Origin of the sequence: Kitasatospora sp. YST-16 (genome assembly GCF_026802215.1) — a bacterium.
Taxonomy (GTDB): domain Bacteria; phylum Actinomycetota; class Actinomycetes; order Streptomycetales; family Streptomycetaceae; genus Kitasatospora; species Kitasatospora cineracea.
In genome coordinates this window covers 624,712-680,357 of record NZ_CP113837.1, presented here as the reverse complement: position 1 = coordinate 680,357, position 55,646 = coordinate 624,712, and the positions used below count along the sequence as shown (strand labels likewise).

At 73.6% G+C, this 55,646-nt stretch carries 55 protein-coding genes and 2 pseudogenes (2 of these 57 only partly in view); 35 read left to right on the top strand and 22 right to left on the bottom strand.

From position 1 onward, the window contains the following. Positions 1-357: the 3' portion of a TetR/AcrR family transcriptional regulator gene (locus OU787_RS03125; RefSeq protein WP_268658463.1), read on the top strand. 240 nt of this gene lie to the left of the window's left edge; the window shows 357 of its 597 coding nt (coding positions 241-597); its start codon lies off the left edge, out of view; it ends in the stop codon at positions 355-357. Between the two features lie 266 nt (positions 358-623). Here OU787_RS03125 and OU787_RS03120 read toward each other — a convergent pair whose 3' ends face one another. The 3 genes from OU787_RS03120 to OU787_RS03110 form a co-directional block, all read right to left on the bottom strand. After that, positions 624-1,022, bottom strand: a complete 399-nt coding sequence (locus tag OU787_RS03120) for a J-domain-containing protein (RefSeq protein WP_268658462.1) — start codon at positions 1,020-1,022, stop codon at positions 624-626. A 130-nt stretch (positions 1,023-1,152) separates the two neighbouring features. After that, positions 1,153-1,356, bottom strand: coding sequence for a DUF397 domain-containing protein (locus OU787_RS03115; protein WP_268658461.1), 204 nt, complete (start codon positions 1,354-1,356; stop codon positions 1,153-1,155). An 85-nt stretch (positions 1,357-1,441) separates the two neighbouring features. Continuing rightward, positions 1,442-2,470 (bottom strand): helix-turn-helix domain-containing protein, encoded by a 1,029-nt coding sequence (locus OU787_RS03110; protein ID WP_268658460.1) that lies wholly within the window; start codon positions 2,468-2,470, stop codon positions 1,442-1,444. Between the two features lie 175 nt (positions 2,471-2,645). Here OU787_RS03110 and OU787_RS03105 point away from each other — a divergent pair, with 175 nt between their 5' ends. Genes OU787_RS03105 through OU787_RS03095 form a run of 3 tightly spaced genes read left to right on the top strand, consistent with a single transcriptional unit; the run spans position 2,646 to position 3,832 of the window. Beyond that, entirely contained in the window at positions 2,646-2,990 is a 345-nt protein-coding gene (locus OU787_RS03105; RefSeq protein ID WP_030463416.1) for a hypothetical protein, read from the top strand. Beyond that, complete coding sequence (locus OU787_RS03100) at positions 2,991-3,329, top strand: hypothetical protein (protein WP_030463415.1); 339 nt, start codon at positions 2,991-2,993, stop codon at positions 3,327-3,329. Further along, positions 3,326-3,832, top strand: coding sequence for an NUDIX domain-containing protein (locus OU787_RS03095; protein WP_268658459.1), 507 nt, complete (start codon positions 3,326-3,328; stop codon positions 3,830-3,832). The genes OU787_RS03100 and OU787_RS03095 overlap by 4 nt, the downstream gene beginning before the upstream one ends. Positions 3,833-3,859: 27 nt before the next feature. Here the strand turns inward: OU787_RS03095 and OU787_RS03090 are convergent, their stop codons facing one another. Next, positions 3,860-4,798: an alpha/beta hydrolase family protein gene (locus tag OU787_RS03090; RefSeq protein WP_030463413.1), complete on the bottom strand. Its 939-nt coding sequence runs from the start codon at positions 4,796-4,798 to the stop codon at positions 3,860-3,862. 160 nt (positions 4,799-4,958) lie between these two features. Here OU787_RS03090 and OU787_RS03085 point away from each other — a divergent pair, with 160 nt between their 5' ends. Together OU787_RS03085 and OU787_RS03080 are read left to right on the top strand one after the other, a co-directional pair. Next, positions 4,959-5,528, top strand: a complete 570-nt coding sequence (locus tag OU787_RS03085; RefSeq protein WP_030463412.1) for a TetR/AcrR family transcriptional regulator — start codon at positions 4,959-4,961, stop codon at positions 5,526-5,528. Between the two features lie 377 nt (positions 5,529-5,905). Beyond that, on the top strand, positions 5,906-6,406 hold the full coding sequence (locus OU787_RS03080; protein WP_051817747.1) for a hypothetical protein: 501 nt from the start codon (positions 5,906-5,908) through the stop codon (positions 6,404-6,406). Here OU787_RS03080 and OU787_RS03075 read toward each other — a convergent pair. The 3 genes and pseudogenes from OU787_RS03075 to OU787_RS34745 all read right to left on the bottom strand — a co-directional run. Beyond that, positions 6,371-6,631: pseudogene (locus tag OU787_RS03075) on the bottom strand (IS5/IS1182 family transposase); the annotation flags it as partial. The gene OU787_RS03080 and the pseudogene OU787_RS03075 sit on opposite strands and share 36 nt — an antisense overlap. A gap of 200 nt (positions 6,632-6,831) precedes the next feature. Then, positions 6,832-7,194 (bottom strand): LppU/SCO3897 family protein, encoded by a 363-nt coding sequence (locus tag OU787_RS03070; protein ID WP_232795173.1) that lies wholly within the window; start codon positions 7,192-7,194, stop codon positions 6,832-6,834. A 337-nt stretch (positions 7,195-7,531) separates the two neighbouring features. Beyond that, entirely contained in the window at positions 7,532-7,954 is a 423-nt protein-coding gene (locus tag OU787_RS34745) for an MFS transporter (protein WP_369795024.1), read from the bottom strand. 116 nt (positions 7,955-8,070) lie between these two features. Between OU787_RS34745 and OU787_RS03060 the strand changes: the two genes are divergently transcribed. Next, positions 8,071-8,655 (top strand): helix-turn-helix domain-containing protein, encoded by a 585-nt coding sequence (locus OU787_RS03060; protein WP_030463408.1) that lies wholly within the window; start codon positions 8,071-8,073, stop codon positions 8,653-8,655. 64 nt (positions 8,656-8,719) lie between these two features. Here OU787_RS03060 and OU787_RS03055 read toward each other — a convergent pair whose 3' ends face one another. After that, positions 8,720-9,748: an ROK family protein gene (locus OU787_RS03055; RefSeq protein WP_232795172.1), complete on the bottom strand. Its 1,029-nt coding sequence runs from the start codon at positions 9,746-9,748 to the stop codon at positions 8,720-8,722. 339 nt (positions 9,749-10,087) lie between these two features. Here OU787_RS03055 and OU787_RS03050 point away from each other — a divergent pair, with 339 nt between their 5' ends. From OU787_RS03050 to OU787_RS03020, 7 genes are all read left to right on the top strand, one after another. Then, the gene (locus OU787_RS03050) at positions 10,088-11,398 is read left to right on the top strand and encodes an extracellular solute-binding protein (RefSeq protein ID WP_268661793.1); all 1,311 of its coding nucleotides are present in this window, start codon (positions 10,088-10,090) and stop codon (positions 11,396-11,398) included. 126 nt (positions 11,399-11,524) lie between these two features. After that, positions 11,525-12,502, top strand: coding sequence for a carbohydrate ABC transporter permease (locus OU787_RS03045; protein ID WP_081967063.1), 978 nt, complete (start codon positions 11,525-11,527; stop codon positions 12,500-12,502). 8 nt (positions 12,503-12,510) lie between these two features. Then, positions 12,511-13,362 carry a carbohydrate ABC transporter permease gene (locus OU787_RS03040; protein ID WP_051817246.1) on the top strand — a complete coding sequence of 284 codons (852 nt, stop codon included), beginning with the start codon at positions 12,511-12,513 and terminating at the stop codon, positions 13,360-13,362. 88 nt (positions 13,363-13,450) lie between these two features. Further along, positions 13,451-14,482: a LacI family DNA-binding transcriptional regulator gene (locus tag OU787_RS03035; protein WP_030461648.1), complete on the top strand. Its 1,032-nt coding sequence runs from the start codon at positions 13,451-13,453 to the stop codon at positions 14,480-14,482. Between the two features lie 146 nt (positions 14,483-14,628). Continuing rightward, positions 14,629-15,834: a mannose-6-phosphate isomerase, class I gene (gene manA, locus OU787_RS03030; RefSeq protein ID WP_030461649.1), complete on the top strand. Its 1,206-nt coding sequence runs from the start codon at positions 14,629-14,631 to the stop codon at positions 15,832-15,834. 127 nt (positions 15,835-15,961) lie between these two features. Beyond that, positions 15,962-16,624, top strand: coding sequence for an SGNH/GDSL hydrolase family protein (locus tag OU787_RS03025; RefSeq protein ID WP_063759669.1), 663 nt, complete (start codon positions 15,962-15,964; stop codon positions 16,622-16,624). 75 nt (positions 16,625-16,699) lie between these two features. After that, entirely contained in the window at positions 16,700-17,728 is a 1,029-nt protein-coding gene (locus OU787_RS03020) for a LacI family DNA-binding transcriptional regulator (protein WP_030461651.1), read from the top strand. A gap of 109 nt (positions 17,729-17,837) precedes the next feature. Here OU787_RS03020 and OU787_RS03015 read toward each other — a convergent pair whose 3' ends face one another. Together OU787_RS03015 and OU787_RS03010 are read right to left on the bottom strand one after the other, a co-directional pair. Next, a complete protein-coding gene (locus tag OU787_RS03015) occupies positions 17,838-18,356 on the bottom strand; it encodes a hypothetical protein (RefSeq protein WP_268658458.1) in 519 nt (172 codons plus the stop codon). A gap of 108 nt (positions 18,357-18,464) precedes the next feature. Next, positions 18,465-19,124 (bottom strand): hypothetical protein, encoded by a 660-nt coding sequence (locus OU787_RS03010; RefSeq protein WP_268658457.1) that lies wholly within the window; start codon positions 19,122-19,124, stop codon positions 18,465-18,467. Positions 19,125-19,298: 174 nt separating this feature from the next. On the opposite strand from OU787_RS03010, the gene OU787_RS03005 reads away from it, so the two are divergent. Then, positions 19,299-20,321, top strand: coding sequence for a LacI family DNA-binding transcriptional regulator (locus OU787_RS03005; RefSeq protein WP_030461654.1), 1,023 nt, complete (start codon positions 19,299-19,301; stop codon positions 20,319-20,321). A gap of 9 nt (positions 20,322-20,330) precedes the next feature. Here OU787_RS03005 and OU787_RS03000 read toward each other — a convergent pair whose 3' ends face one another. Next, positions 20,331-20,753 (bottom strand): hypothetical protein, encoded by a 423-nt coding sequence (locus tag OU787_RS03000; RefSeq protein ID WP_268658456.1) that lies wholly within the window; start codon positions 20,751-20,753, stop codon positions 20,331-20,333. Between the two features lie 89 nt (positions 20,754-20,842). Between OU787_RS03000 and OU787_RS02995 the strand changes: the two genes are divergently transcribed. Beyond that, positions 20,843-21,457: a hypothetical protein gene (locus OU787_RS02995; protein WP_268658455.1), complete on the top strand. Its 615-nt coding sequence runs from the start codon at positions 20,843-20,845 to the stop codon at positions 21,455-21,457. A gap of 19 nt (positions 21,458-21,476) precedes the next feature. Here OU787_RS02995 and OU787_RS02990 read toward each other — a convergent pair whose 3' ends face one another. Continuing rightward, positions 21,477-21,953 (bottom strand): MarR family winged helix-turn-helix transcriptional regulator, encoded by a 477-nt coding sequence (locus OU787_RS02990; protein WP_268658454.1) that lies wholly within the window; start codon positions 21,951-21,953, stop codon positions 21,477-21,479. Positions 21,954-22,065: 112 nt separating this feature from the next. On the opposite strand from OU787_RS02990, the gene OU787_RS02985 reads away from it, so the two are divergent. Both OU787_RS02985 and OU787_RS02980 read left to right on the top strand, forming a co-directional pair. Continuing rightward, complete coding sequence (locus tag OU787_RS02985; protein ID WP_268658453.1) at positions 22,066-23,280, top strand: amidohydrolase family protein; 1,215 nt, start codon at positions 22,066-22,068, stop codon at positions 23,278-23,280. A 188-nt stretch (positions 23,281-23,468) separates the two neighbouring features. Next, positions 23,469-24,134 (top strand): DUF402 domain-containing protein, encoded by a 666-nt coding sequence (locus OU787_RS02980; protein WP_268658452.1) that lies wholly within the window; start codon positions 23,469-23,471, stop codon positions 24,132-24,134. An 81-nt stretch (positions 24,135-24,215) separates the two neighbouring features. On the opposite strand, the pseudogene OU787_RS02975 reads toward OU787_RS02980, so the two are convergent. Next, positions 24,216-24,512: pseudogene (locus OU787_RS02975) on the bottom strand (hypothetical protein); the annotation flags it as partial. Between the two features lie 429 nt (positions 24,513-24,941). Continuing rightward, positions 24,942-26,015, bottom strand: a complete 1,074-nt coding sequence (locus tag OU787_RS02970) for a LacI family DNA-binding transcriptional regulator (RefSeq protein WP_268658451.1) — start codon at positions 26,013-26,015, stop codon at positions 24,942-24,944. 409 nt (positions 26,016-26,424) lie between these two features. Here OU787_RS02970 and OU787_RS02965 point away from each other — a divergent pair, with 409 nt between their 5' ends. From OU787_RS02965 to OU787_RS02940, 6 genes are all read left to right on the top strand, one after another. Then, entirely contained in the window at positions 26,425-28,149 is a 1,725-nt protein-coding gene (locus OU787_RS02965) for a cellulose binding domain-containing protein (protein ID WP_268658450.1), read from the top strand. Between the two features lie 100 nt (positions 28,150-28,249). After that, a complete protein-coding gene (locus OU787_RS02960; protein WP_268658449.1) occupies positions 28,250-29,137 on the top strand; it encodes a carbohydrate-binding domain-containing protein in 888 nt (295 codons plus the stop codon). A gap of 75 nt (positions 29,138-29,212) precedes the next feature. Then, positions 29,213-30,526 (top strand): ABC transporter substrate-binding protein, encoded by a 1,314-nt coding sequence (locus tag OU787_RS02955; protein ID WP_268658448.1) that lies wholly within the window; start codon positions 29,213-29,215, stop codon positions 30,524-30,526. 247 nt (positions 30,527-30,773) lie between these two features. Further along, complete coding sequence (locus tag OU787_RS02950; protein ID WP_268658447.1) at positions 30,774-33,185, top strand: glycoside hydrolase family 2 protein; 2,412 nt, start codon at positions 30,774-30,776, stop codon at positions 33,183-33,185. A 214-nt stretch (positions 33,186-33,399) separates the two neighbouring features. After that, positions 33,400-34,227: an alpha/beta fold hydrolase gene (locus OU787_RS02945; RefSeq protein WP_268658446.1), complete on the top strand. Its 828-nt coding sequence runs from the start codon at positions 33,400-33,402 to the stop codon at positions 34,225-34,227. 30 nt (positions 34,228-34,257) lie between these two features. After that, positions 34,258-35,004: an SDR family oxidoreductase gene (locus OU787_RS02940; RefSeq protein WP_268661792.1), complete on the top strand. Its 747-nt coding sequence runs from the start codon at positions 34,258-34,260 to the stop codon at positions 35,002-35,004. A gap of 74 nt (positions 35,005-35,078) precedes the next feature. Here OU787_RS02940 and OU787_RS02935 read toward each other — a convergent pair whose 3' ends face one another. Further along, entirely contained in the window at positions 35,079-36,485 is a 1,407-nt protein-coding gene (locus OU787_RS02935; RefSeq protein ID WP_268658445.1) for an MFS transporter, read from the bottom strand. Positions 36,486-36,608: 123 nt separating this feature from the next. On the opposite strand from OU787_RS02935, the gene OU787_RS02930 reads away from it, so the two are divergent. Further along, positions 36,609-37,640 carry a LysR family transcriptional regulator gene (locus OU787_RS02930; RefSeq protein ID WP_268658444.1) on the top strand — a complete coding sequence of 344 codons (1,032 nt, stop codon included), beginning with the start codon at positions 36,609-36,611 and terminating at the stop codon, positions 37,638-37,640. Positions 37,641-37,716: 76 nt separating this feature from the next. Continuing rightward, positions 37,717-38,655, top strand: coding sequence for an ADP-ribosylglycohydrolase family protein (locus OU787_RS02925; RefSeq protein ID WP_268658443.1), 939 nt, complete (start codon positions 37,717-37,719; stop codon positions 38,653-38,655). Between the two features lie 56 nt (positions 38,656-38,711). Here the strand turns inward: OU787_RS02925 and OU787_RS02920 are convergent, their stop codons facing one another. Beyond that, positions 38,712-39,617 (bottom strand): aldo/keto reductase, encoded by a 906-nt coding sequence (locus OU787_RS02920; RefSeq protein WP_268658442.1) that lies wholly within the window; start codon positions 39,615-39,617, stop codon positions 38,712-38,714. Positions 39,618-40,020: 403 nt separating this feature from the next. Between OU787_RS02920 and OU787_RS02915 the strand changes: the two genes are divergently transcribed. The 3 genes from OU787_RS02915 (at position 40,021) to OU787_RS02905 (ending at position 42,450) form a co-directional block, all read left to right on the top strand. Next, entirely contained in the window at positions 40,021-40,695 is a 675-nt protein-coding gene (locus tag OU787_RS02915; protein WP_035956173.1) for a DedA family protein, read from the top strand. A 166-nt stretch (positions 40,696-40,861) separates the two neighbouring features. After that, positions 40,862-41,554, top strand: coding sequence for an O-methyltransferase (locus tag OU787_RS02910; protein WP_030461669.1), 693 nt, complete (start codon positions 40,862-40,864; stop codon positions 41,552-41,554). A 5-nt stretch (positions 41,555-41,559) separates the two neighbouring features. Next, the gene (locus OU787_RS02905; RefSeq protein ID WP_030461670.1) at positions 41,560-42,450 is read left to right on the top strand and encodes a Gfo/Idh/MocA family protein; all 891 of its coding nucleotides are present in this window, start codon (positions 41,560-41,562) and stop codon (positions 42,448-42,450) included. Between the two features lie 52 nt (positions 42,451-42,502). Here the strand turns inward: OU787_RS02905 and OU787_RS02900 are convergent, their stop codons facing one another. The 3 genes from OU787_RS02900 to OU787_RS02890 form a co-directional block, all read right to left on the bottom strand. Beyond that, positions 42,503-43,396 (bottom strand): hypothetical protein, encoded by an 894-nt coding sequence (locus tag OU787_RS02900; protein WP_268661791.1) that lies wholly within the window; start codon positions 43,394-43,396, stop codon positions 42,503-42,505. Between the two features lie 127 nt (positions 43,397-43,523). Then, positions 43,524-44,612, bottom strand: a complete 1,089-nt coding sequence (locus tag OU787_RS02895) for a hypothetical protein (RefSeq protein WP_030461672.1) — start codon at positions 44,610-44,612, stop codon at positions 43,524-43,526. A gap of 4 nt (positions 44,613-44,616) precedes the next feature. After that, positions 44,617-44,871, bottom strand: coding sequence for a hypothetical protein (locus OU787_RS02890; RefSeq protein ID WP_268661978.1), 255 nt, complete (start codon positions 44,869-44,871; stop codon positions 44,617-44,619). On the opposite strand from OU787_RS02890, the gene OU787_RS02885 reads away from it, so the two are divergent. After that, positions 44,855-45,988, top strand: coding sequence for a damage-control phosphatase ARMT1 family protein (locus tag OU787_RS02885; RefSeq protein ID WP_442788415.1), 1,134 nt, complete (start codon positions 44,855-44,857; stop codon positions 45,986-45,988). The genes OU787_RS02890 and OU787_RS02885 overlap by 17 nt on opposite strands. A gap of 49 nt (positions 45,989-46,037) precedes the next feature. Here the strand turns inward: OU787_RS02885 and OU787_RS02880 are convergent, their stop codons facing one another. Further along, complete coding sequence (locus tag OU787_RS02880) at positions 46,038-46,553, bottom strand: DinB family protein (RefSeq protein WP_268658440.1); 516 nt, start codon at positions 46,551-46,553, stop codon at positions 46,038-46,040. 258 nt (positions 46,554-46,811) lie between these two features. Here OU787_RS02880 and OU787_RS02875 point away from each other — a divergent pair, with 258 nt between their 5' ends. After that, positions 46,812-47,759 (top strand): GNAT family N-acetyltransferase, encoded by a 948-nt coding sequence (locus OU787_RS02875; RefSeq protein ID WP_030461682.1) that lies wholly within the window; start codon positions 46,812-46,814, stop codon positions 47,757-47,759. Positions 47,760-47,783: 24 nt separating this feature from the next. Here the strand turns inward: OU787_RS02875 and OU787_RS02870 are convergent, their stop codons facing one another. Together OU787_RS02870 and OU787_RS02865 are read right to left on the bottom strand one after the other, a co-directional pair. Continuing rightward, a complete protein-coding gene (locus OU787_RS02870; RefSeq protein ID WP_268658439.1) occupies positions 47,784-49,568 on the bottom strand; it encodes an ATP-binding cassette domain-containing protein in 1,785 nt (594 codons plus the stop codon). Then, positions 49,565-51,676 carry an ATP-binding cassette domain-containing protein gene (locus OU787_RS02865; RefSeq protein WP_268658438.1) on the bottom strand — a complete coding sequence of 704 codons (2,112 nt, stop codon included), beginning with the start codon at positions 51,674-51,676 and terminating at the stop codon, positions 49,565-49,567. Before OU787_RS02865 ends, OU787_RS02870 begins: the two co-directional genes overlap by 4 nt. A 587-nt stretch (positions 51,677-52,263) precedes the next feature. Between OU787_RS02865 and OU787_RS02860 the strand changes: the two genes are divergently transcribed. From OU787_RS02860 to OU787_RS02845, 4 genes are all read left to right on the top strand, one after another. Continuing rightward, positions 52,264-53,607 (top strand): condensation domain-containing protein, encoded by a 1,344-nt coding sequence (locus OU787_RS02860; protein WP_268658437.1) that lies wholly within the window; start codon positions 52,264-52,266, stop codon positions 53,605-53,607. Between the two features lie 85 nt (positions 53,608-53,692). Beyond that, positions 53,693-54,583 carry a diiron oxygenase gene (locus OU787_RS02855; protein ID WP_268658436.1) on the top strand — a complete coding sequence of 297 codons (891 nt, stop codon included), beginning with the start codon at positions 53,693-53,695 and terminating at the stop codon, positions 54,581-54,583. A gap of 55 nt (positions 54,584-54,638) precedes the next feature. After that, the gene (locus tag OU787_RS02850; protein ID WP_268658435.1) at positions 54,639-55,490 is read left to right on the top strand and encodes a hypothetical protein; all 852 of its coding nucleotides are present in this window, start codon (positions 54,639-54,641) and stop codon (positions 55,488-55,490) included. Further along, positions 55,477-55,646: the 5' portion of an NAD(P)H-dependent flavin oxidoreductase gene (locus OU787_RS02845; protein WP_268658434.1), read on the top strand. It continues 880 nt past the right edge of the window; only the first 170 of its 1,050 coding nucleotides appear in the window; the start codon lies at positions 55,477-55,479; the stop codon falls past the right edge of the window. The genes OU787_RS02850 and OU787_RS02845 overlap by 14 nt, the downstream gene beginning before the upstream one ends.

The following is a 55,646-nucleotide window of genomic DNA, read 5'->3' as shown; positions in this document are numbered from 1 at the left end:
GCCACGGACCCGGAGACTGTGCTCCGCGCTTGCCTGCACGCCCTGATCGGCCCCGACCAGCAGAGCCGCCGGCTCATGCGGTTCTCCCTGGCGGTCGCGGGCCGGGCCGTCTCCGACCCCACGATGGCCGGAGTCCTGGCCCCGGGCGACGACGAACTGCTCGCCCTCACGGCCGGACTCCTCGCCGCGGCCCGGCAGGAACGCGGCGGCGCACCCCGCGGGGACGAACACCTGGACGCCGACATCTGCTGGTCGCTCGCCACCGCCCTCGGCGTGGACGTCGCCCTCGGCCACCGCACACCGGAGGCCGCCGCCCGCGTCCTCGACCACCACCTCGACCGGCTCCTGCAGCCGTAGCCGTAGCCGCGGAGAGTCGGACGGCTGGACGGTCGGACGGCCGGACGGCCCGCGGGGGCAGTGGGCGGTGGCGAGTTCCCCGGCCGGGAGGCGGCGCAGGGTGGCCGGGGCGACGGTGGTCAGGGTGTCGAGGGTGGACAGCACGTCCGGCAGGCCCGGCACCGGCAGCGAGGACGGCAGTGCGCCCAGCGCGATCTGGAACACCCCGGCCGGGATCACCGCCGCGACCAGGTCGGGAGGGGGAACTGCTCAGGGGCGCGAACTGCTCAGGAGTGGGAGCTGCGCCACTCCGCGACGACCGTCTCCACGTCCACCGGGGCGATGCCCAGCGGCGGGCCCTCGACCGGGCGGCGCAGTGCGGCCTCGATCCGGGCGTTGGCCTCGGCGAGACGGCTGCGCAGCAACGGTTCGGTCGGGGCCAGCCGCGCGGTGTCCAGCGCCTCCCGGAGCTCGGCCCGCAACGCGAGCGACGGCGGGAGGTAGGAGAGGCCCTCGCGCTCCATCTTCTCCCGGATCCACCACATCTCGTGGTACGGCTCGCCATCGTGGGCCAGCGGCTGCCCGGCACCGGGCAGGTCGTCGAATGCGCCGCGCTCGGCGGCCTCCCGGATCTGCCGGTCGACCCAGCTCTCGAACGTCACACCGGGGGGCTTGCGTTCCGTCATGCGGTCATCCTCCCGTACCAGAAGGGGCGTCCCCTCGATCCTACGGGAGCCCCGATCCCCCCGAGAGGGAGCACCGGAGGACAAGGGGCGTACCCCGCGGACCCGAGGGGCGCGCCCCGGACGCCGCAACTCAGCGGGCCCCGAACTCGCCCGCGACGGTAGCGGAGACGAAGCTCGCCCAGGCGGCGGGGGTGAAGCGGAGGACGGGGCCGCTGGGGTCCTTGGAGTCGCGGACGTGGCCGGGGTTGGCATCGTCGACCTCGATGCACTCGCCGCCGTTGCCGTTGCTGTAACTGCTCTTCCGCCAGCGGGCGGTGGGGCTCGGTGTCGTCATGGCGGGATCTTTCCAAGCGGGCGGGGAATGGAAACCCCGGCCCCGCCCCGTGCTGCTGGAGGGGCGGGGCCGGGGTGACGCCGGGTCAGATGTTGCCGAACTCGCCTGCAACGGTGGCGGAGACGAAGTCCGCCCAGGCGGCGGGGGTGAAGCGGAGGACGGGGCCGCTCGGGTCCTTGGAGTCGCGGACGTGGCCGGGGTGGGCGTCGTCGACCTCGATGCACCCACCGCCGTCGCCGTTGCTGTAGGTGCTCTTTCGCCACTGGCGGGCTTCGGTGGGATCGTTGGGCTGCATCGGTGCTAGTCCTTCCAACGCGGATCTGATCAGAAGCTCAGACTCCTCCGGGGACAACGCCTGAGCCCGCAGCCGATTGTAGAGTCCCTGCCGTTCCTTGACCTCCTGGGTTTCTTCGAAGATCAGTCCGCCGCGGCTGCTTTCCTCGTAGGCGAGTTGCTGACCGTTCGCCATCGTGAGCAACCACAGCGAGGCGTATTCGGAGTGGGCGCCCGCGCTGAACGGCAACACCTGTAGGAGCACGTTGGGTTGCTCCGCGATGGTCAGGATCGCTTGCAGCTGCTCCGTCATTTCTTCCGGGCCGCCGATCACCCTGCGGATGGCGGATTCGTCCAGGATGAACCAGTACCGGCACTCTTCGCTGTGCAGCCTCAGCTGCCGTCCGATCCTGGCGCGGACCCGTTCCTCGATTTCGTCCTGGGAGGCGTATGGATTGCCTGCGCGGAGCAGGCGCCGTGCGTGGTCCGGGGTTTGAAGCAGGCCGTGCACCATGGGGCTGTAGGACTCGTCAGTAACAGCCTGGTCGGCTGTTGTCAGGATCTCCTGGTACTTCGCCGGATGGGCCTCCTGCCTGGCGAGCGGGAGCATGCGGGCGAAGAAGCCGTCGGTCATGAAGATGCTGTCGAGCTTCTCCGAAAGGGTGTCGGGAACCTTCACGTCCCCGTTCTCGACCCGGGACATCGTGCTCGGGGAGAAGTGCACCGCCTCGGCGAGGCGGGCCAGTGGCCAGCCGCGTTCCGTCCGGAGCCGGCGGACTTCGGCGCCGTAGAAGTGCCGGGCGCTCTTGCTCGGGTTCACCTCGCGTTCCGGCCAGGCCATGGTTGCCCCTTTCCTCGATGTTGTCGGCGTTTCGTCGGCCCGCGTCGACATGCACGGACGTTGGATACCCGTTTCTCCAACTCGCCGAGGCTTCCCAGCGTAGCGCCGAGAGGTGAGGATCGGAGTACGGAAAGTGACTGCGGTGGGATGCGAACAGCGGTGCAGGACAGGAGATATGACGAACAGTCAGCAGAGAGCGGTCGAGCCGGTGCGCGGTGTGCTGCCGGTGGTTCGGGGGTGGCGGCCCGGGAGTGCGGAGTCGCGGGTGCGGGCGAGAGAACTGGCCGAGGAGTTACGGCAGTTGACGGGTGAGCGGCCCTCGGTGACGTGGGGTGGCGGGGGTGCGGTGCGGGTGTCGGTGCGGGTGCGGGAGTTGCGGGAGTGGGACCGGGCGGCGGCCGTGCTGGTGGTGCTGGCCCGGGGGGACCGGTACGGGCACCGGCGGACGGAGCGGTGGCAGTGCGTGTGGACCGAGGTCGGCGCGGCGGTGGCGGCGGTCGCGGTGGACGAGGAGGCGTGAGTGAGCGAGTTGGTCGAGTACTACCCGTACGGCGTGTACGGGCTGCACTGGGAGGCGACGGCGGTGGACGAGCAGGACGAGATCCGGGGCGTGGTGCTGGCGGAGGCGGAGGAGGGCTGGATCGCGCTGGGGCACATCGAGGACCCGCGGCGGATCCTGTTCCTGCGGCCGGCCGAACTGGCCGAGCTGCGGGCGGCGTTGGTGAGCGGGGAGTTCGACCACCTGATGTCGGACGGCGGGGGCGGGCTGCACCGTCCGTCCCCCCGGTCGGAGCGGGTGTGGCGGACCGGGCCCTGGTACCGCCGGTGGTGGCGCGGGCGGACGGGTGCGCCGGCGTGAGGGGGTGGACGCCGGAGCACCCGGTCGCCTCGTACCTGCTGTGCACCGATCCCGCGTCCCGGCTGCTGATCGTCCGGGGTGTGCGGGCGGCCGGTGCCGGGGTGGGGAGTTGGGACCTGCCGGGTGGGGCGGTGGGGGCGGGGGAGTCCCCGTTGGACGCGGTGCGCCGGGAGGTCCGGCGGGAGTTGGGGCTGGCGTTCGACCTGCTGCCGGACGACCTGCTCGGGGTGGAGTGGGCGCAGGCCCGCGGGGCGGGTGCCCGGGACCGGCTGGTGTTCCTGTGGAGCGGGCCGATGCTCAGCGCGGCCGACACCGACCGGATCGTGCTGGACGCAAGGGAGTTGACGGACTGGCGCTGGGCCGGACCGGACGAGGCGCGGCTGCTGCTGCACCCCGTCGTCGCGGACCGGGCCCGGGAGCGGCTGCGGTGGCCGGGCGGCGTCACCTACCACGAGGCCCGCGGCCCGGCGGGACGGACCCGCGGGGTGGACGGGCCGTCGTGACGGCGGTCAGTTCCCTTGCTGGAACGGTTACTTGGTGATGATGCTCCAGGTGCCGTCGCCACGGTCGGCGGCGGCGCGCAGGGCGGTCCACTCGTCGGTGCCGAGGCCGAGGGCGGCGCGGAGGTGGGCGGCGACCGCGTCGGCGAGCAGGGCGACCCGGGCCGGGTCCTCGTCGGTGGTCTCGGCGACCCGTTCACCGGCGACGCCGCCCATGGTGTGCTCGGCCTCGGCGAGGGTGAGCAGGCTCTTGGGGGTCGGGGCGAGGTGGTAGGCGTCGGTGAACCACTCCGGGCCGCGGGTGGAGAGCTGCGAGCGGTCCTCGCCGCCCGCGACGACCAGGGTGGGGGCGGTCATGGTGGAGAAGTCCGGCCGCATGAACGGGAGGTGCTCGACGGCGAACGGGGTCAGGCTGTCGCCGGTGCCGGTCGCCGCGATCAGGGCGCCGGCCGCGACCGCCGGGTGGGAGAAGTCCTCGCCGGGGACGCCGTCCGCGTCCAGCACGCGTGCGCCGAGCAGGGCGCCCGCGGTCTGGGCGCCCCAGGAGTGGCCGACCACGGCGGTGCGCCCGCGGTCGGTACGGTCGGCCAGGCCGGCCTCGGCCAGCAGGTCGCCGAGGTGGTCGAGGACCGCGTGCAGGTCGGCGATCCGGACCCGCCAGATGCCGGCGAAGCGCGGGTCGTCCCAGCCGATGGCGTGGCGGCGGGAGTCCAGGTGGGTGGGCTGCACCACGACGAACCCGGCGGCGGCCCACCGGTCGACGAGCGGCCCGTACCCGTCCAGGGACCACGCGTTGCCGTGCGAGAAGACGATCACGGGCAGGTCCCGGCCGGTCCGGGGTGCGGTGACCTTGACCTGGAGGTCGATCCCGCGCCCGGGGGCGGGGACGGTGAGGGGCTTGACCGAGACGATCTGCCGGTCGAGGGGGCGGGTGGAGGGGCGGACGGACGTGGAGAGCTGGGAAGACATGCGGGGACCTGCGCTTTCTCTGCGGCGCGGCTCTGCCATACTTTGGCGGAGCCACGTTCCGCCAACTTAGCGGAACATTGTTCCGTGAGCAATGCGGGCAATGTGAGCACTGCGGGCAGGCGTGGGCGGGCGTGGGCAACACGAGCAGAAGGAGACAGCCGTGCCGGAACCGGTCGGGGTACGCCAAGTGCAGGCGCAGCGCACTCGCAACGGGGTGCTGGAGGCCGCCGCGGCGGTCTTCGTGGACCAGGGCGTCCAGGCGCCGGTCCGGGACATCGCCGACCGCGCGGGGGTCGGCGTCGGCACCGTCTACCGGCACTTCCCGACCCGCGCCGACCTGGTCACCGCCGTCTACCGGCACCAGATCGACGCCTGTGCGGCCCTCGCGCCCCGGCTGCTGGCGGAGTCCGCCTCGCCGTTCACCGCGCTGACCGGCTGGGCCGACGCGTTCCTGGACTTCCTGGTCACCAAGCACGGCCTCGGCGCGGCACTGGGCTCCGGCGACCCGGGGCTGGAGAACCTGCACGCCCTCATGCTCGACACCCTCGTCCCGGCCTGCGCCACCCTGCTGGACGCCTGCGCCGGAGCGGGCGAACTCCGCCCCGGCGTCAGCGCCTACCCGCTGATGCGCGCGATCGGGAACCTCAGCATCACCGGCCCCGACTACGGCCGGGCCGACGCCGCCCGGATGGTGGCGTTCCTGTTGGCCGGGTGCCGCGCGGCGGCGTGACGGCGCCGGGCGCGCCCGGCGGGTTCCGCGCGGTTAGGGGTTAGCGGTCGGCGGGCGGCGGCGTGCTCCGTGCTCTCACCCGCCAGCCGCCGACCTCACGGGACAGGACACCTGGCGAAGTCGACCTCCAGATAGTCGTACTTGTCTGTCGGCATGTGCATGGTGCACCTGCGCCCAAGCAGCCAGTCCCGGAGTGCCTCGACGCGGAAGACCGGCGTCTGACCGCCGCCTCGCCCTCGCAGGCAGGGGAGGCGGACCTCATCAGCGGCTCATAGGGGTCTGCGCGATCCGCCGACGGATCCACTAGGAGCTGTCCGGGCGATCATTGGTGTGGGCGGTCGGCGGAGGTTGTCTGTGCGGTCTCATAGCCTGCGCCCATGACCGCCGAGGAGTACCTCTCGACGATTGATGCGTTGGCCGTGCAGCCGTTCCCAGAAGTGACCTATGTCGACGCCTCCGGGGGCGGTGGACCTGAGCATCATGTGCGCGAGCTGCAGGTCAGTCGGGATTTCTGGGATGACGACGACGGGCAGGCCTGGGTTGAGGCCGAAGCCGAACTGCAGGCCCGCCTCGACGACCTGGCGGCACGCCTGACGGACCGGTGGGGCAGTGCGTTCGTCGTGGATCTCGGACCGTATCTCAGCGCCAGCTGCGAGGGAGAGCCGGTGCCCGAGCCGCTCGACTACCTCAGCCAGCAGGCCGTGAGCATGCAGGTGTGGCCGCTCCCCAACAACGATCGTTGGCTCGCGCTGGCGATCGGCCAGGCCGACAAGGAGCTGCCTCTCATCCTGTTCGCTGCGGTCGGCCGGGCTTCCGCACTCGACGTGAACGCGAGTGGCCGGTCATGGGCGGAGCCACACGATGACAGCGGCGGCTGAGACAGTGCCGAGGAACACGTAGCCGCGCTTGTCATACCGCGTAGCCACCGCACGGAAGTTCTTGAGCCGATTGACGGCCCGTTCGACGGTGTTGCGCTTCTTGCACCGCTCCTCGTCGAACCCCGGTGGCCGCCCCCCTCGTGATCCCTTGCGCAGGCGGGCGGCCCGGCTGTCGGCCTTCTCCGGAATCGTGTGCCGGATGCCGCGCCGCCGCAGGTACTGACGACAAGGACCGTTGCTCACGGGCAGGAACGGTCGCAGCCGTTCCCACTCCGCGTCCGACAGATCACCGCGTTCACCCCGCCCCATACACAGGACAACGATCCGACCAGGCGACAGTCACATGATCGGCCGGACAGCTCCTAGCCGTACGGCAGGGACCGGGGCGGCGCTTCGGCGGCTTCGGTAGCAGGCCCGCGGCGGGCTCAGTGGCGGATCTTGGTGAAGCAGAGGGTGGAGTCGATCCTGCGGCTGGAGACGTACCGGATGCCGTAGTCGAACTCCTTGCCGCAGTGCTTGTCGTCACCGAGCAGCTGGTCCGCCATCTTGTACTCGGCCTCGGGAGAGGCGCAGTCCACGATGGTCGGCACCGGGTGCCCCTCCGGATCCGCGACCTTGACGCAGTCCCCGATCTCCGGATCGTGCGTCTTGGCCTCGACCGCCCGCGCGGACCGCGACGCCTCCGCCTTGGCTTTGCCGCCGGTGGGGCTCGTGTTGTAGTTCCACACGTACCAGGCACCGCCACCGAAGATCGCCAGCACGATGCCGACGGACAGTAGCGCCTGCAACGGGCTCCGGCGCCGCGGCGCCGGCGGGCGCGGTCCGGGCGCGGGCTGCTGGGCATACGGCGCGTGCGGCTGCGCCCCGGACACGGGCGGCTGACCATAGGCGGGCTGACCGCCGTAGGGCTGGCCGCCGTAGGGCTGACCGCTGTAGGGCTGAGCCCCGTACGGCTGTGGGGCGGGCGGCTGCCCGTACGGCTGGTTCGGGTAGGGCGGCGGTGCGGACATGAGTGGGTAACCCCCCGTGGCAGACACATGCGAGTGATCACCGAAACGGCGACCACCGAAGGGTAGTGGCCGACATTCCCCTTCGATTCGCTGAGCGGCCCTCCAGGGAATCCCCCTACAATTCCCACACTTTTACCGGACTTGACCTCCACTGCAAGCAGCCCGAACCGACCGCCAGGCCGCGCTCGCGGAAGAGGTGCACGTCCAGCAGCGCGCCGACGGCCAGGAGCACGGGCAGCGCGAACAGCAGGCGCCAGTCGGCGGCGTCGACCAGCACCGGCTTGCGGCCCAGCCGGTCGCCGAGCGCACCGAGCGGCAGCAGTAGGGCGGCCAGGACGAGCGGGTAGACGTTGACGATCCACAGGACGGTGCCCTGCGAGGCGCCCCGCTCGGCGGCCAGGTGGGTCTGGGCGACGTTCAGCCCGGACACCGAGGCGATGACGGCCATCAGCGCGATCGAGACGGCGAGCAGGATCGCGCGCAGCCGGCGGCCGTCCGGCGGCCGTCCGGCGGGCGTCCGGCGTGCGTCCGGTGGCACCGGGGCGGTGAGGTGGACCGACCGGGCCCCCGTGCCCTTCCGGCGCGCGGGCTGCTGCCGGACCACCGGGGGGCGAGGCCAGGCCCGATTTTCGGAACAGGCATACAGTGTTGCGCATGACGCAAGAAGACGGGCAGCTGGACGGCCTCGTGCGCAAACGGATCCGGGCGCTGCGCGTCGCGCAGGGCTGGTCGCTGGAGGAGCTGGCCACCCGCGCCAACCTCAGCCAGTCCTCGCTGAGCCGGATCGAGAACGGTCAACGGCGCTTGGCGCTGGACCAGTTGGTCACCCTCGCCCGCGCCCTGGACACCACGTTGGACCAGCTGGTGGAGAACGCCGCCGACGAGGTGGTCATCAGCCCGATGATCGACGCCGCCCGCGGCCTGCTGCGCTGGCCGGTCAAGAGCGACCCCGGCCTGAGCGTGATGCGCCAGCGGATGACCGACCCGCCGCCCGACAACCCGGCCCGGATGCGGGCCCACCCCGGCCACGAGTGGATGGTGGTGCTGTCCGGCACCGCGGTCCTGCTGCTCGGCCACCGGCGCTACCGGATCGAGACCAACCAGGCCGCCGAGTTCCCCACGATGATGCCGCACGCGATCGGGGCCGAGGGCGGGCCGTGCGAGATCCTGGGCATCTTCGACCGCGACGCCCGCCGCGGCCACCAGAAGGACGCCGCCACCGAGGCCCCTGAGGGGTGAGCGCCTGGCACATCGGGCCGGGCCGGGCCGTGGCAGGCGGCTGGCGGGGCCGGCGGCGAGGCGTTCAGCGCGGGGCGGGCCGGGTGCGGCGGGTGAGGGCGGCGGCGCCGATCAGGCCGGCGTCGGTGCCGAGCCGGGCGGTGTGCAGGGTGAGGTGGTGGGTGAAGGGGAGGGCCGCGTAGGTGGTCAGGTGGCGGGCGAGGGGGTCGAGGAGCAGCGGCCCGGCCTGGGCGACGCCGCCGCCGATGACGGCGGCGTCGAGTTCGACCAGGGTGGCGGTGGCCGCGATGCCGGCGGCCAGGGCGCGGGCGGCCTGGTCGAAGGCGGCCAGGGCGGTGGGGTCGCCGGCCCGGGCGGCGCGGGCGACGGCGGTGGTGCTGGTGTCCCGGTCGGGGCCGGGCCGCCAGCCGAGCCGGGCGGCGGTGCGGGCGATGGCGGTGCCGGAGGCGAGCGTCTCCAGGCAGCCGCGGGAGCCGCAGGGGCAGGGGTCGCCGTTGTAGTCGATGGTGATGTGGCCGAGGTGTCCGGCGTTGCCGGTGGTGCCGGTGTGCAGGGCGCCGTCCAGGATCAGTCCGGCGCCGACGCCGGTGGAGACGACCAGGCAGAGGGCGTTGCGGTACGGGCGGGCGGCGCCCTGCCAGTGCTCGGCGGCGGTCATCGCCAGGGCGTCGCCGCCGAGGGTGAGCGGCAGGTGCCGGGCGGCGGGGTGCTGGGAGACCTCCTCGATCAGCGGGAACGCCCGCCAGCCGGGGATGTTGACGGGGCTGACCGTGCCGTGGGTGGTGTCGACCGGCCCGGCGCTGCCGATGCCGAGGGCGTGCACCCGGTGCCAGGCGGGGTGGCGGGCGAGGTCGTCGAGGACGTGGTCGACGGCGGTCATCAGCTCGTCCTGGTCGCCGTCGGCGGGGGTGGGGACCTGGAGGCGGTGGTGCAGGGTGCCGCGGGTGTCGACCAGGCCGCCGGCGATCTTGGTGCCGCCGATGTCGAGGGCCGCGATCAGCGGCCCGTCGGCAGGCCCGGGGGCGGGGGTGCCGTCCGACGGTGAGCCGGGGGACCCGGCTGTGACGGCGGTACCGGCCATTTCGTAACTCATTGTGACGTCTCCGCGGGTGTGGCAGGGGAGCGCCGCGGTGCTGGGCAGGGCGCTGCCGGGTCGTTCCCGGTGATTCTGACTCGCCCTGACAACGTTGTCCAGCGATTCCCGGTCGCGGTCCGATAACGAACCTGATCGGCTTGCTCGTTAAGCAAAGTTTTAGTAAATCGAGGCTTGTTGGGTAACAAAACTCGTGGATATCAATGTTGACCGGTCTATGGACATGGCCGGGATGTGACGTCTACGTTAAGCAGCCAAGCAGCCTGGAAGGTCGGTCACGTCCGGTCGGCTGTCGCTTCCCCCGTGTCACACGGACGATCAGCGTGAAGGATGAGCGAGATGCGCAGAGGATGGCCGGCCGTCGCGGCCGCTTCCATGGTGGTGCTCACTGCGTGTAGCAGTGGTGGTGGCGGTGGGGCGTCCGCTGCGCCGTCGGTGAACGCGGACCCGACGAAGGTGACCGGTTCGATCACGGTGCTGACCAACCGCACCGACCAGCTCGGTGACGGGACGCTGGACAAGTACGCCGCCGAGTTCAACAAGGTCTACCCGAACGTCAAGGTGAAGTTCGAGGGGATGAAGGACTACGAGGGCGAAGTCAAGATCCGCATGAACACCGAGAACTACGGTGACGTGCTGCCGATCCCCTCGGACCTGTCCATCGCGCAGTTCCCCAACTTCTTCTCCTCGCTGGGGTCTTCGGAGGAGTTGTCGAAGACCTACCAGTGGACCGACTACGCGACGGTCGACAGCAAGGTCTACGGCATCGCCAACTTCGGCACGGTGACCGGCTTCGTCTACAACAAGAAGGTGTGGGCCGACGCCGGGGTCACCGCCTGGCCGAAGACGCCGGAGGAGTTCCTGGCCGACCTGAAGGCGATCAAGGCCAAGGGGCAGGCGGTGCCGTACTACACGAACTACCACGACGGCTGGCCGCTGCGGCAGTGGACGGACGCGATCGGCTCGCCGTCCTGCGACGAGGGCGCCAAGGACAAGCTCGCCACCACCGCGCAGCCGTGGGCGGCCGGCAGCGACCTGAACACCGTCGACAGCCTGGTGTACGCGATCGTCAACCAGAAGCTGTCCGAGGACGACCCGACGACCACCAACTGGGACCAGTCGAAGGTGATGCTGGGCACCGGCAAGGTCGGCGCGATGTACCTGGGCTCGTGGTCGGTGTCGCAGATGCGCGACGCGGCCACCAAGGCCGGGGCGAACCCGGAGGACATCGGCTACATGCCGTTCCCGTCCACCTCCGGGAAGCTGTGCAGCGTCCTGCAGCCGGACTACAAGTACGCGATCAACAAGCACTCCAAGAACCAGGAGGCCGCGCGGGCGTGGCTGGACTGGTACATCGCCAAGTCCGGTGCGGCGCAGGCCGAGCAGGGCATCTCCTCGGTCAAGGGCTCCGAACTGCCCGCCACGCTCAAGCCGTTCACCGACAACGGGGTGCAGCTGATCGGGCAGCAGCAGGACAAGTCCGCCGTCGTCAAGAAGATCGACAAGGGCGCGGAGATCAACCTGGACGCCCCGGACTACCGGCAGAAGCTCGTCGACATCGCCCGCGGCGCGGCCCCCGGCGACCGCGACGGCTACTTCGCCGAACTGAACAAGAAGTGGTCCGAGGCCCAGAAGACCGTCAACGGCTGACCGCACCGGCCGAGTCGACCGCACCGGTCGAGTCGACCGAGCGGCACGGCCACCGCCACCCACCCCGACGAGCGGGGGCGGGGCCGTGCCGCCCAGCAGGTGTCAGGACTTGAGAAGGAACGGAAGATGACTGCACTGCAGAGGGACCGGGGCGCCGGAAAGCCCCCCGCGCAGGCCGAGGCCGAGGCCGGCGACGCCGTCCCGGCCGGTCGGCGCCGCGCTCCCCGGCGCAAGGCTCTGCGCCGCCACTGGTGGTTCACGCCGTGGCTGTACCTGGTGGTACCGCTGGCGTTCCTGGTGACGTTCACCTACCTGCCGATCGGGGACATGATCGGCTACAGCTTCACCGACTGGGACGGCATCAGCCCGGAGCGCAACAACGTCGGCCTGAAGAACTACACGGACCTGTTCACCCGGCCCGAACTGTTCAAGGTGTTCCTGGTCTCCGGGGTCTACCTGATCGCCGCGGTGCTGCAGATCGCGCTGGCGCTGTACTTCGCCACCGTGCTGAGCTTCAACACCCGCTTCCGGAACCTGTTCAAGGGCATCCTGTTCTTCCCGTACCTGATCAACGGCGTGGCGATCGGGTTCGTCTTCCTGTTCTTCTTCCAGCCGCACGGCACCCTGGACTCGCTGCTGTCGATGGTCGGCGTGCACGGCAAGCACCAGTGGCTCGGTGACCCGGACCTGGTCAACAAGTCGCTGGCGGGCGTGTCGGTGTGGCGCTACACCGGGCTCAACCTGGTGCTGTTCCTCGGCGCCATCCAGTCGATCCCGCCGCACCTGTACGAGGCCGCCGCCCTGGACGGCGCCAACCGCTGGCAGCAGTTCCGGCACATCATCGCGCCCAGCATCAAGCCGGTGATCAGCCTCAGCGCGATCCTCGCCGTCTCCGGTTCGCTCGCCGTCTTCGAGATCCCGTACATCATGACCGGCGGCTCCAACGGCTCGCAGACCTTCGTCATCCAGAGCATCAACATGGCGTTCAAGTTCGACAAGTTCGGTCTCGCCTCGGCCAGCGCCGTCGTGCTGATCGTCCTGATCCTGATCGTCACCTGGATCCAGCGCCGCCTGGTGCCGGAGGAGAGGGTGGAACTGTCGTGACCACCGCCGTGAACCCCAACCGCCGTCGTTTCCACGCCCGTTCCGCTGCCGCGTCCGGCGCCAAGTACCTGTCCCTGGTGCTGGCCAGCGCCGTGGTGCTGGTCCCGCTGCTGGTGATCCTGTTCACCTCGCTCAAGACCCGCAAGGAAGCGCTGGCCACCGGGCCGCTGGACCTGCCCTCGGACTGGTTCAACTTCGAGAACTTCAAGATCGCCTTCACCCAGGGCCACATGATGCCGGCGTTCCTGAACACCGGGATCATCCTGCTGGTGTCCGTCACCGGCACCGTGGTGATCGGCTCGATGACCGCCTACGCCATCGACCGCTTCGAGTTCCGGTTCAAGGCCGTCGTGATGGGCGCGTTCCTGCTGGCCAGCCTGGTGCCGTCGGTGACCACCCAGGTCGCCACCTTCCAGATCGTCAACGACCTCGGCGCGTTCAACACCCGCTGGGCGCCGATCCTGCTGTACCTCGGCACCGACATCATCTCGATCTACATCTTCCTGCAGTTCATCCGCTCCATCCCGGTCTCGCTGGACGAGGCGGCGCGCCTCGACGGGGCGAACTCGTTCACCATCTACTGGCGGATCATCCTGCCGATGCTCAAGCCGGCCATCGCCACCGTGGTGATCGTCAAGGGCGTCACGGTGTACAACGACTTCTTCATCCCGTTCCTCTACATGCCCTCGACCGACCTGGGCACCATCTCCACCTCGCTGTTCCGCTTCCAGGGCCCGTTCGGCGTCAACTGGGAGATCATCTCGGCCGGCGCGATCCTGGTGATCCTCCCCACCCTGGTGGTCTTCCTCGCCCTGCAGCGCCTCATCTACGCCGGCTTCGCGGCCGGCTCCAGCAAGTGAGCCGCCGCACCGGGGGGAACGGGCGGCGGTACCGCACCTGCGCCGCGGTACCGCCGCGCGGGGAGCCGACGGGACGGGGGGCGGCACGGTGAGCGGACGCGTCACCATCCGGGACGTCGCGGCCCTCGCCGGGGTCTCCGCCGGGGCCGTCTCGCTGGCCCTGAACGACCGACCCGGGGTGTCCGGGCCGACCCGGGAACGGATCCGGGCCGCGGCCGAGGAACTCGGCTGGGTGCCCAGCCAGGCCGCCCGCAGCCTGGCCCGGCTGACGCCGGGCAGCGACACCGTCGGGCTGGTGGTCACCCGCCCGGCCCGCCAACTCGGCCTGGAACCCTTCTACATGGAGTTCATCTCCGGCATCCAGAGCGTGCTGGAGGAACGCTCGGCGACCCTGCTGCTGCGACTGGTCCGGGACCGCGAGCAGGAGATCGCCGTGCACCGCACCTGGTGGCGCACCCGGCGGGTCAGCGGCGCCGTGCTGACCGACCTGACCGAGGCCGACCCGCGCATCCCGGCGCTCGCCGCACTCGGCATGCCGACCGTCGCGGCCGGCCACCCCGGCCTGGCCGGAGGGGAGTCGGCGGCCGTCTGGACCGACGACGCGGCCGCGATCGCCGAAGCCGTCCGCTACCTCGCCCTGCTCGGCCACCGCCGGATCGCCCGGGTCGGCGGCGACCCGCACCTCGGGCACACCGCCATCCGCACCAGGGCGCTGGCCGCCACCGCCGAACAGCTCGGACTGGAGCCGCCGCGCAGCGTCCCCACCGACTTCTCCGGCCAGGCCGGCGCCCGGGCCACCCGGATGCTGCTGGCCTCCGCCCAGCGCCCCACCGCGATCATCTACGACAACGACATCATGGCCGTCGCGGGCATCTCGGTCGCCGCCGAGTTCGGCCTGCACGTCCCCGCCGACCTGTCGCTGATCGCCTGGGACGACTCCCAGCTGTGCCGGCTCACCCACCCCGCGCTGTCCGCGATGAGCCACGACGTGCACGGGTACGGCGCGCTGGTCGCCCGCACCCTGTTCGACGTCGTCGAGCACCGCGGCACGCCCGCCGGACCGGCCCCCACCCCCGTCCTGGTCCCGCGCGGCAGCAGCGCCCCGCCGGCCGCCCGCTGACCGCCGTCCGACCACCTCCGACAGCCGTCCGACCACCTCCGCCCGCAGACCGCCACTCTCGCAGACTCCCGGTCCGTCCCCGATTCCTTCTGAGGGTAAGGAAGTTCGGGGACGGGCCGGGGCACCACCCTCCCGGAGCGCACCCGATGACCGCCGACCTGCTCGCCACCACCGTCCGCCCCTACGCCTGGGGCTCGACCACCGCGCTCGCCGAACTGACCGGCCGCCCGCCCACCGGCGCACCCGAGGCCGAACTCTGGATGGGCGCCCACCCCGGCGCCCCCTCCCGGATCGACCGCGGCGCCGGCGCCGAACCGCTCGACGCGGTCATCGCCCGCGACCCCGCCACCGAACTCGGCCCCCGGGTCGCCGACCGGTTCGGGCCGCAACTCCCGTTCCTGCTCAAGGTGCTGGCCGCCGAACACGCCCTCTCCGTGCAGGTCCACCCGACCCTCGCCCAGGCCGCCGCCGGGTACGCCGCCGAGGACGCCGCCGGCACCCCGCTCGACGCCCCGCACCGGATCTACCGCGACCGCAACCACAAGCCCGAACTGATCTGCGCCCTCGGCGAGTTCGACGCCCTGTGCGGCTTCCGCGACCCGCGCGCCACCGCCGAGCTGTGGCAGCGCCTCGACCTGCCGGTGCTCGCCCCCTGGATCGACACCCTGCGCACCGCCCCCGCCGGCACCGCCCTGCGCACCGTGCTGACCGGCGCACTCGCCGAGGACCGCGCCCGCGGCGAGCAGGCCGCCGCCGAACTGCCCGCCGCGATGGGGAAGTTGGCGACCGGCGGGGACCCGGACGCGGCGAGCTGGGCCGCCTACCTGGCCGCCGCCCGCGACTACCCCGGCGACCCCGGCCTGCTGGCCGCCATGCTGCTCAACCACGTCCACCTCGGCGCCGGGCAGGCCCTCTACCTGGACGCCGGCGTCCCGCACGCCTACCTGCGCGGACTCGGCGTCGAGATCATGGCCAACTCCGACAACGTGCTGCGCTGCGGCCTCACCCCCAAGCATGTCGACACCGCCGCCCTCGCCGAGGTCGTCGACTTCCGCCCCACCGCCCCGCACCACACCCCCGCCGTCCCCGCCGGGTCCGGCGAACTCGAATTCCTCACCCCCGCCGAGGAGTTCACCCTCTCCCGGATCGAACTCGGCGACCCCGCCCGGTTCGACGTCCGGATCGACGACGACGGCCCGCAACTGCTGCTCTGCGTGCGCGGCACCGCCCGGCTGTACGACGGGCCCACGCTCGGGCCGGGCGAGTGCGCGTACGTCCCCGCCGCGAGCGGGCCGCTGCGGCTGGCGGGGGACGCGACGCTGTTCCGGGCCAGGGTGCCGCGAGGGCGCTGACCCGCCGGTACGTTGAAGGGACGGTCCCTGCCCGTCCGTTCCTCCGTCCGTTCGTTCGAAGCCCGCCCCCGCCGTCCGGTGACCGTCGCCCCGGACAGCGGGCACCCCACGTCCCCGAGGAGTCCCCGTGCCGACCATCGCAGCCCCCGTCACCGTCCTGTTCCAGGGCGACAGCATCACCGACGCCGGACGCGACCGCGCCCGCCCCGACGACCTCGGCCACGGCTACGCGGCCCTGGTCGCCGCCGCGCTGCCCGGCACCCCGACCGTCCTCAACCGCGGCATCGGCGGCGACCGCCTCACCGACCTGCGCGCCCGCTGGGACGCCGACACGCTCGCCCACCGGCCGGACCTCGTCTCGCTGCTGATCGGCGTCAACGACACCTGGCGCCGCTACGACAGCGGCCTGTCCAGCCCCGTCGACACCTGGGAGGACGAGTACCGGGAACTGCTGCGCCGCGTGCACGCGCACTGCGCGCCCCGGCTGGTGCTGATCGAACCCTTCCTCGTCCCCGCCACCCCCGAACAGTGGGCCTGGCGCGAGGACCTCGACCCGCGCATCCACGCCGTCCGCCGCCTCGCCGCCGAGCACGACGCCCTGCTGCTCGCCGCCGACGGACTCCTCAACCAGGCCGCCCGCACCGCCGGCGACCCCGCCCTGGTCACCATCGACGGCGTCCACCCCACCGACCTCGGCCACCGCCTGCTCGCCGACGCCTGGCTGCACCTGGTCACCGGCACCGGCAGTGGCAGTGGCAGCGGCAGTGGCAACGACGGCGGGGCGGCGTAGCGGCGGGCGGCCGGAACCGGACGCAGGAGGGGCGGGCGTGCCGGGGGGAGCCGTACGCGCACTATCCTCCCTGACATGACCAGCAGCCCTGCCAGCAGCACCCGTGGCGCCCGCCCCACCATGAAGGACGTCGCGGCCACCGCCGGGGTCGGGCTGAAGACCGTCTCCCGGGTGGTGAACGGCGAGAGCGGGGTGACGCCCGAGATGGCGGCCCGGGTGCAGGCCGCGATCGAGGCGCTCGGCTTCCGGCGCAACGACAGCGCCCGGCTGCTGCGCACCGGCCGGACGGCGAGCGTCGCGCTGCTGCTGGAGGACATCAGCGACCCGTTCTCCTCCGCGCTCTCCCGGGCCGTCGAACAGGTCGCGGCCGCCGAGGGCTGCCTGCTGTTCACCGGATCCAGCGCCGAAGTGCCCGAGCGCGAACGGGAGTTGGCGCTGGCATTCTGCGCGCGGCGGGTGGACGGGCTGATCGTCGTCCCGGCCGGTGACGACCACCGCTACCTGCTGCCCGAGATCGAGTCCGGCACGCCCGTGGTCTTCCTGGACCGCCCCGGCTCCGGCATCGACGCCGACGCCGTGCTCAGCGACAACGCGGGCGGCGCGCAGGCCGGTACCGCCCACCTGATCGCCCACGGGCACCGCCGGATCGGCTTCATCGGCGACCTCCCGTCCATCCACACCGCCGCCGAGCGGGCCCGCGGCTACCGGGCGGCGATGGCCGCGGCCGGACTGCCCGTCGACGAGCGCTGGGTCGACTGCGGCCCCACCGACCGGACCCGGGTCGCCGCCGCCGTCCGCCGCCTCACCACCGGACCCGACGCGGTGACCGCCCTGTTCACCGCCAACAACCGGGTCACCCTCGCCGCCCTCCATCACCTCCCCGCCGACCGCCGCCCCGCCCTGGTCGGCTTCGACGACCTCGAACTCGCCGACCTGCTCACCCCCGGCCTCACCGTCGTCGCCCAGGACCCCGCCGCCCTCGGCGCCCTCGCCGCCCGCCGCCTCTTCGACCGCCTCACCGGCGACACCACGCCCCCCGCCCGGCTGGAACTCCCCACCCTGCTCGTCCCGCGCGGGTCGGGCGAGACCCCGCCGGCGCCCTGACGGGCCCTCGGAGGACCCTCGGAAGGCCCGGGGAGGGCTCGGGGAGGTGCCGGGGAGGGCTCGGGGAGGGCCCGCGGAGGTGCCGGGGAGGGCCCGGGAGGTGCCGGGCTCAGAGTTCCGCCAGCCGTTCCTCCCGCGCCACGCTGTTCGGCCCCCACTCCTCCTCGTGCCCGGACGCCGGGCCCTCGTTCCCCCACGGGTCCGCGGACCCGTCCAGGTACCCGGCGGCGTACATCATCGCCTCGGCCACCAGCCGCACGTGGTCCCCCGTCAGCTCGTACAGGACGTTGCGCAGGCTGCAGTGGAGACTGCCCGCCAGGTTCGCCGCCACCGCCAGCACCGCCCCGGCGGACCGGGCGACCGGATCGTCGCGGCCCTCGGGCCCGGCGACGCCGCCCTCCTCCTGCAGCCGGGTGAGCGCCCCCGGCAGGTCGACGTCGAGCAGGTCGTACCGCTCCCGGGACTCGACCGCCACCAGCCCCCGCGCGAGCAGCCACTCCCACAGCGGCTCGACCTGGTACACCAGCCGGAACGCCGCCTCCCCCTGCGAGGACGGGCAGACCGCCCGCATCAGCGGCTCGTACAACTCCTCGCGCGGCCCCGTGAGGTCGACCCTGGCGTTCTCCAACTTCCGCTCCCGTCCGGTGTGCTGCGGGCGGACCGCCGCGCGGAGCGGCAGGGCCCTGGACGCCGCATTCTGCCTGCCGGGGCCCGGCGCCGCGCGGGCGGGTGGGCCTCAGCCGTCCAGGACGAGGGCGAGCCGGCAGCGCTGGTCCGGGGCGATGCGGTGGGGTGGCAGGGTGGTGATCCAGGCGGTGACCTCGGGGCCGGCCGGGAGTTCGGCGTGGAAGCCGAGGCGCAGGTCGGGGAGGCGGCCGTGGTGCAGCCAGGTGTCGAGGGTGTCGGCGAGGTGGCGGTCGGCGGTGGGGGTGGGGGTGGCGGTCCAGGTGCGCAGCCAGGGGGTGAGGGTGCCGGTGGCGACGGCGAGGGTGGCCAGGACCTCGGCGGCGTTCGCGGCGGGGTCGGCCAGCGTGGCGGGCCACCAGGCGTCCAGGACGTCCCGGACGAGTTCGGCGCGGTGCCACTCCGGCCAGGCGGCGGCCACCAGGCGGGCGGCGACCAGGGGGCCGTCGACGGCGAGGGTGCCGGTGGTCAACTGGCGCAGGATGCGCGGGGCGAGCCGCCGGTAGAGGGTGGGGAAGTCCTCCCAGTGGTCCGGGCTCTTCGCGGCCACCGAGTGCAGCAGGCCGTTCGGGACCAGGGTCGGCGGACCGGCCAGGGCCGCCAACTGCCCGGCGGTGTAGCAGTGTTCGCAACCGCCGACGGCCGGGCCGGGGCGGGCGGTGCGGTCGAGGGCGTCCAGGGCGTGGTGCAGGCGCTGCTGCGCGGTCGTCATGCCGGTCCCTGCCGAGGGGTACTCCGCCGGGGCGCCCGGCGAAGATTGCGACGCTACCAGCAGCCGATGTGCCGCACCGCGGCGGGGACCTGACAGGATGGTGGCCCGCAGGTGGCGGGCCCGGGGCGGACGGTCCGGGGCGGACGGCACGGAGTGGACGGGGTGAGCGGCAGGATGCAGCGGCGGGTGACGATCCGGGACGTGGCGGCGCGGGCCGGGGTGTCCGCGGGCGCGGTCTCGCTGGCCCTCAACGACCGGCCGGGCGTCTCCGACGCGACCCGGCAGCGGATCGTCGAAGCGGCCCGCGAACTCGGCTGGTCGCCGAACCTCGCCGCCCGCTCACTGGCCCAGAGCGACCGCGTGCACACCATCGGCATGGCACTCACCCGGGGCGCGGCCGCCGCCGGACTCGACCAGGTGCAGATGGCGCTGATCGGCGGGATCGAGCAGGTCCTCGCCGAGCGGCCGTGCGCACTGCTGCTGCACACCGTCCCCGACCGGGACGCCGAGATCGCGCTCTACCGGCAGTGGTGGCAGTCGGGACGGGTGAACGGCTCGGTGCTGGTCGGAGTGGTCGCCGCCGACCCCCGGCTGGAGCCCGTCCACAAGCTCGGCATGCCCGCCGTCGCGGTCAGCCAGCCCGCGCTGTCCGGCCCGTTCCCGGCCGTGTGGACCGACGACGCGGCCGCGATCGCCGAGGCCGTCCGCTACCTCGCCCTGCTCGGCCACCGCCGGATCGCCCACGTCACCGGCCCCGAGACGCTCGGCCGTACCCTGCTGCGCGGCGACGCGTTCACCGCCACCGCCGCCGGACTCCCGGCCGTCACCGCCCGCACCCTCCCCACCGACCTCTCCGCCCACGCCGGCGCCCGGGCCACCCGCACCCTGCTGACGGCCGCCGAACGGCCCACCGCGATCGTCTACGACAACGACCTGATGGCGGTCGCCGCACTCGCCGTCGCCGAGGAGCTGGGCCTGCGCGTCCCGCAGGACGTCTCGCTGGTCGCCTGGGACGACTCCGACCTGTGCCGGATCACCCGCCCGCAACTCTCCGCCCTCAGCCACGACCCGTTCGCGGTCGGCGAGGAAGTCGCCCGCTGCCTGCTGGAGTTGATCGACGAGGGCCGGGCCCGGTCGCGCCCGGCGGGGACGCCGGTGCTGGTGCCCCGGGGGAGCACGGGGCCGGTGGCCGGCTGACGGGCGGTGCTACCGGGGGGTGCCGGGGGTGGTGGTGCGGGTCCGGACGAGGGCGCCGACCGCGGTGCCGGTGAGGAGGAGCAGGGCGGCGGCGGTGGCGGCTGCGCCGAGGTAGAGGGGCTCCCAGGTGGTGTCGGTGCGGGGCCAGTGGGTGAACACGGCGTGGTGGAGGGCGAGGGCGAGGGCGAGCGGTCCGGCGAGCAGGGCGGTGAGGAGGGGGAGCCGGGCGCGGGTGGTGCCGAGGCGGAGGCCGAGGGGGAGGGCCGGGGCCAGGGCGAGGAGGAGGGCGGGGAGCAGCGGGATCCTCGGCAGGCCGACCAGTGCGGTGGCGGAGGGCAGCCAGGGGGCCAGGGCGGTGAGGGCGATCCAGGCGGCGCAGGGGCGCCAGGTGCGGGACTCGGTCGGGTGTGCGTGGTGGTGGTCGAGTGCCATGGCGTCCCCCGGGGTGCGAATACTGAACGCGTTCAATTCTAGGGGCTGGTGAGGCCGCGGCGCAGCACGCCCTGGCATCATCGGGGCCGGTGGTGGGCGAACCGGGCGGAACGGGGCGGGCGTTGGAGATCGGGGCGGCGGTCCGGGCCGAGTTGGGGCGTACCGACTGGAGCGGGACGGCCTGCCGATGCGGGGGGACGGCCGGGCACCTGGTGCCGCTGTTCGAGGCGCTGCTGGAGGTCGAGGAGCCCGGGCGGCTCCGGATGACTCCGCTGGTCCCGCACCTGGTCGACCGGGACGGGCCCGCCGCGTGCGCGGTGCCCGCGGTGCGGGTGATGCTCGCCGCCCTGGCGGGCGGGGTCCCGGGAATGGCGCGCACGGTCTTCCTGGACGCGCTCGCCGACCTCGCCCGGTTCTCGGCCGAGCCGGGGCCGTCCGAGTCGGGGCCGTCCGAGTCGGGGGCGTCCGGGTCGGGGCCGTCCGAGTCGGGGGCTTCCGGCCCGGCGGCGTCCGGGTCGGGCCGGGCGGTCCACGCCGAGTGCCGCGAACTGGCCCGCCGGGACCTCGGGTCGATCCTCCGGGAGGGGCTGGCCGGCACCCCCGGGGACGCGGCCCGCGCGGCGGCCGTCTGCGAGGCGTACTGGCCCGGGGACGCGGACGCCGCGGACGCCTGGGTCCGGCTGGCGGAGCGCGCCGGGCTCTGAGCCCGCGGGCGGGAGGTGGTCAGTCCGGCTGTTCGGCGGGCCGGGCCTGCTGCCGGGACCAGGCGGTGGCGTCGGCCCCGTAGCGGACCAGGAGGCGGGCGAACTGGACCCGTTCCTCCGGCGTCCAGGCGGCGGTGATCTGCTGGAAGGCCCGGCGCTGCTCGGCGGCGAAGCGGTGGCGTTCGGCCTCGCCGTGGTCGGTGAGTTCGAGCACGGTGCGGCGCCCGTCGGCCTGGGAGGCGGCCCGGCGCAGCAGTCCTTCGGCCAGGCAGGCGGCGACCGTGCGGCTGGCCACCGGCTGGGCGACGCCCATCTCGGCGGCCAGGCCGCCGACGGTCATCTCGCCCGGCGCGTCGGCGACCACGTTGAGGACGAGGTTGCGGGAGAGGTCCTTGCGCGAGGCCGGGGCGCGCCGTCGCAGCCGGGACAGGGCCGGGCCGATCTGGTCCAGGGCCGGATCGTCGGCGGGCTGCTCGGGGGAGGGCGCGCTGCTCATGGGGCCGATTCTAGGGCCGCCCCGGGAATTTGCATCACATTGGGTATGTACATAGCATCCGGTATGTAAATCACGGACGAGCGGGACGAACAAGGAAACGAGGCGGACTGCCATGGCACTCACCGCGATCACCGGCGCGCAGGTCTTCGACGGGGAGAAGGCGCTGGGCGTGCGGACCGTGGTCGTCGACGGCGGGCGGATCGCCCGGGTCGGCGGCGACGTCCCCGCGGGCAGCGAGGTCGTCGACGGCAGCGGCGCCACCCTGCTGCCCGGGCTCATCGACGCCCACGTCCACTCCGCCCCGGGCTCGCTGGCGCTCGCCCTGCGGTTCGGGGTGACCACCGAACTGGAGATGCAGGGCATGAACACCCGGGAGAACCGGGCGGCCGTCACCGACGACGACACCCTCGCCGACGTGCGCTCCTCCGGCTTCGCCATCACGCCGCCCGGCGGCCACCCCAGCGAGCTGATGCCCGAGGGCTTCCGGCCGAAGTGGGACCTCCCGCCGGTGATGCCGCTGATGCCGTTCTCCACCACCCCCGAGGAGGCGGCCGCCTACGTGCCCCAACTCCTGGCCCGCGGCTCCGACTTCATCAAGTTCATGATCGACGACGGCAGCGTGGAGGGGCACCCCGGACTGCCCGTGCTCGACCGGGCCACGGTGGCCGCCGGCGTGGCCGAGGCCAAGAAGTACGGCGCCCTCACCGTGGCCCACGCGCTGACCCTGGACGCCACCAGGACGGCGGCCGAGGCCGGCGTCGACGGCGTCACCCACGTGTTCATGGACCGGCCGCACACGGACGAGATCATCGCCCTGATCAAGGACGCGGGCATGTTCGTCATCCCCTGCCTCACCCTCGGCGCCTCGATGACCGGACGCACCGGCAGCGAACTCGCCGACGACCCCCGGGTCGCCTCCCGCCTCGACGACGCCTGGGACCGCACCCTGCGCTCCAGCTACAACCGCTACCCGCAGGGCCGGCTCGACGACCTGTACGCCACCGTGCGCGCCCTGGACGCCGCCGGGGTGGACGTGCTGGCCGGCACCGACGTCTCCATGCCCGAGACGTTCTTCGGCGGACTCGCCCACGGCGCCAGCCTGCACCACGAACTCCAGTACCTGGTGGCGGCCGGCCTCACCCCCGAACGGGCCCTGCGCGCGGCCACGGCGACCACCGCCCGCCGCTTCCGGCTCAGCGACCGCGGCCGCATCGCCGAGGGCCTGCGCGCCGACCTCCTGCTGGTCGACGGCGACCCGACCACCGCCATCGGCGACACCCTCAACACCCGCGCCGTCTGGCGCCGCGGCACCCGCCTGGCGGCCTGACCGCAACCCCGGCGGGTCCGGTCGGAGGCCCGAGCGGACCCGGGGCCGGTGCGCCGGCGCGACGATCCGCCGCCCGTGCCCGCCATCGTCGCCGAATCGCCTGATGGGACGTCAAAGTGCTGGCGGGTAGCGTCTCCTGGCTGATTCGACCGGGCACCCCCGTCGGCCGCAGCACTAGGCTGGAGCCCATGGGGATCGATCTCGGTCGGGTCGTGGTGCGGCGAGGGCTCTATCCGGACGGCCGGATCGGGTCGCTCCAGTGCGGTCGGGCGGTGGCCGACGACGAACGCGGCCTGCTCGTCTGGGTGAGCGCCGGTTCGGCGACGGTGCACCGGGTCACGCTGGACGGGGCGCCCGCTCGGTCGTTGCCGCTGGCCGACGAGATGCGCCTGCCGACACTGGCCGTGCCGTCGACCTGGCAGCCCTACGGCACGCTCATCCTCACGCCGCCCCGGGCCGCGCACTCGGTGTGGTGGTCCTTCGACCCGGACGGTTCGTTCGTCGGCTGGTACGTCAACCTCGAGTCGCCGCTCGGCCGGTGGAGCGGTGGGACCGACCACATCGACCAGGCGCTGGACGTCCTGGTCGCCCCCGACCGCAGCTGGCGGTGGAAGGACGAGGACGAATTCGCGGAGCAGACCGGGCACCCGTTCTTCTGGGACGAGGCCGGTGCCGCTGCGATCCGGGCCGAGGGCGAGCGGGTGATCGCGCTGGCCGAGGCCGGAGCCTTCCCCTTCGACGGCACCTGGTGCGACTTCCGCCCCGAGCCCGACTGGCCGCCCACGGCCCTGCCCTGGTGGTGGGACCAGCCGGCCGTGACCGGCGGTGGCCTCGCCCGCCGGTCACGGCCCTGAACCGGGTCCCGGTTCCCGAACCGCCCGGGCGGATCGCGCCACGGCGCCCCGGTGCGAAACCGCCGAGTCGTCGCCCGGTCCGGCGGGGTGGGTGAACGAGACCGGTTTGCCGGTGGCATGGGCGTAGGCGATCTCCCTGCTGGTGGACTCGCCGACGTACCCGCCGGGGTTGACGACCAGGACCCGGTCGGCCAGGTCGATCTTGCGCAGGTGGAGGGCGTCCAGGGCGGCCTTCTGCTCGGCGGTGACCGGCTCGGCGGCTTCGCCCGGTGCGAGGACGATGACGCCGGCGAAGGTCAGGTCGCGGTTCGCCGCACGCATCTCGGCCAGGAACCGGGTGGAGCCGCAGAGGCAGACGATCTCGGGTCGGTCGGGCACGGTTCGGTCCTCCGGTTCGACGACAGGCCCTGTGGCGTGTTTCGGAAGTGGATCAAGGTTAGGTCGACACGCACGAGGCGGTCATCGGATTTTGCGAGCGACGGTCGTGAGTGGGATGGTCGAACTTCGGCGGCCGGTCCACCGCGAGAGCGTCCGAGTCCGTGGTCATCGGGCTCCGCGAAGACGCCGCCGGGTGGCTCGACCTGCAGGTCCCCATCTTTGCGCGCACCGGCCGCGCCGCGGTGTGCCCGTGCTGGTGCGCAACCGCATCCCGTTGATCGGCTACCGCTTCGTGCGCACCGGCGGCCGGCCGGCCTTGATGCCCTGCGGCAGCAGCGGTTCCAGCGCCGTCCACTGGGCGCCCGTCGGATCCCCCCGAGCCGTCGGACGCGATCGTCGCACGACCTTGATCCACTTCTGGAGCACGCCTCAGCGCCAGGTACCGGTCCCGGCGGGGCGGGGCGGGGCGGCGGTGGAGCCGCGGGGGGTGAGTTGGGGGGCCTGGTCCTCGTAGCCGTCGGCGGGGCGGCCGGCGATCAGGTCGAGGAGGGTGCGGGCGGCGTGGGCGCCGTAGGCGTGGATGTCGCGGGTGAGGGCGGTGAGCGGGGGGCGGACGACCTGGGCGAGGGGGGAGTCGTCCCAGGCGACCAGGGAGAGGTCCCGGGGGACGGAGAGGCCGAGTTCCTGGGCGACGGAGAGGCCGGCGACGGCGGTGATGTCGTTGTCGTAGAGGATCGCGGTGGGGCGGGCGGGGGAGAGCAGCAGGCGGCGGGTGGCGCGAGCGCCCTCCTCGCCGGTGTAGTCGGTGTGGACGGTGGGCAGCGCGTCGAGGCCGAGGTCGGTGCAGGCGGCGGTGAACGCCTCGTCGCGGATGGCGGTGTGGACCAGGCCGGTGAGGCCGGCGACCCGGCCGACCCGGCGGTGGCCGAGGGCGGCGAGGTACTCCACGGTCTCGCGGACGGCGGCGGCGTCGTCGGACCAGACCGGGGTGAGCCTCCCGGAGCCGGAGGGGTGGCCGATGACGACGGTGGGCAGGCCCATCTCCTCCAGGGCGGGCACCCGGGCGTCGTCGCGGCGCAGGTCGACCAGGATCGCGCCGTCGATGTGCCGCTCGCCCCACCAGCGGCGGTACGCCTCCAGGCCGCGCTCGTGGTCGGAGACGACCTGGAGGGCGAGCGAGTAGGAGGCGTCGGAGAGCACCTTCTCGATGCCGCCGATGAGTTCCATGAAGAACGGTTCGGTGCCGAGCATCCGGGCGGGCCGGCAGAGCGCGAGGCCGACGGCGGCGGCCTTGGCGCCGCTGAGGGCGCGGGCGGCGCTGTTGCGGACGAAGCCGAGCTCCTCGGCGACGGCGGCGATCTTGGCGCGGGTGGCGTCCGAGACGCCGGGTTGACCGTTCAAGGCGTTGGAGACGGAGACCTTGGACACGCCCACGATCTTGGCGATGTCGGCGATGGTCGGCCGCTTCGCCGGCGGGCTCTGCTGCTGGGACACCTGCTCCACGGGACCTTTCCGGACTGCTCGTCGACCGTCCGCCGACCGTGCTCGTACCGGGCGGGGACCTGTTGTGCCCTCTCAAGCTACTACGCGCACCCCGCTCCGCTGTAGCCCGGCGCCCCCGCTGAGGGGCGGTTTGCAACAAGCGGTTAACCAGCCGTTGACAACGATGTCGAGCCGCCAATACGGTCTTCACGCCTTAATCGGTTAACCGACCGATCGGGCAGGCCGCTGGACGCCTGCCCCGCGCAACAGGAGCACCCCCCCGCAAGACCCGGTGCGGACGGCACGCCCCAACGAACGCCGCCGTCCGCACCGCAGGCCCCGCGTCGCCGCGGTCGGGACACCCCCGGCGGCCGGGGCGCCTCCCCCATCCCCTCCCACCCCCCACATGCCTGGGACGAAAGGGATCCGCGTGAACCGCAGAATCCAGCACCACCGCCCCCGCACCGCCTCCGCCAAGCGCTACGCGCCGATGGCGTTCCTGCTGGCCGCGTCCGTCGCCGCGGCCGGCCTCACCCTCGGCCGGGCCGACACCGCGCAGGCGGCCGGCGCGGACTCGTTCGCCACCCGCTGCGGTACGCACTTCTGCCTGGACGGCAAGGAGTACTACTTCGCGGGCACCAACACCTACGACCTGTTCACCTACGGCTCGGCCTCCGGGGACACCGAGACGCAGTTCATGGACAAGGCGCGGATCGACGCCCAGTTCGCCAACCTGCAGGCCGACAAGGTCGACGTGGTGCGGCTGTGGATGTTCAACCACGAGAACTGGCACGGCTTCGAGAAGTCCAAGGGCGTCTACGACGAGCAGGAGTTCGCCCAGTTCGACTACATCATCCAGTCCGCCAAGGCCCACGGCATCCGCCTCGTCCCGGTGTTCGAGAACTACTGGGAGGCGTACGGCGGCATCGACACCCGCCTCCAGTGGGAGGGCCTCTCCGGCGGCCAGCCCGGTCGGGCCGCGTTCTTCGACAAGACTCGCTGCCCCGGCTGCTTCACCTCCTACAAGAACTACGTCTCGTACGCGCTCAACCGGGTCAACCACTACAGCGGCGTCAAGTACAAGGACGACCCGACCATCTTCGCCTGGGACCTGATGAACGAGCCCCGGTACGAGGGCCAGAGCGCCGCCGAGAACGTCGACGGGACGACGCTGCGGGCCTGGGTGGACGAGATGGGCGCGTTCGTGAAGTCCATCGACTCCAAGCACCTGTTGGGCGTCGGACTGGAGGGCCACGGCACGAACTACGGCTTCGGCGGGGACGAGGGCAACCCCTTCGTCCACGTGCAGCAGTCGCCGTACATCGACTACACCTCCGCGCACCCGTACCCGACCGAGTCCTGGGCGAACCTGAGCATCGACCAGACCAAGGCGCTGATCCGCTCCTGGATCACCGACTCGCACGACAAGGTCGGAAAGCCGTTCTTCATGGGCGAGTTCAACGTCCACAACGTGGACCGCTCGGCCTGGTGGAGCCAGATCTACCCCGACTTCGAGGCGGCGGGCGGCGACGGCAGCGCGTTCTGGTGGTACGAGGACCACAACGTGGACGGCAAGTTCGGCGTGATGGCCGGCGCGCCCGAACTGTCGTTTTTCCGGGCCCACTCGGACCGGATGCGGGCCAAGTCCGGCCTGAACAGCGGGACTTCCAGCCCGACGCCGAGTGCTTCGGCCTCGGCGAGCGCATCGGCGTCACCCTCCGCGTCCGCGTCACCCTCCGCGTCCGCGTCACCCTCCGCGTCCGCGTCACCCTCCGCGTCCACGTCGGCGTCCCCCTCGGCGTCGGCGTCGGCCAGCACCCCGGCGCCGGGCGGGAGTTGCGCGGTGCACTACGGGCTGTCGGACTGGGGCAGCACCTTCAACGGCGACGTGACGGTCAAGAACACCGGCAGCGCGCCGGTCGACGGCTGGAAGGTGGCGTTCGCGTTCCCCGGTGACCAGCGGGTCACCAACATGTGGAACGCGGTGCCGGTGCAGACCGGCAAGCAGGTGGTGGCGAGCAACCCGTCCGGCTACAACACCACGATCCCGGCCGGGGGCACCGTCAACTTCGGCTTCAGCGGCACCTCCACCACCGGCACCAACGGCGTGCCGGCCGCCTTCACGCTCAACGGCCAGAGCTGCGGCAGCTACTGACGGATCGTCAGCCATCGAGCGCCGGCCCGCGGCCGCCCGCCCCACCCGGCAGGCCGCGGGCCGGTCCCCACCCGTGCACCGCGAGAGAGGAACCCCCACGATGAAGCGCACTCTGTCCGCCGCCGTGACCGCGGCCGGCCTGCTGGTCGGCGCCCTGTTCGGCCTCGCCCCGGCCGCCCACGCCGACACCGCCCCCAACGGCTACCCGTACTGCGCCAACGGCTCCGCGTCCGACCCCGACGGGGACGGCTGGGGCTGGGAGAACAGCGCCTCCTGCGTGGTGCGCGGTTCGAAGGCCGACCCGGCGGCGGGCACCTCCGGCACCGCGTCCAACGGCTACCCGTACTGCGTGAACGGCTCCGCCACCGACCCGGACGGGGACGGCTGGGGCTGGGAGAACAACAAGTCCTGCGTGGTGCGCGGCTCGAAGGCCGACCCCGGGGCCGGCAGCAGCGGCGGTGGCGGCGGTGGCAGCAGCAGCACCGCGTGCCCGTCCGGGATGAGCTGCGGGTCGTACAGCGTCGGCGGGCTGGGCGGCCGCAAGGGGCAGGTGCGGGCGGCCGGGGCCACCAGCCTGGACCTGGCGGTGGCGATGCTGGAGACCGACCACATGGACACCGCGTACCCGTACGGCGACAACAAGAGCGGTGACGCGGCCAACTTCGGCATCTTCAAGCAGAACTGGATGATGCTGCGGGCCGGCTGCGCGCAGTTCGCCGGGCAGTCGGAGAGCCAGTACAACAACGGCGCGGCGCTCAACTCCAACCTCGCGCAGGACGTCAACTGCCTGCACCAGAGCCAGAACCACTACGGCCTGAACACCTGGTTCGCGGGCCACCGCAACGGCTCCTCCGGGCTGGCGAACCCGAACACCGCGGACATCGCGAACTACCGGGCCGCCGTGTACTGGATCAAGGCCCAGCTGGACGCCGACTCCGCCAACCTCGGCAACGACACCCGGTTCTGGGTGCAGGTGCCGGCCATCTGAGACCCGCGCGGGAACCGCGGCAACCGCGGGGAGCGCGAGCACGAGCACGAGCACGAGCAAGGGCAAGAGGAAGCGATGCGCAGAGGATGGGCCGCCGCGGGTTCGGCGACCGCACTGGCCCTGGCCCTGAGCGGCTGCACCGGCGGTGGGCCCGCCCCCCTCGCGGGGGTGGTGTCCACCGCCGACCGGTCGAAGGTGTCGGGGACGATCACGGTGCTGACCAACCGGGTCGACCAGGTCGACAGCGGGCTGATGAAGAAGTACGCGGCCGAGTTCAACAAGCTCTACCCGAAGGTGAAGGTGGAGTTCGAGGGCCTGGTCGACTACGAGGGCGAGGCCGCCGACCGGCTGGCCAAGGGCGACTACGGGGACGTGCTGCTGATCCCGGACAGCCTGCCGGCCGGCCAGTACCCCGCCTACTTCAGCTCGTTGGGGAACTCCCGCGAGCTGTCGGACACCTTCGACTACATCGACTACGGCACCGTCGACGAGCACGTGTACGGCATCGCCAACATCGGGATCGCCTCCGGGCTGGTCTACAACAAGGCGGTGTGGGCGAAGGCCGGGATCACCGAGTGGCCCACCACGCCGGACCGGTTCATCGAGGACCTGAAGGCGATCCGGGAGCGGACCCAGGCCGTCCCGTACTACACGAACTACCACGACGGCTGGCCGCTGCGGCAGTGGTCGGACGCGATCGGGGTGCCGACCTGCGACAACACCGCGCGCGACAAGCTGGCGCAGACCGCGGCGCCGTGGACGCCCGGCAAGGACCTGTACGAGATCGACAGCCTGCTGTACCGGGCGGTGCACGAGAAGCTCACCGAGTCCGAGCCGCAGACCACCGACTGGGAGACCTCCAAGACGCTGCTGGGCACCGGCCGGGTGGCGACCATGGAGCTGGGCTCCTGGGCGGTCGCGCAGATGCAGGAGGCCGCCCGGGCGGCCGGGGGCGACCCGGCGGACATTGGGTTCATGCCGCTGCCGGTGCAGCGCGACGGGCACTTCTGCACCGTGGTGCAGCCGGACTACAAGTACGCGGTCAACGTGCACTCCGCGCACCAGGAGGCCGCCCGGGCGTGGCTGGAGTGGTACGTCACCCGCTCCGGCAGCGCGGCCGCCGACGAGTCGATCTCCTCGGTGCGCGGGGCGAAGCTGCCCGCCTCGCTCCAGCCGCTGGACGACCGGGCGGTGCGGATGATCCCGCAGACCCGGGAGCAGCTGGCGAAGGTGGACGCGATCGACCGGGCCGCGGGCATCGGCCTGGACGCGCCGGACTACCGGCGCAAGCTGGTGGACCTGGCGTCGGGGGCCGTCCCCGGCGACCTGGAGGGCTACTTCGCGGACCTGAACCGGCGCTGGGGGAAGGCGCAGAAGGCCGTGGGCTGAAGCACGGCCGCCCCGAACCCCGTGATGAACCGGTAAAGCTGCTGCCCCGTCGGGCCCGTCCGGGGCTGGCGGGGCGGCAGTGGCGTTCCGGCTTTTCGGCCTGCTGGTGAGCGAGTTGACGATCACTGAAACCCATCAAGGCATTCACATAACCGGTTTATAGACAGGGCCGCTCCGGCGGGTTACGGTTCTGCTCGCGCCGCAAACCCGACCACCGGTCCGGCCGAACCACTGAGGAGCCGCACAGATGAAGGACACCACCCCGCTCGACCAGGGCTGGAGCCTGCACCACGACGGGGACCGGCTGCCCGCCGCCGTCCCGGGCTGCGTCCACACCGACCTGCTGGCCGCCGGGCTGATCCCCGACCCGTTCCTGGGCACCAACGAGTCGGAGGTGGCCTGGGTCGGCCGCCGGGACTGGACCTACACCCTCGACCTGCCCGCCCACGGCAGCCGGCACGAGCGCACCGACCTGGTCTTCGACGGCCTCGACACCGCCGCCACCATCACCCTCGGCGGCACCGAGCTCGGCTCCACCCGCAACATGCACCGCCGCTACCGGTTCGACGCCACCGGCCTGGCCGGCGAGCTGAAGGTCGAGTTCACCAGCGCCTACACCGAGGCCGAGCGGGTCCGCGCCCTGGTCGGCGACCGGCCCAACGTCTACCCCGAGCCGTTCCAGTACATCCGCAAGATGGCCAGCAGCTTCGGCTGGGACTGGGGCCCGACCCTGCCCGGCGCGGGCATCTGGAAGCCCGCCCGGCTGGAGCACTGGTCCACCGCCCGGCTCGCCGAGGTCCGCCCGCTGGTCACCGTCGACGGCGGCACCGGCCGGGTCGAACTGCACGTCACCGTCGAGCGCACCGCGAGCGGCGCCGGCCGCCCGCTCACCGTCCGCGCCGCGGTGGCCGGCGCCGAGGCCGAGGCCGTCCTCGACGGCGACACCGGCGTGCTCACCCTGGAGGCCGCCGACGTCGCCCTCTGGTGGCCCCGCGGCTACGGCGAACAGCCCCGCTACGACCTCGTCCTCACCCTCGCCGACGGCGACGACCCGCTCGACACCTGGCAGCGCCGGATCGGCTTCCGCACCGTCGAACTGCGCACCGCCCCCGACGCCGCCGGCACCCCCTTCACCCTCGCCGTCAACGGCGAGGCGCTGTTCGTCCGCGGCGCCAACTGGATCCCCGACGACACCCTGATCACCCGGGTCACCCCCGCCCGCTACCGCCACCGCCTCCAGCAGGCCGCCGACGCCAACATCGACCTGATCCGGGTCTGGGGCGGCGGCATCTACGAGCAGGAGGCGTTCTACGAGGCGTGCGACGAACTCGGCCTGCTGGTCTGGCAGGACTTCCTGTTCGCCTGCTCCGCCTACCCCGAGGAGCAGCCGCTGCGCGGCGAGATCGAGGCCGAGGCCCGCGACAACGTGGTGCGCCTGATGCCGCACCCCTCGCTGGTGCTGTGGAACGGCAACAACGAGAACCTCTGGGGCTTCCGCGACTGGGGCTGGGAGGACGAACTGAAGGGCGACTCCTGGGGCGAGGGCTACTACCTCGGCCTGCTGCCCCGGATCGTCGCCGAACTCGACCCCACCCGCCCCTACTCGGCCGGCAGCCCCTGGTCCGGCAGCTGGGACCACCACCCCAACGACACCGACCACGGCACCCACCACTCCTGGGAGGTGTGGAACCGGCAGGACTTCGCCGAGTACCGCGCCAGCGTCCCGCGCTTCGTCTCCGAGTTCGGCTGGCAGGCCCCGCCCGCGTACGCCACCCTGCGCCGCGCCCTGCCGGACGAGGAACTCGCCGCCGACTCGCCCGGCATGCTGCACCACCAGAAGGCCGAGGACGGCAACGGCAAGCTGAACCGCGGCGTCGAGCGGCACTTCGAACTGCCCACCGGCCCCGGCGACTTCGACCGCTGGCACTACCTCACCCAGCTGATCCAGGCCCGCGCCATCGCCACCGGCATCGAGCACTGGCGCTCGCACTGGCCGCACTGCGCCGGCACCGTCGTCTGGCAGATCAACGACTGCTGGCCGGTCTCCTCCTGGGCCGCCGTCGACGGCGACGGCCGGCTCAAGCCGCTGCACCACGAACTGCGCCGCCTGTACGCCGACCGGCTGCTCACCCTGCAGCCCGCCGACCGCGACGGCGCCCCCCGGATCGCCCTGGTCAACCAGTCCGCCGAGCCCTGGACCACGACGCTGCGCCTGCGCCGCCTGGACGTCGACGGCAACGTGCTCGCCGAGACCACCGCCGGGCTCACCGCCGACGCCCGGGCCGTCCACCGGCTGCCGGTGCCCGCCGAACTGCTGCCCGCCGACGGCTCCGGCAAGGAGTACCTGGTCGCCGACGCCGACGGCCTGCGCGCCGTGCACTTCCCCGTCCCCGACAAGGCGTTCGGCTACCCGAGGCCGGAGTACGAACTGGCCGTCGAGGAGGCCGCCGACGGCGCCTTCGACGTGGTCGTCACCGCCCGCACCCTGGTCCGCGACCTGCTGCTGCAGGCCGACCGGATCGACCCGGCCGCCGCCGCCGACCGCGGCCTGACCACCCTGCTGCCCGGCGAGCGCACCACCATCCGGGTGCACGGCGCCACCGCCGTGCCCACCGCCGGACAGGTCCGGGAGGCCGTGTTCTGCGTCGAGCCGTCCTGAACCGCCTTGTGCGTCAAGTGAGTTGAGATCCGGCACCACGGGCCGGTCCGGTCTGCGGACGGGACCGGCCCGCGGTGCGCCCGGGCCCGGACTGTGTCATGAATGGTCGAGGCGACGCCGTCCCGCCCGCTCCGGGCCGCACGAGCACGCCAGCCCTTCCCTCCCGCCGGGCCGGCCCCAGTGCGGCCGCCCGGCCCCCGGATCGGAGCCACCCATGCCCCACTGCACCACCCGCGACGGCGTCGAGATCTTCTACAAGGACTGGGGGAGCGGCCGCCCGGTCGTCTTCATCCACGGCTGGCCGCTGAACGGCGACGCCTGGCAGGACCAGCTGAAGGCCGTCGCCGACGCGGGCTTCCGCGGCATCGCCCACGACCGGCGCGGCCACGGCCGCTCCACCCCCGTGTACGACGGCTACGACTTCGACACCTTCGCCGACGACCTGAACGACCTGCTCACCAGCCTCGACCTGCGCGACGTCACGCTGGTGGCGCACTCGATGGGCGGCGGCGAGCTGGCCCGCTACATCGGCCGGCACGGCACCGAGCGGATCCGCTCCGCGGTGCTGCTCTCCGCCATCCCGCCGCTGATGCTGCAGGGCCCGGACAACCCGGACGGCGTCCCGCAGGAGGTCTTCGACGGCATCAAGGCGGGCATCCTCAAGGAGCGCTCGCAGTTCTGGAAGGAGTCCTCGGTCGGGTTCTTCTCCGCGGACCGCCCCGGAAGCAAGGTCACCGAGGGCAACAAGGACGCCTTCTGGTACATGGCGATGGCCGAGACCATCGAGGGCGGCGTGGCCTGCGTCGACGCCTTCGCGCACACCGACTTCCACGCGGACCTGAAGAAGTTCGACGTCCCGCTGCTGGTCGTCCACGGCGACGACGACCGGATCGTCCCGATCGACGCCACCGGCCGCAGGACCGCCGCCCTGGTGCCCGGCGCGGTGCTCAAGGTCTACGAGGGCGGCTCGCACGGCATCGCGCTGGTGCCCGGCGACAAGGAGAGGTTCAACCAGGACCTGATCGAGTTCCTCAAGTCCTGACCCCGCGCCACCCCCGAGCACACCGGCCGGCTGGCCGGCCGCACCGCGCTCATCACCGGCGCGGACTCCGGCATCGGCCGGGCCGTCGCGCTCGCGTTCGCCCGGGAGGGGGCCGACGTGGCGTTCTGCCACCTCCCGGAGGAGGAGGACGACGCACGGGAGACCCTCCGGCTGGTCCGGAGCGCCGGACGGTCCGCCGTGGCCGTGGCCGGCGACGTGCGGGACGAACGGTTCTGCACGGACCTGGTGGCCCGCTGCGTCGACGAGCTCGGGGGCCTCGACGTGCTCGTCAACAACGCCGCCCACCAGATGTCCCAGCCGGACGGTCTCGCCGCCATCACCACCGAGCAGTTCGACCGGGTGGTGAAGACCAACCTCTACGCGATGTTCTGGCTGTGCCGGGCGGCGCTGCCGCACCTGCGGCCGGGGTCGTCGATCATCAACACCGCGTCCGTCCAGGGCTACAAGCCCAGCCCGCACCTGCTGGACTACGCGGCCACCAAGGGCGCCGTCGTCACGTTCACCCAGGGGCTCGCGCAGCAGCTCGCCCCCGAGGGCGTCCGGGTCAACGCGGTCGCCCCGGGGCCCGTCTGGACGCCCCTGATCCCCGCGACGATGGACGCCGACAAGGTGGCCGGATTCGGGAAGCAGTCACCGCTGGGCCGTCCCGCCCAGCCCGCCGAGATGGCACCCGCCTACGTCTTCCTCGCCTCGGCGGAGGCCGGCTACATCACCGGCGACGTCGTCAACGCCACCGGCGGCACCCCGCTGCCCTGAGCAGCCGGACCGGGGCCCGTCGTGGCCACCCGGTCCGCCACCCGCGGCCGACGCCCTCCCGGGTCCGGGGCCGCTCAGTCGGTCCAGCGCACGACGAGGACCGCGGCCGCGGCCACCACGACGGCGACCACCCGGAAACCGGAGTCCATCGCGGCGCTGAGGGCCGCGGCCGAGGTCCCGGCGCCCACGGTGTGGGCGCCGAGCGCGGTGCCCATCCCCGCGACGCCGACGGCGCTGCCCACCTCGCGGGCGGCCCCGTTGAGGCCGGAGCCCGTGCCGGCCCGGTCGGCGGGCAGCGCGGCCATGATGCCGCCGGACAGCGGAGGCAGCGCCAGGCCGACGCCGGCCAGTGCGAGCGCCGGACAGAGGACGTACAGGGCGTACGGGGTGCCGGTGCCGACGAAGGAGAAGGCGCCGAGGCCGGCCACCAGCCCGGCGAAGCCGAGCCCGACCACCCGCTTCGCGCCCCAGCGCCCCACCAACCGGCCCGAGGACCGCGAGGCCAGCGTCATGGCGACGGCGATCGGCGCGATGGCGAGGCCCGCCAGGGCGAGGGAGTAGCCGTGGGCGAGGGTCAGGTACTGGGCGTTGACGTAGAACATGGCGAACGCCCCGGCGAAGGCCACGGCGACGCCGACCGCGCCGGCCCGCACGGGGCGCAGCGCGAACACCCGCGGGTCCAGGAGCGGGTGTTCGCGGCGCAGTGACACGCGGACGTACACCGTCGCGATCGCCGCCGCGGCGGCGAAGGAACCGAGCACCCAGGCGGAGGTCCAGCCGCGCTCGCGGCCCTCGACCAGGCCGTCGACCAGGGCGACGACCGCCGCGGCCAGCAGCGCCGAACCGGGCGCGTCCAGCGGGACGGCGCGCCGGGCGGTCCGGGGCGCGCACCGCGCGGAGACCGCCAGGAGCAGCGCCCCGGCCGTGCCGAACACCAGGAACAGCCCTTGCCAGGGCAGCAGTTCGAGCACGACGCCGCCGACCACGTTGCCCAGGATGCCGCCGACGGCGAGCGACGCCGTCCAGGTGGCGACGGCCGCCGGGTGGCCGGCCCGCGGGACGACCAGCATCAGCAGCCCGAGGGTGACGGGCAGGGCGAGGGCGGCGCCCACGCCGGCGACCAGCCGCCCGGCGATCAGCAGCGGCACGTTCCCGGCGCAGGCCGCGAGCAGCCCGCCGCCCGCGAACAGGCCCAGCCCCGTCAGCAGGACGCCCTTGCGCCCGAAGCGGTCGGCCAGCGCGCCGCCGGGGACGAGCAGGCAGGCGAAGGCGACCAGGTACGCGTCCACGATCCACACCAGCGCGGTCGGGCCCGGGTGCAGGGCGCTCCGTGCGATCGAGGGCACCGCGAGGTTCATCGCGGCGGCCATGGCCTGCAGCGTCCCCGCGCACAGGGACATCAGGGCGACGACGGTCCGGGCTCCGGGCCGTTCCGCGGATGCCCGTGCGACGTGCTCGACGGGCGGTTGTTCGGTCTTCATCTCGTCCCCTCCAGGTCGTGGACTTCACGGGGGAGACGCTAGGAGCGGGCCGTCATGACGACAAATGCATCCCTTGCACGAGTACAGTGCACCAGACACAATCACCGAGCTGGGAGGGGATCCGTGGGCGCCACGACCCGGAACATCGACCTGAACCTCCTCACCGCCCTCGACGTCCTGCTCGACGAGTGCTCGGTCTCGGCCGCCGCCGACCGGCTCGGTCTCTCCGCGCCCGCGATGAGCCGGACACTGGCCCGGATCCGCACCGCGTTCGCCGATCCGATCCTGGTCCGCTCCGGGCAGGCGATGGTGCCGACCCCGCGCGCCGAGGCGGCGCACGCGGAGGTCAAGGCCGTCCTGGAACGCTCGCGCGCCCTGTTCGCCCGGGACCGCCCGGCGGACCCGGCCCGGCTCGAGCGGACGTTCACCGTCGTCGCCAACGACCTGCTCGCCGGCGCCCTCGCCGAGCGCCTCCTGCCGCGGCTGCGCCGGAGCGCGCCGGGCGTGACCGCCGTCCTGCTCTCCGAGGGCCCGTACCCCGACGACCTGGTCCTGCGCGAGGGGGCGGCCGACCTGGAGGTCCGGGTGATCACCGCTCCGGCGCCGGAGACCCGCATCGAGCCGCTGCTGGTCGACGAGATGGCGGCCGCCGTCCGGCCCGGGCACCCGCTCACCCGCGCTCCCCTCACCCCGGCCGCGCTCGCGGGCGCGCTGCACGTCGTCCCGTCCCGGCGCGGCCGCCTGCGGGGCCCGCTCGACGACGCGCTGGAGGCCGTCGGGCTCCGGCGCCGGGTGGTCGCGGCCATGCCGACCTTCGCCGCCGCCCTCCAACTCGTCGTCGCCTCCGACCTGGTGAGCCAGATCCCGGCACGCACCGGCGCACCGCTGGTCGCCGCCCTCGGCCTGGTCGCGCTGCCGATCCCGCTGCCCCTGCCCCCCATCGACATCTCCATGGGCTGGCACCCCCGCCACGACCACGACCCGGCCCAGCGCTGGTTCCGCCACGAGGTCCGCGCCGCCCTCTGCGGCCTCGCCCCGGCGGCACCCGGCGCCGCCGTCCGGAACCGGGACGGGGCACCGCGCCCCGCGACCGGCCCGGCTGCTCCCGCGGCGGCACCGTCCGACCCGTCCCGCGCCCTTCCCCCGCGGGGCTGACGGCCCGACAGGGGCCGCCGTCCGCCGGGGCGGAAACCGGTGGGCCGGGCGGGGGCGGGCTGGGAGGATCGGGCGCATGACCACGACCACCACCACCGCCCGGCAGGCCGCCCGCGACGCACTGGAGGGCCTGGCCCTCGGGGACGCCTTCGGCGAGCGCTGGTTCGAGCTGTTCCGGGCGCCCGCCGAGGCGGTCGAGCAGATCCGGGCCCGCCGCACGCCCGAGGAGTCGCCCTGGCACTGGACGGACGACACCGCGATGGCCCTGTGCGTGTACCGGGCGCTGCTCGACCAGGACGGGGTGAACCGCACCCGGCTGGCCGCGATGTTCGGCGCGACCTTCCTGGCCGACCCGGCCCGCGGCTACGGCTACGGGATGACCCGGCTGCTGCCGGTGCTCGCCGAGCGGCCCGAGCGGTGGAGCAGCGAGGCCCGCGAGCTGTTCGAGGGGCAGGGCAGCCTCGGCAACGGCGCCGCGATGCGGGTCGCCCCGCTGGGTGCCTGGTTCGCCGACGACCTGGACGAGGCCGCCGAGCAGGCCGCCTACTCCGCCGAGGTCACCCACACCCACCCGGAGGGCGTCGCCGGGGCGGTGGCCGTCGCGGTGGCCGCCGCGCTGGCGGCCCGCGGCCGGACGGCCGGCGGCGGACCGGCCGGGGCCGCCCTGCTGCACGAGGTGGCCGCCCGCACCCCCGCCGGGGCGATCCGCGCGGGCGTCACCGCGGCCGCCGACCTGCCCGCCGGGACGGCGCCGTGGCGGGCCGCCGACCTGCTCGGCAACGGGCAGCGGATCCGGGCCTCCGACACCGTCCCGTTCGCGCTCTGGTCCGCCGCGCACCACCTCGACGACCTGGCGGGCGCGCTGTGGACCACCGCCGAGGGCCTCGGCGACGTCGACACCACCTGCGCGATCACCGGCGGCGTGGTCGCCGCCCGCACCGGCCTGTCCGGCGTCCCGGCGGCCTGGCTGGAGCGCCGGGAGACGCTGCCGGAGTGGGTGGCGGAGGGGGAGTAGCGGGGGAGTGGGCGGCGGGCCGGGGCGGGTCTCAGCCGGTCGCGGCGTAGCGGGTCTCAGCCGGCCGGGGCGTCCAGCCGGGCGAGCTGCCCGGGGGTCAGGCGCAGTGCCCCGGCGTCGAGGTTCTCGGCCAGGTGGGCGGGGTTCGAGGTGCCGGGGATGGCGAGCACGTGCGGGCCGCGGTGCAGCGTCCAGGCGAGCCGGACCTGGGCGGGGGTGGCGCCCAGTTCGGCGGCGACGGCGGTGACCCGGGCGTCCCGCTCGGCGGCGGGGGCGGCCTCCCGGGCCGGGCCGGAGATGGCGAAGAACGGGACGAAGGCGATGCCGAGTTCGCGGCAGAGGTCGAGCGTCCCGTTCTCGTCGGCGAGGCGGCGGTCCAGGCCGTAGGAGTTCTGCACGCACACCACGGGGGCGATCGCGCGGGCCTGGTGGACGTGCTCGGGGCGGGCGTTGGACAGGCCCAGGTGCCGGATCAGCCCGGCCCGCCGCAGGTCGGCGAGCACGCCGAAGTGCTCGGCGACGGACTCCACGTCCGGCCCGTTGCGGCGCAGGTTGACCAGGTCGAGGTGGTCGGTGCCGAGCTGGCGCAGGTTCTCCTCGACCTGGGCGCGCAGCTGGTCGGGCCGGGCCATGGTGTACCACTCGCCGTCCGGGGTGCGGCCGGGGCCGACCTTGGTGGCCACGGTGATCCGGTCGGCGCCGGGCCAGCCGGCCAGGGCCCGGCCGATCAGGGCGTTGGCGGAGCGCAGCGGCGAGAAGTAGAACGCGGCGGTGTCGACGTGGTCCACGCCGTGCTCGAACGCGGTGTGCAGCAGCCGGACGGCGGCCGCCCGGTCGATCGGCGGGCCGTCGGAGTTGCCGTGCATCCCGTTGCCGGTCAGCCGCATCGCGCCGTAGCCGAGGCGGTTCACCGCCAGGTCGCCGAGCTGCCAGGTCCCCGCCGCCGAGGCGTGTGCGGTCATGTCCGTCCCCCTGTTGGTGCCGTGTCGGTGCTGTGCCTGCGCCGGTGCCGGTGCCGGTGCCGGTGTCGGTGCCGGGTGCTGCCGGTGCGTCAGGTGTCGGAGTATGGGCCCGCGCCGGACGGTCGCGACAGGGCCCCGGACCTTGAGTGATCTCACACCCGGAGCGGGAACGAACGGCCCGGCGTGCCGCGTTGGATCGGGTGTACGGCACCTGCGGGGGAGGCGTCCGGCCCGGGCCTCGGGGGGCACTCGGCGCGGTGGGCGGGAGCGGCTAGGCTGGCCCGGCCGGTTCTTTACTGAAATTTTCCTGTGTGCCGTACGGCCGTGCTGCGCGATTGCGATTGCGATCGTGCGGTGCGCCGGGCCGACGGCCCTCGTCCTGCCCAGACGGAGGTACTCCGCCTTGCACGTCGATCAATGGATCAATGACGTCCCACCGACCCTGGTGTACGTCATCATCGGTCTGATCATCGGACTGGAGAGTCTGGGCATCCCGCTGCCCGGCGAGATCGCCCTGGTCACCGCCGCACTGCTGGCCGCCAAGGGCACCGTCAGCCCGTGGGGCGTGGCGCTCTGCGCGATCGCCGGCGCGATCATCGGCGACTCGATCGGCTACGCGATCGGGCACAAGGGCGGCCGGCCGCTGTTCGAGAAACTCGGCCGGAAGTTCCCCAAGCACTTCGGGCCGGACCACCTGGCCACCGCCGAGCGGCAGTTCCAGCGCTGGGGCATGTGGGCGGTGTTCTTCGGCCGCTTCGTCGCCCTGCTGCGGATCTTCGCGGGCCCGCTGGCCGGCACCCTGCGGATGCCGTACTGGAAGTTCCTGATCGCCAACGTGCTGGGCGGCGTGGTCTGGGCCGGCGGCACCACGCTGCTGGTGTACCAGGTCGGCAAGGTCGCCGAGAAGTACCTGCAGGGCGCCTCGTACATCGGGCTCGGCGCGGCCGTGCTGTTCGGCGCCGGGTCGGCGCTGCTGCTCAAGCGGAAGGCGAAGAAGTCCCGCGCCGAGCACCCGGAGCAGTCCGGCGGCAAGAGCGGCGAACCGCTCGCCGAGACCTTCGCGGAGACCGCCGACTGATCCCGTCCGCTCCACCGAGGCCGCCGCGACCCCTTGCCGGGCACGGCGGCCTCGGCGTGTCCGGGGCCGTCCGGGCCGGGCCGCGTTCCGGCGTGTCCGGGGCCGGGCCGGAGTAGGGTCGCACCCGCACGCCGGTCACGGCGCGATCACGGAGTGGGGAGAGGCAATGCAGGAGAAGGACCCGCAGGTGTGGACCGCGGTGGACGAGTACGCCGAGGACCTGCTGTTCGCACCGGACGCGGTGCTGGACGCGGCGCTCGCGGCGGCCGACGAGGCCGGGCTGCCGAAGATCGCGGTGGCCGCCAACCAGGGCCGGCTGCTGCACCTGCTGGCCCGGATGCAGGGCGCCCGGCGGATCCTGGAGATCGGCACGCTGGCCGGCTACAGCACCATCTGGCTGGCCCGCGCCCTGCCCGCCGACGGCACTCTGACCACCCTGGAGATCGACCCCGCGCACGCCGCCGTCGCCACCGCCAACCTGGACCGGGCCGGCCTCGCCGACCGGGTCGAGGTCCGCCTCGGCCCGGCCCGGGACAGCCTGGCCGACCTGGTCGACCGGGGCGCGCAGCCCTACGACTTCTTCTTCGTCGACGCCGACAAGGCCAACATCCCGCACTACGTCGCGGCCGCGCTGGAGCTGTCCCGGCCCGGCTCGGTGATCGTCGTCGACAACGTGGTGCGCGGTGGGAAGCTCGCCGACGCCGACAGCACCGACCCGGCGGTGCGGGGCGTCCGGCGGATGCACGAACTGATCGCGGCCGAGCCCCGGTTGGAGGCCACCACCGTGCAGACCGTCGGCAGCCGCGGCCACGACGGGTTCACCCTGATCCGGGTCGGCGGCGACGGAGTGGAAGACTGACCACCATGCGCATCGGACTCCTCGGCACCGGCCCCTGGGCGGGCTTCGTGCACGCCCCCGCCCTGGCCGCCCACCCCGACGTCACCTTCGCCGGACTCTGGGGCCGCCGCCCCGAGGCCGCCGCCGAACTCGCCGCCGTCCACGGCGTCCCCGCCTACCCGACGGTGGACGCCCTGCTCGCCGACGTCGACGCGGTCGCCATCGCCCTCCCGCCGGACGTGCAGGCCGAGTACGCGACCCGGGCCGCGCAGGCCGGCAAGCACCTGCTGCTGGACAAGCCGGTCGCCGCCACCGTCGACGCCGCCCGCGCCGTCGAGGACGCGGTGGCCGCCTCCGGCGTCGCCACGGTGGTCTTCTTCACCACCCGCTTCGGCCCCGCCCAGGACGCCTGGATCGCCGAACAGGCCGCCCAGGACGGCTGGTTCACCGCCCACTGCCACTGGATCGGCTCGGTCTTCACCACCGACAGCCCCTACGCCGCGTCCCCCTGGCGGCAGCAGAAGGGCGCCCTGTGGGACGTCGGCCCGCACGCGCTCTCCGTCCTGCTGCCCGTCCTCGGCGAGGTCGACCGGCTGACCGCCGCACCCGGTCCCGGCGACACCACCCACCTGGTGCTGCGCCACCGCGGCGGCGCCTCCAGCACCGTCACCCTCAGCCTCACCGCCCCGCCCGCCGCCTCCGCCGACGGCGCCGCCGTCGAACTGCGCGGCACCGCCGGCGTCACCACCCTCCCCGGCCGCGACGAGCACCCCACGGCCGCGTTCGCCCGCGCGCTGGACGGCCTGCTCGCCTCCGCGAAGAGCGGCGAACCGCACCCCTGCGACATCCGGTTCGGCCGCCAGGTGGTGGAGGTGCTGGCCGCCGCCGAGGAGCAACTGCTGCGCGGCGGGCGGTAGTCGGAGCCGGCCGGGGAACCGGTCAGGGAGCCGGTCGGGGAGCCCGCCGGGGTCACCGCGACCCGGCGGGCTCCTCCGGTCCGGGGTCCGGTTCGGCGTTCGGTTCGGCGTTCGGCTGGGACCGCTTCCAGGGGCGGGGGATCCGCGCCACCAGGCTGCTCCCGGGTCCGGCGGCGTCCTCGAGGTCCGCGAGGTCGTCCAGGCCCTCGAAGCCCTCAACGTCCTCGACGTCGATCACGTCACCGGTGTCCGCCCGCGCGCCCGTGGCCAGCTCCAGGCCGGAGAGGTGGTTCTTCAGCCGCTTGGCCATCGGGAGGTAGGTCGCCAGGGTGAGCCCGCCGGAGAGGACGGCACCGACCACCGGGATGGCCTTGGAGACGCCCTTGGCGAAGGTCTGCTTCGTCATCTGGACGCCCAGGTAGGCCGCGACCTTCTTCACCACCGGGTAGACGACGCCCTTGGTGAGCGCCTTCCGGGGCAGCTGCTTGACCAGCTGCTCGGATATCGCCTTCGCCAGCTTCCCGACCGCGACGTTCGCGGAGTGGGTGCCGTACATGACGCCGAGGAAGAGCGTGAACACGCCCTTGGTCGCGTCGTCGAGGTCGTCCTCGCCGGAGAACAGGTCGGGCCAGCTGTAGAGGTAGGCGAGCTTCTGCGCGATCCGCAGCATGTGGCCGAAGTACTGGGCCAGGTCGGCGGGCACGGTGGCCGGGAGGAAGAGCACGCCGGGGATCCCGGCCGCGGCGGAGAGCGCGCTGACCTTGCCCGCCTCGTAGCGGATGGAGTCGTTGGCCGCCTTCTCCAGCACCTCGGCCGGGATGCCCGCCGCCGCCGGGCTCTCCCGGACCGCCTGTTCGACCTGCTCCGCGGAGCAGCTGCGCGCCAGCGTCTTGCGCAGGTACGCCTCCCGGTCGATGCGCACCCCGGGGAGGTTCGCGGCGTACATCAGCACGGCGGAGAAGCGCAGTTCGGGGTTCTCGGGCGTTATGTTCGCGGTCACGGCAGGAACCTACCGCATCAGGAGCACACCTGATCTTTTCCAAACATCCACCGGAGCGCGGGAGTTGGTCCGGTCACGGGGTGGCCGGGCGGCGGTCGGCCGGGCGGCGGGGCGGGATCGGGGTGGCGGGGAAGTCGCGGGGGCCGGTCCACAGGGCGGGGACGGCGTCCGCGCGGCGGGCCAGTTCGTAGGCGACGGACTCGTAGTTGACCCGCCAGCCGCGGAAGTGCGGCCAGGCCTCGGCGACCGTCCGCTCCAGGGTCAGGCCCGCGGCCGTGACCAGGGCGGCGGCCGCGTCGAACTCGGCGTACGTCAGCCGGATCGGCTCGTCCGGGTCCGGGTCCGGCTCGAACGGGATGCGCACGGCGGTGGCGATGTCGCGCAGCGCGGTGAACCCGGCGCGCAGCAGCAGGCGGGCCTCCGGCGGGGCGGAGCGCGGGTTGAGGGCCAGTTGCATCGCGGCGGCGTCCATCACCGCGATCAGGCCGACCACCCAGCTGCGGTACGGCTGCGGGGAGCGGAACGAGATCAGCACCGGGTAGTTGGAGTGGCCCTCGCCGAGGTCGGCCGCCAGCCGCTCCCAGTCCCGGTACAGCTCCGGCAGTTCGCTCTCGGTGCGCACCAGCGCCTGCCGGGCCAGCAGTTCCGGCCCCCAGGCCGGCTCGCCCGCCCGCGACTGCAGCAGCGTCACCTCCAACTCCCGCCGGTTGTACGCCCCGTACAGGGTCGGCAGGTAGGCGATCAGCAGCGCGATGATCAGCGGGCCGTTGGCCGCCGCCAGGAAGTCGATCACCGACAGGTGCAGCCGGTCGCCGCTGGCGAAACCCAGCGTGAACAGGCTCGACCCGGCCTCCCGGAACGCCACCCGCCACGCCAGGTCGGACGTCCCCTGCAGCAGCAGGGTGTACGCGAGCAGCGTCGACAGCAGCCAGCAGCCCAGCATCCCCAGCAGGATCAGCGGCGCCAGCCATGTCTGCGCCCGGTCGATCGCCCGGTAGCCGCCGAACGGCGCCGCCACCGTCCGCAGCACCCGGCGCAGCACCGACCAGAGCCGGATCACCAGCGCCGAGTACAGCCCGCGCGGCACCACCAGGGTGCGCAGGATGCTCGCCGCCGTCACCAGCAGCAGCGCCGCCCCGGCCACCGTGAAGATCACTCTCATGCGGTCATTGTGACGGCAGCCCGGCCGCCGTCCGGCCACGGGCCTGCCGTGTCCGCCGCCCGGGCCGCCCGGGCCGTGAAAGCATCGGCCGCAGCACCGCCCGTCCGCCCCTTCCCCGGAGAGAGCCGAGCCCGCCCGTGCCGAACAGCCCCGTGTCGGACAGCCCCGTGCCGAACAGCCCTGCGCCGGACAGCCCCGTGCCGAACAGCCCTGCGCCGGACAGCCCCGTGCCGTCCGCGCCGGTGATCCGGATCGACACCCCCGGCTCCTTCGCCCGGAGCGTCTTCCACGAACGCCACCCCGTCCTGCTCCGACAGGTGCTCGACGCGCTGCCCTACGGCCCGCAGCAGCGCGCGGACCTGGCGGAACTGCTCGCCCGGAGCACCGGCGGCGGCCCGCTGCACCCGCCCGCCGGGGACGACCCGGACGCGGCGCGCTGGCAGGAGTGGGGCGCCGGACTGTGGGGGCGGAGCTGGGACGAGGCGCCGTTCCTGTGGGCGGAGAGCTACTTCTACCGGCAACTGCTGGACGCCACCGGCTACTTCCGGCCCGGCCCCTGGCAGGGCGTCGACCCGTTCGCGCCGTTCAAGGCCGCCGAACTGGCCAGCCCGGCCGTCGACGGCGAACTCGCCGCCCTCGACCACCCCGGGGCGACCCGGCCCCGGGCCCTGCTCTCCGCCGCGCTCTGGGGCAACCGGGCCGACCTCGGCTTCCGCCTCACCGCCGAGGACGGCGCCGCCGCCCCCGACCTGGTCGCCGACGACAGCGCCGCCCTGTGGACCGCCCTCGAACGGGGCCGCGGCGGCCGGGTCGGCCTGATCGCCGACAACGCCGGCCGGGAACTGCTCCCCGACCTGGTCCTGATCGACCACCTCCTGACCTCCGGCCTCGCCGGACACGCCGCCCTCTACGTCAAACCCCACCCCTACTTCGTCTCCGACGCCACCACCGCCGACACCCTCGCCACCCTCGCCCGGCTGCGCACCGCCCCCGGCCGGGCCGCCGCGGCGACCGGCGAACGCCTCCGGCGGGCCGTGGCCGACGGCACCCTGACCATCCGCACCCACCCGTTCTTCTGCGCCCCGCTCCCCTTCGACGCGATGCCCGCCGACCTGCGGGACGACCTGGCCGGCGCCACCCTCACCATCCTCAAGGGCGACCTCAACCACCGCCGCCTGGTCGGCGACCGCCACTGGCCCCCCACCACCCCCTTCGCCCCCCTCACCGCCTACTTCCCCACCCCCGTCGCCACTCTCCGCACCCTCAAGTCCGACGTCGCCGTCGGCCTCGCCCCCGCCACCCTCGCCCGCCTCGACGCCACCGGCACCCGCTGGCGGACCGACGGGCGGCACGCCCTGATCCAGTTCCGCGCCTAGAGCGGGCCCGGGTGCTCCGGTGGCCGGGGGTGGCGGCGGGCCGGCGGGGTCAGGAGCCGGTGCGGCCGTCGAGGAGTTCGCGGAGGATGTCGAGGTGGCCGTTGTGGCGGGAGGTCTCCTCGATGAGGTGGAGGAGGATCCAGCGGAGGTCGGGGTGGCGGCCGTCGCGGATGGACTGCTTGGCGGGGGTGTCCAGGGGGTGGTCGGCGACGAGCCGGCGGTGGACGGCGTTCTGCTGTTCGTACTCCTCGAGGAGCTGGGGGAGCGGGAAGTCGACCGCGGTGCGCATCTCCGGGTCGGGGTCCTCGTCGGTGGCGTGGACCAGGGGGCCCTCTTCCTCGGCGCCGAGGAAGACCACCTGGAGCCAGAAGTGCTCGACCCAGCGCAGGTGGCTGATCAGCCCGCAGGCGGTCATCAGGGGGGAGCCGGGCAGGGGGGAACGGCGGGCGTCCTCGGGGGAGAGGCCCTCGCACTTGGCCCGCGCGGTGGCCCGGGCGTAGTCGAGGAAGGTGGTCAGCTGGGTGCGCTCGTCCCAGGAGGGAGGCGTGTCGGTTCGCTCAGTCATCGCGGGCATTGTGCCCGGACTCCTGACGGGGCGTCGACGGATTTTCCCCGGTCGGGCGGGGATCGGGCGGGCCGGGGCCGCCCGCGACCGGTGGACCCTGGAAATCATCGTCAACGGCCACGCCGAGCTGGTGGATTGACGGGAAGGAGGATGGCCGATCATGGAAAGGAAACGAAAAAGCGGTGAAGGAGGGCCGGTCGGCCGGGTAGAAAGGGTGGGTTTGCCGGAGGAATCGACGACGGAGGAGGGGGAGCGGCGATGGCACTCCCGGACGGTATGGCGGTGCGGCCCGCGGTGGCCGAGGACGCGGCGGCGGTCTGTGCGCTGCTGAACCAGGTGGACGAGATCGAGATCGGGCGGGCGGAGACCGAACTCGACGAGGTGGAGTCCGAACTGCGCGGCGAGGGCGTCGACTTGGCGCAGGACTCCTGGCTGCTGCACGACGCGGACGGGAGACTGGTCGGCTACGGGCTGGTCCGGGACCGCTCCGGCGGGGAGCGGATCGACCTCGACCAGTACCTGCTGCCGGACCAACTCGCGGGCGGACTGCACCTGTTCGACCTGATGGAGGCCCGGGCCGTCGAGCTCGCCCGCCGCAACGGCGCCGACCGCGCCGTGCTGCACCTGCTGCTCAACGCCGAGCCCACCACCGACACCGGGGCGATGCGGGACCGCGGCTGGCGGCTGGCCCGCCGCCACCACGCCCTGCGGCGCGACGTCTCCCCGGAGACCGACCCGCTTCCCGAGCCCCCCGCCGGGGTGCGGCTGCGCGACTGCACGCAGGAGGCGGACCGCCGGACCGCCCACCGGCTGCACCAGCAGACCTTCGCCGAGCACTACGACTTCAAGCCCCGCAGCTACGAGCAGTGGCTGGCCGACATCAACGCCGACACGGTCGACTGGACCAGGGTGTGGGTCGCCGAACTCGACGGCCACGGCGACGTCGCCGTGCTGCGCACCGGCGTCCGACTTCCCACCCTGGCCTGGGCGTTCAACATCGGCGTGCTGCCCGAGGCACGCGGGCGCGGCCTCGGCGGCTACCTGCTGCGGCACTTCTTCGCGGTGCACGCCGCCGACGGCCGGGCGGCCGTCGGCCTGGGCGTCGACACCGAGAACGCGACCGGCGCCCCGGAGCTGTACCGCAAGCACGGCATGGAGGTCGACTTCTCCGTCGACACCTGGGCGCTGGTGCTGCCCACCGCCTGACCCGCCCGGCCCCGGGGGAGGGGGTCAGGCGTACACCCGGGCCTGGAGGCGGTACAGCTCCGCGTACAGGCCGCCGGCGTCGAGCAGTTCCCGGTGGCCGCCGGCCTGGACCAGGCGGCCGTGCTCCAGGACCAGGATCAGATCGGCCATCCGGACGGTGGAGAAGCGGTGCGAGACCAGCACGCTGACCGCGCCGGTCCGGGCCCGGGAGTCGGCGACCAGCCGGGCGAACCGCTCGAACAGGGTCTGCTCGGCCGCCGCGTCCAGCGCCGAGGCCGGCTCGTCCAGGACCAGCAGCAGCGGGTCGCGGCGCAGCAGCGCCCGGGCCAGGCCGAGCTTCTGCCACTGCCCGCCGGACAGGTCCACGCCGTCGCCGTAGCTGCGCCCGATCAGGCCGTCCAGCCCGCCGGGGACGGCGGCGGCCACCGGGGCGGCCTCGGCGGCGTCCAGGGCGGCGGACAGGGCCGCGTCGTCGTCGATCCGGTCGAGGTCGCCGATGCCGGTGTTGTCGCGCAGGCGCAGTTCGAGGCGGGCGAAGTCCTGGAACAGGGTGGCGGTCCGGCGCTGCCAGTCGGCCGGGTCGGCGGCGGCCAGGTCGACGCCGTCGACCAGGATCCGCCCGCCGGTCGGCCGGTAGAGGCCGCAGAGCAGTTTGACCAGGGTGCTCTTGCCGGCGCCGTTCTCGCCGACCACGGCGAGCGCGGTGCCGGCCGGGATGTCGAGCGTGACGTCGTCCAGGACGCGGCGGGTGCTGCCCGGGTACTGGAAGCTGACGTGTTCGAGCCGGATGCCGCGGGTCAGGAGGAGCGGAGTTGACGCGGCGTCAGATTTGTTGGGGTGGAGGGCTGTTGGGGGTTTCAGGGCGTCCAGGCGGTGGGCGGTGCGGCCGGCGTCCTGGAGGACGGTGAGCAGCTGGATCGCGGTGCCGACCTGGAGCGAGAGCTGGGCGGCCAGGGTGATCACCAGGATGACGTCGCCGAGCGGGGAGACGCCGTGCTGGGCCTGCCGGACCACCAGCCAGATCGCGGCGGCGTAGCCGAGCGCGAAGCAGAGCTGCCCGCCCGCGCGCAGGGCGGCGGCGCGGGTGTGGGCGCGGCCGAGCAGGCGGGTGCCGGCCTGCCACTCGCGGTGGTGGCGGGCCAGCAGGAAGGGTGCGGCGCCGGCCAGCCGGGCCTCCTTGGCGGTGGCGTGGCCGGTGGCGACGTCCAGCAGGTGGCGGCCCAGGCGCTGGTGCGGGGCGGCGGACTCCTTGGCGGTGTCCAGCAGCCGCTGGGCCCGGTTGCCGGCCAGCACCGGGACGGCGCCCAGCAGCGGGAGCAGCAGCAGCCACGGGTCGAGCAGGCCGAGCAGGACCGCCGTCAGCCCCAACTGGACGGCCAGGCCGCCGAGTTGCAGAGCCGCTTCGAGGGAGGCCCGGGTCCGCGGCAGGTCGTCGCGGACCAGCGCGAGGGTGTCGGCGAACCGGGGGGTGTCCAGGTCCTCCAGGCCGGGCCGGCCGTGGGCGAGGGCGACCAGCCGGTTCTGCAGTTCGACCTCGCCGAGGTCGCCGAGCTCGAAGTAGGCCAGGTGCGCGAAGTGGCCCATCATCAGTTCGAGCACCAGCAGGGCGGCGGCGGCCAGGCCGAGCAGCACCGCGCTGCCGCCGTGTCCGGCCAGCGTCTCGGTGGTCAGGCCCTTCAGGCACAGGGCGATCAGCGGGGTGGCCAGGCAGCCGGCCGCGACCATGGCGGCGGCCCGCAGCAGCCGGCGCGGGTCGCACCGCCAGGCGAGGGTCAGCAGGTGGCGCAGGGCCGGGATCAGGTCGGTCACCGCAGGGCCTCCTCGGCGGGCGGGGCGTCCAGGGCAGCGGGGTCGGCGGCGTGGTCGGGCGTGGCGTGGTCGGTCGAGGCGTCGGGTGTGGTGTGGTCGGGCGTGGCGTCGGCGGTGAAGCGTTCGGCCTGGGCGCGGAACAGGCGGGCGTACTCGCCGTCCAGGGCCAGCAGTTCGTCGTGGGTGCCGGACTCGGCGACCCGGCCGTCGGCGAGGACGACGATGTGGTCGGCGCGCCGGACGCTGGAGAAGCGGTGCGCGATGATGACGCTGGTGACGCCGCGGGTGATTTCGAGGAAGCGGTCGAAGAACGCGGCCTCGGCGCGGACGTCGAGCTGGGCGGTGGGCTCGTCCAGGACGAGCAGCGAGGCGCCGTCGGCGAGGGCCAGCATGGCGCGGGCCAGGGCAACCCGCTGCCACTGCCCGCCGGACAGGTCGCTGCCGCCCCGGTAGTGCGAACTGAGCACGGTGTCCAGGCCGTTCGGCAGCGCGTCGAGCACGTCGAGGACGCCGGCCCGGTCGGCGGCGGACCGCAGCGCGGGCCGGTCGGTGAGCAGGGCGGGGCGGCCGAGGGCGATGTTCTCGGCGGCGGTGAGCTCGTAGCGGGCGAAGTCCTGGAAGATCACCGCGATCCGCCGGTGCCAGTCGGCGACCGGCCGGCGGGCCAGGTTGGTGCCGCCGACGGTGATCCGTCCGGCGGTGGGTTCGCGCAGCCGGGCGAGCAGCCGCACCAGGGTGGTCTTGCCCGCGCCGTTCAGGCCGACCACGGCGGTGGAGCGGCCGGGCGGCAGCTCGAGGTCGAGGTGGTGCAGCACGTCGGGGCCGTCGGGGCGGTAGCGGAAGGAGACGTCCTCCAGCCGGATCGTCCCGGCGGCGGGTGCCGCGTCGGCGGGCGCCGCGTCGACGGGTGCTCCACCGGCGGGCGCTGCGTCGGCGGGCACCGTTTCGGCGGGCGCTGCGTCGACGGGTGCTCCACCGGCGGGCGCCGCTTCCGCGGGCGCCGCTTCCGCGGGCGCCGCGTCGGCGGGTGCCGCGTCCGCCGGAAGGGCCTCAGCGACGGGCCGCTGTTCGAGGGTGCGCAGGGCGTCCTCGGCGGTGAGCCCGTACAGGGTCTGCATGTCGCTCTCGGGGAAGAACACGCCGAACCGCATCGGCACCAGCACGGCCTGCAGGGCGGCGGAGAGCTGGAGCAGCGTCAGGGTGTGGGCGGCGCCGCCGCGGGCGAGCAGGGTGAGGGCGGCGCCGCCGCCGAGCAGGCCGACCGCGGCCAGGCCGAGGAAGGGGCGGAACAGCAGGCGGCGGCGGGTGGCCCAGAGCGGTTCGAGGTAGCGGCGGGCCTCGGCGGTGTGCCGTTCGCGCAGCCAGGGGACCAGGCCGAGCATCCGGGCCTCCTTGGCGATGCCGGTGCCGGTGGCGGCCTTGCGCAGGTAGGCCAGGCGTCGGCGGCGGCCGGTCATGGTGGCGCGGGCCGCGCCGAAGCGGCTCAGCGCGCCGCGCTGCCCGGCCCGGATGACCAGCGCGGCGGCGGTCACCAGCAGGGCCGGGAGCCAGCCCAGGGCGATGCCCACCACGGTTGCCGCGCCCAGTAGTTGGGCGTAGCGGGCGAGCAGGGCCAGGGTGCCGGCGGCGGCCTCGCCGGGGGTGGGCGAGAGGCGGTCGAAGCCGCCGCGGGCCTCGGCGAGCAGGTCGAGGACGTCCTGCTCCTCCAGGTCGGCGCTGTCCAGGCCGTCCAGCGCGCAGGCCATCAGGTCGGCGATCCGGGCGCCGTCGACCCGGCGGGCCACCAGCTCGCCGGCCAGCGCCTGGAACGGGGCGAGTGCCTGCTGGAGGACGAACGCGGCGGCGGCGATCAGCAGCGCGGCGGTCGGCCCGCCGCCGCCGGTACGGGCGGCGGGCAGGGCGGCGATCAGGTGGCTGGTGGCGGCGATGAAGCCGATCGGCAGTAGGCCGACGGCCAGGTGCAGCGCGCTCGCCCCGGCCAGCAGGGCCGGGTGCAGCAGGCGCAGCAGCCGGGCGGCGGCCAGCCGGTGCCGGACGCGCCGGCGCAGCCGTTCCGGCAGGCCGGGCGGCGTGGCGGCGGGCGTGGGTGGGGGAGCGGAAGAGGGCACGGGCGGGTGCCTCCGGGTTTCGGTGGGTCTCGTCGAACGGACGTGGTGCGCCCGGCGCGCCGCGGGGCGGACGGGCGGCGCGGCGTCGGGAACGCGGGAGGGGCGGGAACGCGGGAGGGTGCCCGGCAGCCGGGACGTCGATGTCGCCGGGAGGCACGAGCCCCAGAGTCTGCTGCAGGGCCGTCAAATCCGTCAAGAATTCACCTGACGGCCATTCACCGTTGGTTGCGGTGTGGGGTGGAAGCGTTCGGAACTCTTCCACTTGGTCTAGACATTTGATCGACTTCCCGGCTAGCGTCCTGTCCGGATCGAGTCCGGCCGGACACCGCCGGTTGCTCGTTCGCAGTGCGCTCGACGGGGGTTGGCGCACGTTCCCGGGCTGCGGCAGGCCCGCTGCCGGGGAGAGCTGTTCCGTTGCGTCGCCGTGCCCATCAGGCCGGCGGGCCGGGACGCGTTCCCCCGGTCGCACGCCCCGTTTCCGCCCGGCCGTCGCCTCCTTCCCCGCCGACGGCCCTCGTCCGCGCGCCGTCCCACCGGCGCGTACCGGAGAGGAACCCGCTGCTGTGGAGAGCGTTGACACCCGTACGGTGACCTACCGCGGTGCCCGGACCGGCACCGCGCCCATGACCTGGGGCCAGCGCGCGATCTGGAAGTCCATCCGCTGGCTGGACGACGGCGCCCACTACTTCAACATCCGCCGGACCGCCCAACTGACGGACGGCACCGACGAGTTGCAGGTGGACGCGGCGCTCGCCGCGCTGCTGGAACGGCACGAGGCGCTGCGCACCACCTTCCACGAGGGCGCCGACGGCTGGCGCCAGCACGTCACCGACACCGGCACCCTGCGCTACGCCGTGGTCGACGCCGCACCCGGCACCGCCGCCGACACCGCCGCCCGGATCGGCGACGAACTGGTCGCCCGCACCTTCCGGCACACCGAGGAGATCCCGTTCCGCTGCGCCCTGGTGCGCGACGGCGGCCGGCCCGCCCACCTGGTGCTGGTCTTCTCCCACCTCGGCGTGGACTTCTGGGCGGTGCGCCAACTGGAGCAGGACCTAAGGGAGTTGCTCGCCGGAGAGCCGGGGCCCGCCCCCGACTGGCAGCCGCTCGACCAGGCCGGGTACGAGAGCGAGGGGGAGGGCGCCCGGCGCGGCGCCGCCGCCGTCGAGCACTGGCGGCGCACCCTGGAGAAGACCCCGCCCGCGCTGTTCCCGCCGGTCGACGACCGGGGCCGCCCCGAGCGCTTCGTCCGGCTCGGCATGGACTCCCCGGCCGCCGCCGTCGCCGCCACCGCGATCGCCGAACGCTGCCAGGTCTCCACCGGCACCGTGCTGCTCGCCGCCACCGCCGCGGTGCTCGGCGCCTGGACCGGCCACCCCGTCGTCCCGCTGCAGCTGATCGCCGTCAACCGGCACGACGAGCGGACCCGCCGGCTGGTCGCCGCGATGGCCGAGAACGCCCTGTTCTCGCTCGACGTCGGCACCGGCACCTTCGACCAGGCCGTCAAGCGCGCCTTCCTGGCCGGCATGAACGCCTACCGGCACGCCCACTACGACCCGATCGCCGTCGACGAGGTGCTGGACGCCGCCAAGGAGCGCAACGGCGGCGTGCTGCAACTCGGCCACTTCTTCAACGACAAGCGGATGCACGACCGTTGGGAGAACCTGCCGGACGTCCCCGCCACCCCCGAGGGCCTGGCGCCGCTCACCGAGAAGACCCGGATCTTCCACGTCGGCTCCTGGGAACGGCAGGACGCGCTGTTCTTCGTCCACACCACCTACGCGCCCGACACCGCCCTGCTGTACCTGATGGCCGACACCGAACTCGTCCCCCGCCAGGACGTCGAACGGGTGCTGCGCGCCTTCGAGACCCTGCTGGTGGCCGGCGCCGCCGAGCCCGTCGAGCTCGCCGCCGTCACCTTCGACCGCTGAGCCGACCTCCCCCGTACCAACTGCTGAACCGTCCCCCTGCACGAACCGCTGAACTGCTTCCCCCCCCGCACGAGGAGGACCCCGCATGAGCACCGCCACCGCCGCCGACGCGCCCGTCTGGGACGAGGAGGTCGCCGCCGCCGTCACCCGGCTGACCGCCGCCGCCGAGAACGAGTACTACAACCCGTACCAGACCTTCGAGTGGCCCGAGCGCATCCCCGAGGGCGCGCTGTGGATGAGCGAGGACCTGCTCACCGTCCACGGCACCGCCGCCGCGGCCGAGTTGAGCCGCGAGCAGTACCTGGCGCTGTCCAAGTGGGAGAGCATCAACTTCTACAGCCTCAACGTGCACGGCATCCGCGAACTGATGCAGGAGGTCGTCCGGCGCATCCACGCCCCCGGCTACGAGATCCCCACCCCGTTCTTCCACCACTTCCTCGGCGAGGAGAACGAACACATGTGGTTCTTCGCCGAGTTCTGCCTGCGCTACGGCGGCCGGCTGTTCCCCGACCGGTCGATGGCCTTCCCCGGCGAGAAGCACTCCGCGCGGCTCGACAACTTCGTGGTGTTCAGCCGGATCCTGATCTTCGAGCAGATCGTCGACCACTTCAACAGCAAGATGGCCGCCGACCCCGCGCTGCCCGACACCATCCGCGCCATCAACCGGGTCCACCACCAGGACGAGTCCCGGCACATCGCGTTCGGCGCCCAACTGGTGCGCGCCCTGTGGCAGCGCCTGGTCGAGGTCGGCGACGAGCGGGAGACCGCGCACGGCCGGCAGTACGTCGAGAAGTACCTCCAGTCGTCCATCCAGCAGCTCTACAGCGTCGACGCCTACCGCGACGCCGGCATCCCCGACCCGCTGGCCTTCCGCGCCCGCGTCATCGCCGACCCCGCCCGGCAGGCCGCGCACGCCGCCATCACCGCCCGCACCACCGCGTTCTACCGCCGCATCGGCGTGCTCGACGCCGCCTGACGGAACGTCAACTCCATTGCCCGGTAAGTCCAGCAAGCCCATTGAGGGGAACCGCATGAGCACCCGGACCGCCGACCTGCCCCCGCTGCGCGAACCCGGCCCCGGCCTGGTCGTCCTCGACCCGACCCGCGCCGCGCTGCTGACCGAACTCGACACCCTGTTCACCGGCCTCGCCGAGCAGCTGCACGCCCCCGCCGTGATCGGCCCGCCGCTGCTGCCCGCCGAAGGACTCGCCAAGCTCGACTACTTCCGCAACTTCCCGCACCTGGGCGTCGCCGCCGCCCGGTACCGGGGCGACACCCTGGACGCCCTCGCCGCCGGCCAGGACCCCGCCGAGCAGGACGTCCACCCCACCGGCTACCTGCTGCCCTCCGCCACCTGCTACGGCCTGCTGCTCTCGCTGGCCGGCGCCGAGGTCGGCGACGGGCAGCGGGTCACCGCCATCGGCCGCTGCTTCCGCAACGAGGACCACTACGACGGGCTGCGCCGCCTGTGGGGCTTCCACATGCGCGAGGTCCTCTACCTCGGCACCCCCGACGGCGTGCGCGACCACCTCGCCCGCTCCAAGGAGTTCGTCCTCGACCTGGCCGCCGCCCTCGGCATCGCCCTCGACTACCAGCCCGCCAACGACCCGTTCTACGACCGCACCGGCTCGCGCGCCAAGCTGATGGCCCTCGACCCGGTCAAGTACGAGTTCCTGGCCGCCGACGGCACCGCCATCGCCTCCGTCAACCGGCACCGCAACTTCTTCGGCGACCGCCTCGGCATCACCTCCGCCGGCCAGGCCGCGCACAGCGGCTGCACCGCGTTCGGCGCCGAACGCTGGGTGCACGCCGCGATCCTCACCCACGGCAGCGCCGGGGCCGCGCTCGACCGGGTCCGCGAGGTGCGCGATGCGCGCCGCTGACGCCGCTGCGGGTGCTGCGGCCGCCGCGGTGGGCGCGGCCGCGCTCGGCGTCGAACTCCCGCTGGTCCAGGCCGGGATGGGCGGCATCGCCGGGCCCGCCCTGGCCGCCGCCGTCAGCGACGCCGGGGCGCTCGGCACCGTCGCCCTCTACAAGAG

Excerpts from the sequence above, each read along its gene's own strand:
- OU787_RS02955 (WP_268658448.1), top strand. The coding sequence starts at position 29,213 with ATGCGCAGAGGATGGGCCGCCGCGGGTTCGGCGACCGCACTGGCCCTG.
- OU787_RS02850 (WP_268658435.1), top strand. The coding sequence starts at position 54,639 with ATGAGCACCCGGACCGCCGACCTGCCCCCGCTGCGCGAACCCGGCCCC.
- OU787_RS02925 (WP_268658443.1), top strand. The coding sequence starts at position 37,717 with ATGACCACGACCACCACCACCGCCCGGCAGGCCGCCCGCGACGCACTG.
- OU787_RS02875 (WP_030461682.1), top strand. The coding sequence starts at position 46,812 with ATGGCACTCCCGGACGGTATGGCGGTGCGGCCCGCGGTGGCCGAGGAC.
- manA (WP_030461649.1), top strand. The coding sequence starts at position 14,629 with ATGACCGCCGACCTGCTCGCCACCACCGTCCGCCCCTACGCCTGGGGC.
- OU787_RS02920 (WP_268658442.1), bottom strand. The coding sequence starts at position 39,617 with ATGACCGCACACGCCTCGGCGGCGGGGACCTGGCAGCTCGGCGACCTG.
- OU787_RS02895 (WP_030461672.1), bottom strand. The coding sequence starts at position 44,612 with ATGAGAGTGATCTTCACGGTGGCCGGGGCGGCGCTGCTGCTGGTGACG.
- OU787_RS03120 (WP_268658462.1), bottom strand. The coding sequence starts at position 1,022 with ATGACGGAACGCAAGCCCCCCGGTGTGACGTTCGAGAGCTGGGTCGAC.
- OU787_RS03105 (WP_030463416.1), top strand. The coding sequence starts at position 2,646 with ATGACGAACAGTCAGCAGAGAGCGGTCGAGCCGGTGCGCGGTGTGCTG.
- OU787_RS03115 (WP_268658461.1), bottom strand. The coding sequence starts at position 1,356 with ATGACGACACCGAGCCCCACCGCCCGCTGGCGGAAGAGCAGTTACAGC.
- OU787_RS03060 (WP_030463408.1), top strand. The coding sequence starts at position 8,071 with ATGACGCAAGAAGACGGGCAGCTGGACGGCCTCGTGCGCAAACGGATC.
- OU787_RS03005 (WP_030461654.1), top strand. The coding sequence starts at position 19,299 with ATGCAGCGGCGGGTGACGATCCGGGACGTGGCGGCGCGGGCCGGGGTG.
- OU787_RS02935 (WP_268658445.1), bottom strand. The coding sequence starts at position 36,485 with ATGAAGACCGAACAACCGCCCGTCGAGCACGTCGCACGGGCATCCGCG.
- OU787_RS02990 (WP_268658454.1), bottom strand. The coding sequence starts at position 21,953 with ATGAGCAGCGCGCCCTCCCCCGAGCAGCCCGCCGACGATCCGGCCCTG.
- OU787_RS02900 (WP_268661791.1), bottom strand. The coding sequence starts at position 43,396 with ATGTACGCCGCGAACCTCCCCGGGGTGCGCATCGACCGGGAGGCGTAC.
- OU787_RS02880 (WP_268658440.1), bottom strand. The coding sequence starts at position 46,553 with ATGACTGAGCGAACCGACACGCCTCCCTCCTGGGACGAGCGCACCCAG.
- OU787_RS02905 (WP_030461670.1), top strand. The coding sequence starts at position 41,560 with ATGCGCATCGGACTCCTCGGCACCGGCCCCTGGGCGGGCTTCGTGCAC.
- OU787_RS03110 (WP_268658460.1), bottom strand. The coding sequence starts at position 2,470 with ATGGCCTGGCCGGAACGCGAGGTGAACCCGAGCAAGAGCGCCCGGCAC.
- OU787_RS02980 (WP_268658452.1), top strand. The coding sequence starts at position 23,469 with ATGGGGATCGATCTCGGTCGGGTCGTGGTGCGGCGAGGGCTCTATCCG.
- OU787_RS03080 (WP_051817747.1), top strand. The coding sequence starts at position 5,906 with ATGACCGCCGAGGAGTACCTCTCGACGATTGATGCGTTGGCCGTGCAG.
- OU787_RS03000 (WP_268658456.1), bottom strand. The coding sequence starts at position 20,753 with ATGGCACTCGACCACCACCACGCACACCCGACCGAGTCCCGCACCTGG.
- OU787_RS02960 (WP_268658449.1), top strand. The coding sequence starts at position 28,250 with ATGAAGCGCACTCTGTCCGCCGCCGTGACCGCGGCCGGCCTGCTGGTC.
- OU787_RS02945 (WP_268658446.1), top strand. The coding sequence starts at position 33,400 with ATGCCCCACTGCACCACCCGCGACGGCGTCGAGATCTTCTACAAGGAC.
- OU787_RS03090 (WP_030463413.1), bottom strand. The coding sequence starts at position 4,798 with ATGTCTTCCCAGCTCTCCACGTCCGTCCGCCCCTCCACCCGCCCCCTC.
- OU787_RS02985 (WP_268658453.1), top strand. The coding sequence starts at position 22,066 with ATGGCACTCACCGCGATCACCGGCGCGCAGGTCTTCGACGGGGAGAAG.
- OU787_RS03010 (WP_268658457.1), bottom strand. The coding sequence starts at position 19,124 with ATGACGACCGCGCAGCAGCGCCTGCACCACGCCCTGGACGCCCTCGAC.
- OU787_RS03050 (WP_268661793.1), top strand. The coding sequence starts at position 10,088 with ATGCGCAGAGGATGGCCGGCCGTCGCGGCCGCTTCCATGGTGGTGCTC.
- OU787_RS02855 (WP_268658436.1), top strand. The coding sequence starts at position 53,693 with ATGAGCACCGCCACCGCCGCCGACGCGCCCGTCTGGGACGAGGAGGTC.
- OU787_RS03055 (WP_232795172.1), bottom strand. The coding sequence starts at position 9,748 with ATGAGTTACGAAATGGCCGGTACCGCCGTCACAGCCGGGTCCCCCGGC.
- OU787_RS02950 (WP_268658447.1), top strand. The coding sequence starts at position 30,774 with ATGAAGGACACCACCCCGCTCGACCAGGGCTGGAGCCTGCACCACGAC.
- OU787_RS02910 (WP_030461669.1), top strand. The coding sequence starts at position 40,862 with ATGCAGGAGAAGGACCCGCAGGTGTGGACCGCGGTGGACGAGTACGCC.
- OU787_RS03045 (WP_081967063.1), top strand. The coding sequence starts at position 11,525 with ATGACTGCACTGCAGAGGGACCGGGGCGCCGGAAAGCCCCCCGCGCAG.
- OU787_RS03020 (WP_030461651.1), top strand. The coding sequence starts at position 16,700 with ATGACCAGCAGCCCTGCCAGCAGCACCCGTGGCGCCCGCCCCACCATG.